We start from the raw sequence: 56,923 nt of genomic DNA, 5'->3' as shown, positions 1-56,923 counted from the left end.
GACGACCACGTTCTCGAATTCACGTCGGCGCAGGACGATGCCGCACCGGCAGACCCTGCGCCAGCCATGGACCTCGATTTCGCCGCGACGCTGCAAAACGGCGCTACGGAAGCACCGGCCGCAGCCGACATCCCGGCACGGCAAGCCGTCGCGGAGGAAAGGCCCGCGCCAGGCATCGGCCCTATCGATTTCGACCTGGAACTGCCTTCGCTGGAGGTGAGCGAAGTGCCGCATGTTCCCGCCGCCGCTGCATCAGCGCCCGCGCCGGGCATCGGTCCGATCGACTTCGACCTCGGCCTGCCCGAGCTTCCCGTCATCGCCGCGCCTTCGGAAGACGCGCCTGCCGCGGCAGAAGCCGGGGTTGCGTCGACTACCGGATCCGGCCATGCCGCCGACGATGGCATCGCCACCCTGAACCTGGACGACTTCCTTGCCGAACTGGCCCTGGCCAACGACAAGAAAAACCAGTAATGAACCAATGAGCCGATGAGCCGGTCAGTCCCCGGCGATCGCATGGTTGGACAGGATCTCGATGGCGCGGCACAAGGCTGAATGGTCCAGCCCGCCCATGCCGTGCGCGGCGCAGGCATTCATGAGTTCCTGCGCCGTGGCGGTGTTGGGCAAGGAGATCCCGAGCGCCTTCGCCCCCTGCAGCGCCAGGTTCAGGTCCTTCTGGTGCAGCGCGATGCGGAACCCCGGTTCGAAGCTGCGCCCGACCATGCGCTCGCCATGCACCTCGAGGACGCGCGACGCGGCAAAGCCCCCCATCAATGCCTGGCGCACTCTAGCAGGGTCGGCCCCGGCCTTCGACGCAAACAGCAAGGCTTCCGCGACTGCCTGGATGTTCAGGGCAACGATGATCTGGTTGGCGACCTTGGTGGTCTGGCCATCGCCGTTGCCGCCGACCAGGGTGATGTTCCTGCCCATGAGCTCGAACAGCGGCCTGACGTCATGGAAGGCGCTCTCGGGGCCGCCGGCCATGATGGTAAGGGATGCCGCCTTCGCGCCGACCTCGCCGCCGGACACCGGCGCATCGAGGTATTGGCAACCCAGCGCATTGATGCGGCGCGCGAAGTCCTTGGTGGCGATCGGCGAGATCGAGCTCATGTCGACCACGATCTTCCCCGGCGACAGGCCGCCCGCCACGCCGTCCGGCGCGAACAGCACGTCTTCCACGTGCGGCGTGTCCGGCACCATGGTGATGATGATGTCGGCGCGCTTGCCCACTTCCGCCGCCGAGGTGCAGACGGTGGCGCCGCCTTCCACCAGCGCGTAGGGCGGATTCTTCCTGTCATGCAGGTAGAGCTTGTGCCCGCCTCGCTGCAGGTGGCCCGCCATCGGCGCGCCCATGATGCCCAGTCCGATAAATCCTACCTTTGCCATGTCGATTCTCCGTGATTCGTGGTGTTGTCCGAAGCCGCCCGCACTCATGCGGCAAGCCCGTGGGCCTGCCGCCATCCCAGGCCTTCCAGCGTGCCAGCCCGGGGCTTGTATTCGCAGCCGATCCAGCCGTCGTAGTTCAGCTCGTCGAGCAGCACGAACAAGGCGCGGTAGTTGATCTCGCCGGTGCCGGGCTCGAAGCGGCCCGGATTGTCGGCCAGCTGGATGTGGCGGATGATGTCCAGGTTCTCGCGTATCGTTCCCGCCAGCTCGCCCTCCATGCGCTGCATGTGATAGATGTCGTATTGCAGGTAGATGTTGGCGGAGCCGGTGTCCCGGATCAGGTCGATCGCCTGACGGGTGCGGGTCAGGTAGAAGCCGGGAATGTCGAAGTCGTTGACCGGCTCGACCAGCAGGCGGATGCCTTGTTCGCCGAGCTTGTCGGCCGCGAAGCGCAGGTTGTCCACCAGCGTGCGGCGCACGGCGTCCGGGTCCGTGCCCGGCGGCGTGATGCCCGCCAGGCAGTTGATTTGCCGGGTCCCCAATGCCCTGGCGTAGCGGATGGCTTCCCCCACGCCGTCGCGGAATTCGCCCACGCGGTCCGGATGGCAGGCGATGCCGCGCTCGCCCTCTTCCCATTTCCCGGCCGGCAGGTTGTGCAGCACGAGCTCGAGCTGGCAGGCGGCGAGCCGGTCGGCGATGCGCTGGGCGGGAAAGGCATAGGGGAAGAGGAACTCGACGCCGCGGAAGCCGGCGCGCGCGGCGGCCTCGAAGCGGTCGAGAAAGGCGTGTTCGTTGAACAGCATGGTCAGGTTGGCTGCCAGTCTGGACATGTCGGTCTCCAGGTTGTCCAGGGGGTTAATCCAGCAGGGCGATCGCCGTCGGCGCATCGGCGGCGCATTGCGCGAGGTCTTCGAATTCATTGATCTTGTCGATCTCGGTGCCCATGGCGATGTTGGTCACCCGCTCGAGGATGATTTCCACCACCACCGGCACCCGGTACTGGCGCATCCAGGCCCGGGCCTGGCCGAAGGCGTCCTGGATGTCTTCGGGACGCGTCACCCTGATCGCCTTGCAGCCCAGCCCTTCCACGACGGCGACGTGGTCCACGCCATAGCCGTCGAGCTCGGGTGCATTGACGTTGTCGAAGGCAAGCTGCACGCAGTAATCCATGTCAAAGCCGCGCTGGGACTGGCGGATCAGGCCGAGGTAGGAATTGTTCACCACGATGTGCAGGTAAGGCAGCTTGAACTGCGCGCCCACTGCCAGTTCTTCGATCATGAACTGGAAATCGTAGTCGCCGGAGATGGCAACCACCTGCCGCGCCGGGTCGGCGGCCACCACGCCGAGCGCCGCCGGCGCGGTCCAGCCGAGCGGACCGGCCTGTCCGCAATTGATCCAGTGGCGCGGCTTGTAGACATGCAGGAATTGCGCGGCGGCGATCTGCGACAGGCCGATGGTGGAGACATAGCAGGTCTCGCGGCCGAAGGCGCGGTTGATTTCCTCGTACACGCGCTGCGGCTTGACCGGCACGTTCTCGAAGTGGGTCTTGCGCAGCAGGCTGCGCTTGCGTTCCTGGCACTGCCCGGCCCAGCCCCGGCGATCCTTCAGCCTGCCCGCCGCTTTCCATTCCTTAGCCACCTCGACGAACAATTGCAAGGCCGCCTTCGCGTCCGACACGATGCCGTAGTCGGGGCCGAATACCCGGCCGATCTGCGTCGGCTCGATGTCCACGTGCACGAACTTGCGGCCCTGGGTAAAGACTTCCACCGAACCGGTGTGGCGGTTGGCCCAGCGGTTGCCGATGCCGAGCACGAAATCGGATGCCAGCAAGGTCGCATTGCCGTAGCGGTGGCTGGTTTGCAGGCCTGCCATGCCGGCCATCAGCGGATGATCGTCGGGAATGGCGCCCCAGCCCATGAGCGTGGGGATGACCGGCACGCCGACCGTTTCGGCGAACTCCACCAGCAGCGCTGAAGCATCGGCATTGATGATGCCGCCGCCGGCGGTGATCAGGGGGCGCTCGGCATCGTTGAGCATGGCCAGCGCCTTTTCGACCTGCGCGCGGCTGGCAGCGGGCTTGTAGGCGGGCAGCGGCTCATAGGTGTCGGCATCGAATTCGATCTCCGCCATCTGGACGTCGAAGGGCAAGTCGATCAACACGGGGCCGGGCCGGCCGGAACGCATGAGATGAAACGCCTGCTGGAACACGCGCGGCACGAGCGCCGGTTCGCGCACGGTGACCGCCCACTTGGTGACCGGCCTGGCGATGGACTCGATGTCGACGGCCTGGAAATCTTCCTTGTGCAGCCGTGCGCGCGGCGCCTGGCCGGTGATGCAGAGGATGGGGATGGAATCGGCCTGGGCGGAATACAGGCCGGTGATCATGTCGGTGCCGGCGGGCCCCGATGTACCGATGCACACGCCGATGTTGCCCGCCTTCGCGCGGGTATAGCCCTCGGCCATGTGGGAAGCGCCCTCGACGTGGCGCGCCAGGATGTGGCCGATGCCGCCGTCCTTGCGCAGCGCGGCATAGAACGGGTTGATGGCGGCGCCGGGAACGCCGAATGCCTGGGTGATGCCTTCCTTGTGCAATACCTGCACGGCCGCTTCCGCGGCGGTCATCCTTGCCATGATTCCTCCTTCAAGCTGATGTGGGCACGAAGGGGATGCTAAGGGCAAAGTCCGCGTGTGATAAGACGAGGATTTGTCGCTGGTTTCCTTACCCGGGGTATGGAATCGCGGGATTGCCGCGGCGCGGGATGAGCGAACGCGGCGAGAGCGGGAGGAAGGTAAGCGAGAGAAAGATAAGCGAAAGAAGGACGGCGGCCGTGGAAGCGGCAGCCGTCCCGTTCAATATGCGGGAGCGGGATGAATCAGGCGGGAACCGGCTCCAGCAGCGGGCGGCCCTTCGCGGTCACGACGTCATGGCTCATCATGGAGGCCGGCGCCTTGGCGCAGTAAGAGGCTTGGACGCCATTGCTCTTCGCGGCCCTCGCGCAATAGGCGGGATCCTCCGCCGACTGCTTCGCCCCGGAGGCCGCAACGGACGTCCGCGCGCAGTAGGCTGCGGCTTCCGTGGCCGTCGTCTTGGCGCAATAGGCTGTAGCCTTTGCGCAGTACGCTGTAGCCTTTGCGCAGTAGGCGGTGGACCTGGCGCAGTACGCTGCATCCTGGGCGGCACGGGCGCAGTATCCGCTGGCCTCCTCGCCGGCTGCGCCGAATTCCCGGACATAGAGGCGCTGCATGTTTTCCGCTGCTTTTGCGAGGTTGGCGGCATCATCTTCGCCGCGCAAACCGAAGTAAGGGAAATGGTGCAGGAAGTAGCCGAACACCGCGTCACAGTCCTGGGCGTACTTCATGGTGTCGAGGATATGCGCGTGCCAGAACTTGTCGACGGTGCGGCTCGGCGCGATCACTTCATCCGGGTACTTCCCCAGCAGCACGAGGTAGCGGCGGTATTCGCGTTCGGCCTGGTCGACCTCGGCGCGAGACCAGCCTTCTCCTTCTTCCTTGTCCATCAGCTTGAACTTGATCGGGTCGAGGTCGAGCTCCGCTACCGCACGCTCGACGTGGCCGGGATTTTTTTCTTGTTCGAATTGCATCGTCATGAGTCTCCACCTTTCTAGAAGTGAACATGGAAGGATGTTGGCGCGAGCCGTGCGGTGCACTAACCCGGCGTTCCTGAGTGACATGAAATCCACTTTAGCACGCGGAATTTCGTCCATTTCCTTTACTCAATTGATACATATCAATTTCCAAGTGGATACTCCGGGACGATTCTCCGATTCACGCTTGAATACAAGAAAGGACGGAAACAGCGCTGGCAACAGGGGAACCCGCGGTTTCGTTTTGTAACGGACGCAGTGAGAAACCGGGCAAAACGAATTACACTTGCTGGTATTGCCGCCAGGTAAAACCGTAACACCGATATACGGAACATCATGCGACTTTCGAAGCACTTCATCCGCTCGCTGTTCACTTCCACCGCCTGGTGGCTCGGCGTTGCGACTTCCTTCCTGCTTTTCTTCCTGGTGTCCCAGGTCGTCGAAGCAAAGCTCCAGGCGCAATTCGAGCACCAGGTGAGCCTGGCAAAAACCGCGATCGAAACCCGCGTAGCTTCCTATGTCGACGTGCTGCGCGGCGCGGCGGCGCTGTTCTCCACATCCGATAACATCACCCGCGAGCAATTCCGTTCCTACGTGCGCCAGCTCGAGCTGGAGCGCACCTTCCCCGGCATTACCAATCTCAATTTCACGCGGCGCGTCTATGCGACCGACAAGGCTGCATTCGAGGCCGCGGTGCAGCACGATACGAGCACGCACCCCCTCGGCTATCCCGGCTTCTCGATCCGCCCTGCCGGGGACCGCCAGGAATACCACGTGGTCACCTATATCGAACCGATGGAAACCAACATGGTGTCCTTCGGCTTCGACGTCGCCGCCGCCGAAAGCGGCCACAATGCCGTCGACATCGGGCGCGATTCGGGGAAGCTCATGTCATCGGGCCGGCTGCTGCACATCTCCGGCCCGTTCAAGCATGTCGGACTCTCGATGCGCCTGCCGCTCTATCACCGGGGCATGCCGCTGGACACAGTCGAAGACCGGCGCGCGGCTTACTTCGGCACGGTGGGCGCGGGCTTCGACATCAACAAGCTGATGGAAGGCGCGATCAACCGCACCCATGTGCCGCATCTCGGTTTCCGCATCTTCGACGCCGGCCGGAAGGACGGCAAGCTCGCGTCGGGCACCACCGATCCTTCCTTGCTTCTCTATGACAGCAACGACGGCAAGACGCCGACCGGCGACAAGCCGGCGCTGCACCAGCGCGTCCCGATCGAGGTGGGTCCGCGCGTCTGGGAAGCGGATTTCCAGATCGACAAGTCCCTGATCGACGAGGGCTTCGAGGTATACATCCCCGGCATCGTGCTGGTGCTGGGCCTGCTGGCTTCCGCGCTCCTGTTCAGCATCAACTATTCCCAGAATTCGGCCCGGCGGCGAGCCATCGAACTGGCGCGGGAGATGACCAAGGACCTGCGCGCCAGCCAGGCCAACCTGGCCGAGGCGCAGCAGATGGCCAGCCTGGGAAGCTGGACGCTGGACGGAGCCAGCAAGGCCATGAACTGGTCCGCCGAAACCTTCCACATCCTCGGCATGGAACGTTTTTCCGATGCCCCCGACTTCAACGACTTCCTGCGCCGCCTGCACGACGATGACCGGAGCCGCGTGCTGCAGGGGCTGGAACGCTGCCTGCAGAACCGCGAAGCGTTCAATGCAGAGCACCGCATCCGCCGCCGCGACGGTCCCGTGCGCTGGGTACAGACCATCGCGCGGCCAGGCCCGGCCGACGGCCCGAGCATGATGCGCGGCACCATCATGGACATCACCGAGCGCAAGCAGACTGTCGAGGCGCTCAAGCGTTCGCAGGAATTGCTGCGCGAGCTTACCGCGCACCAGGACCGCGTCAAGGAAGAGGAACGCCGCCGCATCGCGCGCGAAATCCACGACGAGCTCGGCCAGACCCTGCTGGCGCTGCGCATCGACGTCTCGATGCTGGAAGCGCGCACCGCGAAGGGCCATCCGCGGCTCAACCAGAAAGTGCGCGGCGCGCTCAACCAGATCGATGCCACCGTCAAGACGATCCGCACCATCATTAACAACCTGCGCCCGGCGGTGCTCGACCTCGGCCTGACCGCCGCCATCGAATGGCAGGTCGCCGAGTTCCGCCGCCGCAGCGGCATCACCTGCGATCTCGAGATGAGCGACGAGGAATTCGACGTCGACGACGCGCGCGCCACGACCCTCTTCCGCATCCTGCAGGAATCGCTGACGAACGTGATCCGCCATGCCAAGGCGAGCCATGTGCTCATCGAACTGGAACAGCATGACAAGCAGCTCGTGATGAAGATCCGCGACAACGGCATCGGCATCGCGCCGGGTCCGCGCAAGGGGACGAATTCCTTCGGTCTGGTCGGCGTGGAAGAACGGATCCACGCCCTGAACGGCAGGTTCATCATCGACAGCGCGCCGGGATGCGGCACCACGCTGTCGATCTTCATTCCCCTTGAGCCGCAACGGGAAAGGCGCAGCGAGCCGGAACAGATCGCCGGCTGACGCGGCCCGGGCTGGCGGCCGCTTTTCAATTGTTCGATGTTGGTCGCTTGGTCAGCCAGTCGTCAGCTGGTCGGCTTGTTCAGGTAGACCGCATCGTCAAAGGTGAACACCCATTGCGGGTGGTAGACGGTGAACATGGTAAGCAGGAACCCGGTCAGGAAGGATTCTCCCCATGCCAGCAGGAGCATGTAGGCAACCAGGTTTTCCGTGACATGGGTGCCGGGCGCGAGCAGCGCACTGGCGCCGAGCGAGAGGAAGCCGATCATGCTGAGCATGAGCATGGCGCCGAAAAAGCCGTTTCCCAGCAGGTAAATGAAAAGATGCCGGGGCAGGAAGCGGTAGATCAATTGCATGACCGCCTGCACGCACCACGGCGGCAGCACCGCCATCAAGATCAGGTTCATGCCCAGGTTATGCCAGGCGCCGCCCTGCAGGATGGTGTACGCGATCACCGCGATACCCAGCCCCACGGTCGCGAGCTGGCGGCCGAACATCAGGACGAACAGCGGCATGCCGAGCAGCTGCAGTGTGATGCCGCGTTCCACCGGCACGTTGAAACTCCAGAGGATGGGCAGGCAGATGATGAAGACGCACCAGGCGGAGAAGGCGCCGTTGGCGTTCAAGCGCTGCCAGGGCGCATGCCGGGCCGCATGGTAAAGACCGAACCAGCCGCCTGCCAGAGAGGCGGCGGCAACGAAAGGCGACAGGTCTGCGTTAAAGATGCCCATACGGCATGATAGCCATGGCGATGTTGCTCAACAAGAAGAGACGAGGTGCATGCAGGCGGGAGCATGAGGGCGCTGCAAGCCGTCACGGACATCGTCCCGCCGCTCGGCATCCACCCATGGCACCCGCTTGGCCACTTACATTCCGACGACGGTCAGCGAGGTATAGTTTCCGGCTTCGTCGGTTTCCGACTCCACCAGCAACTTGACCGGCTGCGCGGCGGACTGGTCCTTGTTCAGGTTGGCAGCGGCAAGGCGCTGCTCCAATGCGCCGGAGAGTTCCGGTCCCATCTCGTCTGCCTGAACGCTGATTTCTTTTCCGGATTCCGTTTGCAGGAAGAATTTCCGGTCCCACATTCCGGTCACGGTCATGTATTCGCGAGCCATACGTCTCCTTTCGGTAAAAAGTCCAATAGTATGGCATGAAGCACGTCGAATAGTGCCCTGCGAGGGCTCATTCCGGCCCGTTTTGGCCCAATTCCTTCTCATCTCGCGGCCGAAGCGCACCGCGCAGTCCGGCACAGGTCAAAAGAATGTCCTGCAGGCACCGGTCACGTCGTAGGCGTCATTGACCAGCGGCAGCCAGCGCCATTTGTCGAAGGTGGTGCAGGGATGCGAGATGCCGCATGCCACGAGATCGCCCACCTGGAGCGGCGCATCGGCGGGCAAGGCGAGGTAGGCATGCTGGTCGTTCATCCGGGTGATGGTCCAGCCACTCCCGGCATTCTTCACCTCGCCTTCCCTCGCCCATCGCAATGGCGCGGGCATGCCCAGGTCGTACGAGGCATCGCGCTTGCCCATGGCGAGGATGGCAAGGCCGGGCTCGGGCCGCGACTGCACCTGCACCCATACCTCGAGCGCCGGGTGCAGGCCGCCGCGCTGCCGCCAGGCCGGGTCGGTTCGCGCGAGCAAGAGCTGGACGAAACGTTCATAGAATCCGGAATCATGGGTCACGTAGCAGCCGCTGCGCAGGATAGGCAGGACAGGTTTGGACAGCGCGAGCGGCAGGCCACGGGCAACCAGGTCGAACACCGCAGAGCCGCCAGCGGACAGGATGATCTCCGGCAAACCGAACAAACGCTCCGCATCGCATTGCAACGCGAAGCGATGCATCCTGTCCAGCTGCTCCTCGACCAGGGGCCGGTCCGCTTCGCTGTCGGCCCGGAGATGCAGCGCCTCGTAGCATTCGACGCCGGCGAGCACCGCATGCCCGCTCGCCGCCACCTGCCTTGCCAGGTCCAGCGCTTCATCCATGTCGCGGCAGCCCGTGCGTCCGTCCGGCACCCCGAGTTCGAGCAGAACCGTGCAGGGCCGCCGGAAGTTGCCCTGCGCCGCCACCTCGCTGATCAGGCGCAATTGCGCCGGCGAATCGACCAGGAAGAACAGTTGCAGGTCGGGATGCCTTTCCTGCAAGCGCCCCGCGTGCTCGACGTCGAGACGCCCGGCGAGCTGGTTCGCCACGATGATCTTGCGCAGGCCCAGGTCCACGCAAAGGTCCACCTGCTGCATGTTGGCCAGCGTCATGCCCCACGCCCCGGCACGAAGCTGGCGGTCGAAGAGCTGGGGCGCCATGGTTGTCTTGCCATGCGGGGCAAGCAGCACGCCCGACGCGGCGGCGAAGTCCGCCATCCAGCGCAGGTTGTGGTCCAGCGCCGACTCGCGCAGCACCGCCAGCGGGAAGGGAAGATCGCCGCGCAGCACGTTCCAGCCGCGCGCGTCGATGTCTCGCACGGCGCAGGGGTCGGCGTCGAACGGATAGCCCTTGAGGCGCTTGTCGAGCAGGGAAGATTCGATGGAGTGCAGGTCGAGCATGGCGTGAATAGAAGATGCGGGGCTGAAGGGAGGAAGCCTGACCTTAGCCAAAAGTGCAAGAGGGGTCAATGGATGACGGAACGCCTTCTTGTCCGTTTCCGCAGCCCCAAAAGGAAAAGGCCTGCAACCTGTGAGAGTTGCAAGCCTTCGATTTTCCTGGTGCTGATGAGAGGAGTCGAACCTCCGACCTACTGATTACGAATCAGTTGCTCTACCAACTGAGCTACATCAGCAAAGACCGTGATTCTAGCAAAGAATCTTCCGGGTCGGCTAGGGCCGGAGAGAAAAAGCTGCATTCGAAGATTTCGTGCAGGAAAATCTGGCATTCTTGACTAGAATGATGATAACCGTCAGCAATGCTCCATCCCACGGGAGCCGGGCTTGCATGGCAGCCAACGTCGTGACGAATCCGTTCACTATCCGCAACGCGGTCCGCAGGAAGGAAGGTCAGGCAATGCCCATGTTCAAGAACGCCTTGATCCTGCGCCACCCTTCGCGCCTGCTGCTGCTCTTCCTGGTAGGTTTGGTGGGGGTCGCCATCATTGCGCAAAGCTGGTGGGTGATCGAGGAGGACCGGGAGCTGACCCTGGCGTCGGAGCGCACGAATGGCCTGGTGGCGGTCCGCATCCTGGAAGAGCATGCCACCCAGACCCTGCACGAAGCCGAACGGCGCATCGATGCCGTGGCGTCCGCCATCCGGGAGGCGAGCGGCGCCAGATTCGAGGAAGACATCGCGATCCGCATCGTGCAGGCGCATGGCAACCAGGATTATCCCTACCTGAAGGCCATCCAGTTCGTGAATCCCAAGGGTCAGAGCTGGATCACCTCGCGCGACTATCCTTCCCACCGGTCGGACGTGAAGGATCGCAGCGACATCGCGTTCCTGCTCGACCACCCCGCAGCCGGCGACGCCGTGCTCGGGCATCCCTACCCGAGCCGCTACGACAGCCAGCTGGTGCTGCCGCTGGCGCGCAATCTTTACGACGGCAACGGCAACCGGGTCGGCATCATCAGCATCGACATCCGCCTCTCCTACTTCGCCGACGTATATGCACGGATCGCGAAGGACAGCAATGCCATCGTGTCGCTCTTTACCGGCGGCGAAGGCTTCATCATCGTGCGCTCGCCCTTCGAGGCGCGCTACGTCGACCGGGACCTCTCCCGTCATCCCCGCTTCGCGCAATTCCGCGACAACGTTGCCGAGGGATCGTTCGAGGATGCCTCCTTCCTCGACGACGAACTGCCGCGCCTCTACACCTACCGGCGCAGCAGCGCCTTCCCGGTGATCACCTCCTACGGCCGCGACCTCGACACCATCCTTGCCGACTGGCGGGTGCGCACACGCGACCGCCTGCTGTTCGCGGGAACGGTGGCCAGCTTCATCGGCATCCTCATCGGCTTCCTCATCCTGCAGATCAGCCGCCTGCGCGAATCGCAGGCATCGCTGCGGCGCAGCCAGCAGCAATTCATTTCCATCTTCCAGCGATCCCCGGTGCCGCTGGCGCTGGTGCGCATGTCGGACAACAGCTTCGTCGAGGTCAATGATTTCTGGGTGGCGGAATTCGGCTACTCCCGCAACGACGTGGTCGGCCGGACGTCGATGGATTTCAATCTCTGGGTGGATCCGGCCGAACGCCTGCCGATGGTGGACCTGCTGGTGAGCCAAGGCTTCGTCGACCGGCACGAGGTGCATCACCGCCGCCGCAACGGCAAGCTGGCGACCTGCCTGATGTCGGGCCAGCTGCTGGACGCCATGGGCGAGGCGATGTTCATCTTTTCGCTGGTCGACATCACGCATCAGCGCCAGATCGAAAACGATATCCGCGAACTCAATGCCCAGCTCGAGGAGCGCGTGCGCAACCGCACGCAACGGCTGGAGCAGACCAATGCCGAGCTGGCCGAGGCGCTGGAATCCATGCAGGCCATGCAGCATGAACTGATCCGATCGGAAAAGATGGCGGCGCTGGGCTCGCTGGTGGCTGGCGTGGCGCATGAACTGAACACGCCCATCGGCAACAGCGTGACCGTGGCCAGCACGCTGATGGCGCAGACGGAAGAGGTGCTGAACGACGAACGCGCGGGACGGCTGCGGCGCTCGCTGTTCGACCGTTACCTGGCGAACGCGGCGGAAGGCACCCAGCTGCTGTTGCGCACCCTGCGGCGCGCGTCGGAACTGGTCAGCAGCTTCAAGCAGGTGGCGGTGGACCAGTCGAGCGACCAGCGCCGCCGCTTCGACCTGCAGCTCGTGCTTCAGGAGGTGGCGGTCACCCTCGCGCCATCCTACAAGGGCACGCCCTACACCCTGGAAATGGATCTCGCGCCCGGCATCGAGCTCGACAGCTTTCCCGGCCCGATCGGACAGGTGGTGACCAATTTCGTCACGAATGCCATCACCCACGGCTTCGAGGGGCGCAACCATGGCGCGATGCGGCTGGAGACCCGGCACCATGGCGACGGGCATGCGGTGATCGCCTTCCATGACGACGGCATCGGCATTCCGGAAGCCGACCAGAAGCGGGTCTTCGACCCCTTCTTCACCACAAAGCTGGGCCAGGGCGGCTCCGGGCTCGGCATGAACATCGTCTACAACCTCGTGACGAACGTGCTGGGTGGCCGGATCACGCTCGACAGCACGCCCGGCACGGGCACCACGCTGACCGTGGTGCTGCCGCTGTGCGCGCCGGAACACCTGGTGCAGGAACCGCAGCTCGCCTGAAGAACCGGCCGGCGAGCCGGCCCGGGTTCAGGCATCGTACAGGCGCCGTCAGGCGTCGACGTGGTAGCCGGTCACCTTGTCGACTTCGTTCTTCGAGCCGAGGAAAACCGCCACGCGCTCGTGCAGCTTGGCCGGCTGGATGTCGAGGATGCGCTGCTTGCCGTTGGTCGCCTTGCCGCCCGCCTGCTCGACGATGAAGGCCATCGGGTTGGCTTCGTACATCAGGCGCAGCTTGCCGGGCTTGTCCGGTTCGCGGGCATCGGCCGGATACATGAACACGCCGCCGCGGTTGAGGATGCGGTGCACGTCGGCGACCATGGAAGCGATCCAGCGCATGTTGAAGTTCTTGCCGCGCGGCCCGGTCTCGCCGGCCTGCAGTTCGTCGATGTAGCGCTTGACCGGCGGATACCAGTGCCGGGCATTGGACGCATTGATGGCAAATTCCTTCGTGTCCTCGGGAATCTTCATGTCGCGCTGGGTCAGCACCCAGGATCCCATCTCGCGGTCGAGTGTGAAGCAGTTGACGCCGTCGCCGGTGGTCAGCACCAGCACCGTCTGCGGGCCATAGACCGCGTAGCCGGCGGCGACCTGCTTCACGCCCGGCTGCAGGAAGGCTTGCTCGGTCGGTTCCTGCATGCCTTCGGGCGCCTTCAGCACCGAGAAGATGGTGCCGATCGAGACGTTGACGTCGATGTTCGAGGAGCCGTCGAGCGGATCGAACAGCAGCAGGTATTCGCCCTTCGGATAGCGGTTGGGAATCGGGTGGATGGTTTCCATCTCTTCCGATGCCATGGCGGCGAGATGGCCGCCCCACTCGTTGGCTTCGAGCAGCATCTCGTTGGCCAGGACGTCGAGCTTCTTCTGCACCTCGCCCTGCACGTTCTCGCTGCCGGCGCTGCCGAGCACCTCGCCCAGCGCGCCCTTGCTCACCGCATGGCTGATGGTCTTGCAGGTGCGGGCAACGACTTCGATCAGCAGGCGCAGCTCGGCCGGAATGCTGTTGTGCAGGCGTTGTTCCTCGACGAGGTATTGGGTCAGGCTGATCCGTTTCATGTTGTATCGTGGTTGTGAGCGTGGTTGGTTTAGTTGGCGAGGGACTTGGTGATCACTTCCAGCACGTCCTTGGAGAGAGACTTGGCAGCCGCCACGTCTTCCAGGGCATTGCGCATGTTGCGCTGCAGGGCAGGCTCATACTTGCGCCAGCGGTCCATCACCCGCGCCAGGCGCGCCGCGACCTGCGGGTTCAGCGCATTCAGGGTGATCACCAGCTCGGCCCAGTAGGCATAGCCGCTGCCGTCGGGCGCGTGGAACTGCGCCGGGTTGCCGCTGCAGAAGCTGAAGATCAGGCTGCGGGCGCGGTTCGGGTTCTTCAGCGAGAAGGCCGGATGCCGCATCAGCGCGCGCACCGCCTCGACGTCGGTATTGTAGGACACCGCCTGCAGGCTGAACCACTTGTCGATCACTAGGGCTTCGTTCTCGAACTCGTCGTAGAAACGGGCCAGCGCATCTTCCCGTCCGGGCGCGCTGCTGTTGACCAGGGCGCCCAGCGCGGAGAGGCGGTCGGTCATGTTGTTGGCGGCATCGTATTGCGATTGCGCCAGCTGGTGGCCGTCGGACTCGTCGAGATCCAGCAGGTAGGACAGCGCGAGGTTCTTCAGGCCGCGCTTGCCGGCGGATTCCGCATCCGGGCTGTACTCGCCCGGCGTCAGGTTGGCTTCATAGGCCGCGAGCCATTCGGCGCGCAGCGCCTGCGCCAGGGAACGGCGCAGGAAGCGGCGCACCGCATGGATGGCCTGCGGGTCCACCACCTCCATCTGCTCGGCGACCACCGATTCGGAGGGCAGCGTCAGGGCCAGCTCGCGGAAGGCCGGGTCGAGCGACGTGTCGGTCAGGGTGACGCGGAAGGCGTCGGTCAGCGCGGTATCGAGCAGGCTGGCGTCCAGCGCGGCGCCCTGCTTCACTTCCCTCACCAGGGACAGCATGCGGCGCAGCGCCAGGCGCTGGCCGGCTTCCCAGCGGTTGAAGGGATCGCTGTCGTTGGCCATCAGGAAGCCGAGCTCGGCATCGGTGTAATCGTATTCCAGCACCACCGGCGCGGAAAAATTCCGCAGCAGCGAGGGCACGGGCTGTTCGAGAACGCCGACGAAGTCGAAGGTCTGGGTCTGCTGGGTCAGTTCGAGGACCATGGTGGTAGGCGCCGGGTCATTCGCATGCACGCCTTCGGAGCTGCCCTCCGTGCCGCCCTTCTGCAGGCGCAACGGAATGTCGCGCCCGCTGCTGTCGAGCAGGCCCACGGCTACCGGGATATGGAAAGGCAGCTTCTTCGGCTGACCCGGCGTCGGCGGGCAGGACTGGGTGAAGCTCATGGTGTAGATGTTGGACATCTCGTCGTATCGGGTCGCCACCGTGACGCGCGGCGTGCCGGCCTGGCTGTACCAGAGCTCGAACTGGTCGAGGTTGCGGCCGCTGGCGTCGGCCATGGCGCGGCGGAAGTCGTCGCATTCCACCGCCTGGCCGTCGTGCCGCTGGAAATACAGGTCCATGCCCTTGCGGAAGCCGTCGCGGCCGAGCAGGGTCTGGTACATGCGCACCACTTCTGATCCTTTTTCGTAGATCGTGACGGTATAGAAGTTGTTGATCTCGACGTAGGAATCGGGCCGCACCGGATGGGCCATCGGGCCGGCGTCCTCGGGGAACTGGGCCTGGCGCAGCACCCGCACGTCCTCGATGCGCTTGACCGCCCGGCCGCTGTCGGTGCCGATCATGTCCGCCGAAAACTCCTGGTCGCGGAATACCGTCAGGCCTTCCTTGAGCGAAAGCTGGAACCAGTCGCGGCAGGTGACGCGGTTGCCGGTCCAGTTGTGGAAGTATTCGTGGCCGACCACCGATTCGATGTTGGCGAAATCGACGTCGGTGGCGATGCGCGGATTGGCCAGCACGTACTTGGTGTTGAAGATGTTCAGGCCCTTGTTTTCCATCGCGCCCATGTTGAAGTCGCTGACGGCGACGATCATGAAGCGGTCGAGGTCGAGCTCGAGGCCGAAGCGTTCCTCGTCCCAGCGGATGCTGTTCTTCAGCGATTCCATGGCGTGCTGGGTCTTGTCGAGGTTGCCCTCCTCCACCCAGACCTGCAGCAGCGCATCGCGGCCATCCTGCAGGCGGAAGGTCTCTTCCTGGCAGACCAGGTTGCCGGCCACCAGCGCGAACAGGTAGGACGGTTTCCGGAACGGATCTTCCCACACCGCGTAGTGGCGGCCGTCGCCGAGGTCGCCCTGCTCGACGAGGTTGCCGTTGCCGAGCAGCACCGGGTACTTTTCCTTGTCGGCGCGCAACATCACCTTGTAGGTTGCCATCACGTCGGGCCGGTCGGGGAAGAAGGTGATCTTGCGGAAGCCTTCCGCCTCGCACTGGGTGAAGAAATTGCCGTTCGACACGTACAGGCCCATGAGCGAGGTGTTCTGGCTCGGCTGGGTCACGGTTTCGATTTCCAGCACCACCTCGTCGGGCGGATTGGCGATTTCCAGGGTGCCATGGCCGAGGGTGTAGGCGCGCTTGCTCAACGCCTTGCCATTCATGCGCAGCGCCACTAGGCGCAGCGATTCCCCATACAGCACCAGGGTTTTGCCGCGGCTGGCCGGATTGCGGCGCATCGTGAGGCGGGTGGCGACGATCGTGGCGTCGGGATCAAGGTCGAAGCCCATTTCGACGGTGTCGACGAAGAAGCTGGGCGAGGCGTAGTCCTTGCGGTAGATGGTGTGGGGGGTATCGGTGCGCATGGGAGTTCCAGATCGGGGGATCGTGTCGCAAAGTGCGCATTTTACCAACCCGTGGGGGAGAGGGCGTATCGTGATGCGCTTATCCTTTGCGCTGGTCGTGGTGGGGGGTGGTGACAGGCGTCGACTTTATGTTTCAAGTTCGCTGGCCACTATCGACCTGATGAAGGCGGCGATCCTGTTTCCACACCAGGCTGCGGATCGGGTTACAAACCTTTACGGATCTTTATTCTTTCCAATGAATCTCAAGAGCATGATTCCGTCATTCCTCACCCTCACTGGAGCCTTACGATGAAACCCTGGGTGATCGCCCTCGCGGCGCTGTCCGTGCTGCTGTCGGGGTGTGCAAGCTATACCGTCAAGAGCAACGTCACGGCGTTCCATGAATGGCCGGCGGCGGCGCCGGAGAAGACTTACGTTTTCGAACGGACCAAGGAGCAGAACGACAGCCTGGAATACCGCAATTACGAAAACCTGGTGCGCGGCGAACTGGCGCGGCTCGGGTTCAAGGAAGCGTCGACTTCGCAGGCGCCGTGGCTGAAGGCCATGCTGGATTACCGGATCTCGGTGCGCGACGTGCGTGAAATCTATCCGGTGGCGGTCGGGCCGTCCTGGCCGGGACCGTACTGGGGTCCGTACTGGCGCGGGCGGTATTACCGCGGCTACTACCCCTACTACGACCCGTTCTGGTATGGCCCGCCGATCATCGAGCAGCGGGAGGCGAACTACCAGGTCTTTACCCGGCAGCTGCATGTGCTGCTGTCGCAGGCGGCGAATGGCAAGCGCCTGTACGAGGTCACGGTGGTCAGCGAGGGCGGCAACGGCAACCTGGCCGCGATCATGCCTTACATGGTGCGGAGCGCCTTTTCGGACTTCCCGGGCAAGAGCGGCGTGCCGCACGTGGTGGAGCTGAAGATGGAGGAGCCGGCAGGCAATGACGCCGCCGCGCCGGTGGCGCAGGGAGCGCCTGCCGCTTCGGCTGCGGCGCAGCAATAGCATCTTTCGCGGCAAGAATCGAAAGGCAGGACGCGGGTCCTGCCTTTTTCATTCCTCGTTCATGTCCGCCAGCGCGCCGGCCAGCGCGCGCGCCATGATGTCGTCCGAGGAAACCAGCGCGACCTGGCCGTTGCGAAGCACTTGGCTCATGGTATCGGAGGCCAGCGTGAACACCTGGTGCAGCTGGCGGGCGTGAAAGACGAAGCGCGTGCGTCCCGGGCTGATCCATGCAACCCGGCAACGCAGGGCGCTGCCGTTGCCGCGCTTGAAATCCACCCGGCTTCCGGGTGCGAGCGCATTCACCGAATGCACGAATTCATCCACGCTCTTTTCCTGCTCGAGGCTGCGGCGGGTGAGCCGGTGCTCGCTCGCCTTCTGCGCCAGGTTGAGGGCGATCTCGAGTTGCTGGCGCGGCATGGTTTCGAGCGGCGTCCTGACCACGGCGGCATGGCGCTCCGCCAGGGCGGCGAAGAAGCTTTCCCGCTCCGGACCAGCCCAGGGCAAGGCGTCGAGCGCCGCATTGAGTTCGGCCAGCAGGCCGGGGATGCCGGACAACACCTGCCGCCGTTCCTCGGGACTGGATTTCGGCTTGACGCTGTCGATCAGGGCTTCCATCGTGGCAAGGGCCTGCGCCGGCCTGCCGGCGCGCGTCGCGGCGGCCAGCACCGGGATCCATTGGGCCTGCAGGAAGGTTTCGATGAAATTGGCGACGTCGCCGGTCTCGATGCGGGCGATCACAGTTTCCTCGGCATGGACCAGCGCCTCGGCTTCCTGCTCCTGGCGCAGCGCGGCCTCGATGGCGAGCGCCACCTTGCCGCCCGACTCGGCTTCCTCGTGCACATAGAACGCATTGAGCCGGGCGACACCGCGGTCGAACAGCTCGAGCTGGTCGTCGAAGTCGCGCAGCAGGCGGTCGATGGCGTGCTGCAGCTTCTTGAACAGCGGGTCTTCCCTGCCCTGCCGCGGATCGCAGGCGCGGCCCGCCTGGGCCACCGCCTCGATGAAGCGACGGGCGGGATGCTCCGGGGTGAAGAAGAAATCCTTGTCGGCGAGCGAGGCCTTGAGCGCAGGAATCTGCAGCCGCCCGAGTTCGCGCTTGATGTCCCCCGGCAGGGGCGCCTCGCGGAAGATCAGCTCGAAGGTGGCGGCGAGCAATTCAACCGCATTGTGGTCCTGCTGGCTGAACAGCCCGGCGGGCGCTTCCCGCAGCACCCTGCGCAGGACCTCGGCGTCGGGCATGGCCGCGGGGACGTAGCGCCGCTGCAGATCGGTCAGGTAGGCCCGCAGCGCCGGATGATAGGTGCTGGCGCTGCTCCTGGAATGGGACGGCACGCGCGGCGACAGCCATTGCTGCAGCTTGCCGATGACGGAATCGCCCCGCCGCCTGGCCGGCGGTTCGGCCGCCTTGCGCGCCGGCGGGGACGATTCTTCCTGGGCCGGGGCCAGGGGCAGGGGCATGAGCTGGCAAAGCGCCTGCAGCAGCGGATCGAGCTGCAGGAAGACTTCCGGCCGCAGGTGGCGCAGCATGATGCGCCGGCCCGCCGGATCGGGATCGACGTCGGTCCAGGCGTCAGCCACCGCTTCCAGGAAGACCGCCGCGCGGAAGGGATTCTGGGCGCTGCCGAGTTCGTCGGTGCGCAGCACCTGCCCCAGCCGCAGCGTCAGGCCGTCGAGCGAGGCGGCATGGCGCTTGTCGATGGCATCGGCCAGGTTCTCGAGCAGGACCTTGTCCTGCATCGCTTCGAAGGTCGAGGCGGACAGGTCGAGCGCGTCGCGCCGGAGCCGCGACAGGCCGGGGTCGAGGATCGCGCGCATGGCCGATGCCAGGCCGCGCTCCAGCGCCTGAAGCATGCGCTGCTGGAACAGCTTGCCGCGCGCGCCGAGCACCTCGCCGGCATGGGCTGCGTGCCGCGCCTGGTCCGCATCCTTGCCGGCGGAGGCGGTATGGGCCAGCACGCCCGCCAGCCGGGCGAGGAAGGCGTCGGACTGCGCCGCCACCGCCTTCAGCGCCAGCGCGACGAGGCGCGGCAGGACGGCGTCCGGCCTGGGCGGCGAAATGGTATCGGGAACGGGGTCGGCCATGTTGCGGCGGAAAGGTTGTCAGGGCGCGGGCCGGAAGGCGGACCCGCGCGTCGGATCAGCGGTCATCGATCATCACCGATACAGGGCCTCGGAGACGAATGTGATGCCGACGATGAGCAGCACCGCCAGCACCAGGACGATCAGCAGGCGTCCGAAGCGCGGGCTGTCGTCCGTGCCGGCGGGCTGCTCGTCCGGGTGGTTCATCGGATTGTGCGGCGGTTTTTCAGTCATGTCTTCAGGGGATCAGGATGGTGGAACCGGTGGTCTTGCGCGACTCCAGGTCGATGTGCGCCTTTGCGACGTCCTTGAGGGCGTAGCGCTGGTTCACCTCGATCTTCACCTTGCCGCTGACGACCACGTCGAACAGGTCGGCCGCCATGGCATCGAGGTCCTCGCGCTTGGCGGTATAGGCGAACAGGCTCGGGCGCGTGATGAACAGCGAGCCGCGCGAGGCGAGTTCGTTCAGGCTGAAGTCGGGCACCGGGCCGGAGGCGCTGCCGAAGCTGACCATCATGCCCATCGGCGAAAGGCAGTCGAGCGAGCCGGTGAAGGTGTCCTTGCCGATCGAATCGTAGACCACCGGCACGCCCTTGCCGCCGGTGATTTCCTTGACTCGTTCGACGAAGTTTTCCTTGTTGTAGTTGATGGTGTGGGCGCAGCCGTGGGCCTTGGCCAGCTCGGCCTTTTCATCCGATCCCACGGTGCCGATCATGGTTACGCCGAGGGCCTTGGCCCACTGGCAGGCGATCAGGCCGACGCCGCCGGCGGCCGCATGGAACAGGATGGTTTCGCCGCCCTTGAGCGGGAAGGTGCGGCGGAACAGGTATTGCACCGTCAGGCCCTGCAGCATCATCGCGGCGCCGGTCTCGAAGTCGATCGCATCGGGCAGCTTGACGAGGCCGGCGGCGGGCATCACCCGCAGTTCAGCATACGCGCCGGGCGGACGGGTCGCGTAGGCCACGCGGTCGCCCGGCTTGACATGGGTGACGCCTTGGCCCACCGCTTCCACCGTGCCCGCGCCTTCCATGCCCAGCCCGGCCGGCAGGGCCTGCGGATAGAGGCCGGTGCGGAAATACACGTCGATGTAGTTCAGGCCGCATGCCGCCTGGCGCACGCGCGCCTCGCCCGGCCCGGGATCGCCGACCTCGACGTCCACGTATTCCATCACTTCCGGTCCGCCGACCGCGTTGATTCGGATTGCCTTTGCCATGGGATGTCCTCGCTTGGTTGAGTGCTAGTTATGGGAATGGTGGTGATGCGGAACGAGCTGCGCCAGCAGCATGGTCGCCGAAGCGACGTTGGTGGCGCAAGGAATGTTATGAACGTCGCAGGCGCGCACCAGCGCGTTGATGTCCGGCTCGTGCGGCTGCGGGGTCATGGGATCGCGCAGGAAGATCACGCAATCCACCTTGCCCTCGGCGAGTTCGGCGCCGATCTGCAGGTCGCCTCCGGACGGCCCGGACAGCTTGCGTTCCACCGTCAGCCCGACTTCCTGCGCCAGGCGCTTGCCGGTGGTGCCGGTGGCGACCAGATTGCACTGCCGCAGCAGGTCGGCATGCTTCGAGGCCAGTTCGACCATCTCGTCCTTCTTGTGGTCGTGCGCGATCAGGGCGATACGCTTCTTTGCCACGTTCCTTCTCCTGGGTTGAGCAACGGTTCGGTTCAGTAGGTGCCGGGGTAGTTGCCGCCGTCCAGCAGCACGTTCTGCCCTGTCATGTAGCCGGCCTGCATGCTGCAGAGGAAGGCGCAGACGGCGCCGAATTCCTCTGCCGTGCCGAAGCGCTGCGCCGGGATCTGCTTGCGCCGCGCGTCCATCACCTCGTCCAGCGGCTTGCCGCTCGAGGTCGCGGCCGCGCCCATGGTTTTCTTGAGCCGGTCGGTATCGAACTGGCCGGGCAGCAGGTTGTTGATGGTGACGCCGCGCGCCACCGTCTTGCGCGCCAGGCCGGCGACGAAGCCGGTCAGGCCGGAGCGGGCGCCGTTTGACAGGCCGAGGATGTCGATCGGCGCCTTCACCGAGCTGGAGGTGATGTTGACGATGCGTCCGAAACCGCGATCCATCATGCCGTCCACCGTCGCCTTGATGAGCTCGATGGGCGTGAGCATGTTGGCGTCGACCGCGGCGATCCAGTCGTCTCGCGTCCAGTTACGGAAGTCGCCGGGCGGCGGACCGCCGGCGTTGGTGACGACGATGTCCGGCTGCGGACACGCCGCCAGCGCCAGCGCCCGGCCTTCAGGCGTGGTGATGTCGCAGGCGACCGCCGTGACGGTTGCGCCATGCCGGCGCCGGATGTCCTCGGCCGTCGCCTCCAGCGCCTCGGCGGTGCGCGCCACGATGGTCACGTGCACGCCTTCGCCGGCCAGCGCCTCCGCGCAACCCCGTCCCAGCCCCTTGCTCGCGCCGCATACCAGCGCCCGTTTTCCGCGAATGCCAAGATCCATGAATTTCTCCTCGATGCCTCAAGTCTTTTTTCTGGACAGTAAATATATTCCCGCCAGCACCAGCGCCGTGCCCGCAAGCTGGATGCCGGTGACCGGTTCGCCGAGCACCGCGTATCCCAGGAACAGCGTGGATACCGGGCCGATCATGCCAGCCTGCGACGCCGTCGGCGCGCCGATCCGCGCGACCGCGATCATGGTCAGGAACACCGGCAGCACCGTGCACAGCACCGCGTTCAGGAGGGACAAGCCATACACCGCCTGCGGCTGCACCAGCAGCGACACCGGCCGCAGCAGGAAGAACTGCGCGATGCAGGCCACGCTAGAGACGCACATCGCATAGGCTACGAGGCGCATCGCGCCGACCTTCCGCACCAGTTCCCCGGACAGCAGCAGATACACCGCATACGATACCGCACTCCCGAGCACGAAGCCGCCGCCCAGCATGACGTTGCTGCCGCCCAGGCGCACGTCATGCACGAACACCAGCACCGTGCCGGCGTAAGCCGTGGACAGCGCCAGCCACTCGAGCGGGGAAATCTTTTTCTTCAGGAAGACCAGCGAAATCAGGAGCACGAAGGATGGCGTCAGGAACAGGATCAGCCGCTCCAGCCCCGCCGAGATGTATTGCAGCCCGAGAAAATCCAGGAAGCTGGACAGGTAGTATCCCAGCAGCCCCAGCAGCATGATCTTGAACAGCATGCCCTTGTCCAGCGCCGGCGCGGACCGCGACTGCCAGAACGCGATGACCGCGAAGAACGGCAGGGAAAACATCATCCGGAAGGCGATCAGGGTCACCGCATCCACCTGGTAGCGGTAGATCAGCTTGGCGACGATGGCCTTCGCCGAAAACAGGACGGCACCGACGATGGCGATCGCCAGTCCGGATAGATAGGACTCGCGAACGGTTGGAAGGGAAGCGGATGTCATCCGGGGATTTTACGCCGGGATGGGAATTCCATCTTGGGCGGAGGGCGTTCCTGCTGGCGGCAAGGCAGTTCGCGGACTCGCAACGTGCATTGCGCTAGACGGCCGAAATGGGATTCCCGCCTCCGCGGGAATGACAGGGGTAGGCGGGAATGAAAGGAGTAGAGTTTGGTGCTCCCCGTAGTCGGAACAGGCTTGAGTCATGCCGATGCGGCAGGAGGTCGAGCCGCCACCTGCCTTTCAGGTGCTTACCACCGTGGAGGACGGCATCCGCTCAAACCATCTAACGAGGTCGCTCGGAGTGGCTACCACATGGGGGTTGGAGCGGCTTTCTTGGGGTACTTTCGTGGGGCCCGCCCAGGGGCCGCTGCCAAAGAAAATGCCTGGGCCACCGGGACCAGCCCCGGCAAGTCCCCACGGAGTGGGAACCGCAACCGGGTCACCGGAGAAACGCGCGCAACCCCTCCCTACTTCTTGAGAATCGACCCCAACACCCCCCGGATGATCTCCCGTCCCACCTGCGACCCGATGGACCGCGCCGCCGACTTCACCATGGCTTCCACCATGGTGTCCTTGCGCCGTGCAATGCCGCTGCCGCCGAACAATCCCCCCATCATGTCGCGCACCGAGTCTCCGATGGACGGTCCGGCCGGCTGGGCGGGCGGCGGCGCGTATTGCGGCTCGGGCTGTGGCGGCGGAGCCCGGCGGGATTCGGATGCCTGCGGCTGTTGGGGCGGCTCGCCCGCCTCTGCCGCAGGCGGAGTCTGTTGCGGCCGCTGCGCCTGCGCCCCCGGCGGGACCGGCGAAGCCTGTCGCTGCGCCCGCGCCTGCTGCGGCGTCGGCATCTTGGCCTCGACCCGGCCGCGCAGCTTCTCGAAAGCGGACTCCCGGTCCACCGCCTGCTCGTACACGCCGGCGACGAGCGAATTCGCCATCAGGTCGCGCCGCTCCTCGTCGGTGATCGGGCCGATCTGCGACGCCGGCGGAATGACGTAGGCCCGCTCCACGACGTTCGGCCGCCCCTTCTCGTCGAGGAAGGACACCAGCGCCTCCCCCACGCCGAGCTCGGTGATGACCTGGGCCGTGTCGAGCTTGGGATTGGCGCGGAAGGTCTGGGCGGCTGCCTGCACCGCCTTCTGGTCGCGCGGCGTGAAGGCGCGCAGGGCGTGCTGGACGCGGTTGCCGAGCTGGCCGAGCACGGTGTCGGGGATGTCCAGCGGATTCTGGGTCACGAAATACACGCCCACGCCCTTGGAGCGGATCAGGCGCACCACCTGCTCGATCTTTTGCAGCAGGGCCTTGGGCGCTTCGTTGAACAGCAGGTGGGCTTCGTCGAAGAAGAATGCCAGCTTGGGTTTCTCGAGGTCGCCCACTTCCGGCAGGTGCTCGAACAGCTCGGAAAGCATCCAGAGCAGGAACACCGCGTAGAGGCGCGGCGAATTCATCAGCTGGTCGGCGGCCAGGATGTTGATCACGCCACGGCCGTAGGAATCGGTCTGCATGAAGTCTTCGATGTTGAGCATCGGCTCGCCGAAGAACTTGTCGCCGCCCTGCTCCTCGATGGCGATCAGGCCGCGCTGGATGGCGCCGATGCTGGCGGCGGAAATGTTGCCGTACTCGGTCTGCAGGTCGGCGGCGTTCTCGCCGACGTGCTGGAGCATGGCGCGCAGGTCCTTGAGGTCGAGCAGAAGCAGGCCGTGGTCGTCCGCCACCTTGAACACGAGCTGCAGCACTCCCTGCTGGACCTCGTTGAGGTTGAGCATGCGCGCCAGCAACAGGGGGCCGAGGTCGGAAACGGTGGCCCGCACCGGATGCCCCTTCTCGCCGAACACGTCCCAGAACGTCACCGGGCAGCCAACCCATTGCGGCGCCTCGAGCTGGAGCAGGTCGAGGCGCTCCTGGATGCGCGGCGTCGGCAGGCCGGCCTTGGCCAGGCCGGAAAGATCGCCCTTGACGTCGGCCATGAAGACCGGCACCCCGATGTTGGACAGCGACTCGGCCATGATCTGCAGCGTGACGGTCTTGCCGGTGCCGGTGGCGCCGGTGATGGCGCCGTGCCGGTTGGCGAGACCGGGCAGCAGGAACAGATCCTGGTGTTCGTTCTTGGCGATAAGTAGGGGATTTGGCATGCTCTCTCGACTTTGGCAAGGCGGCCAGCGGGTGGCCGGGGGTTTTGGGGAGGGTGCAGTATGGTAAAATTGTAGATTGATTTCGGGCTTTTCACAGCTTGCAAAATTGGATTCCGGAACCTCTTCAAGGTTTCTCAGGGGACGGCCGCCACCGCGGCCCGGGAATCCAGGCAGGCCTGCCCTCCTTCCTCATTCATTTCCGGGAATTCTGTCATGGCTGGACATAGCAAGTGGGCCAATATCAAGCATAAAAAGGCGGCGACCGACGCCAAGCGCGGCAAGATCTGGACGCGCCTGATCAAGGAAATCACCGTGGCGGCCCGCATGGGCGGCGGCGACATCGCCACCAACCCGCGCCTGCGGCTGGCGGTGGACAAGGCGGCTGACGCCAACATGCCCAAGGACAACGTGACCCGCGCCATCCAGCGTGGCACCGGCGGCCTGGAAGGCGCCAACTATGAAGAAATCCGCTACGAAGGCTACGGCATCAACGGCGCCGCCATCATCGTCGATTGCATGACCGACAACCGGGTGCGCACCGTGGCCGAAGTGCGCCACGCCTTCTCCAAGTTCGGCGGCAACATGGGCACCGAGGGCTCGGTCGCCTTCCTGTTCAAGCACTGCGGCCAGCTGCTGTTCGCCCCGGGCACCGATGAAGACAAGCTGATGGAAGCCGCGCTCGAGGCCGGCGCCGAGGACGTGGTCACCGACGACGAAGGCGGCATCGAGGTCCTCACCCCGCCCCACGATTTCAGCGCGGTCAAGGATGCCCTCGAGAAAGCCGGCTTCAAGGCAGAGATGGCCGAGGTCACGATGAAGCCCGCGACCGAAACCGAATTCACCGGCGACGATGCACAGCGCATGCAGAAGCTGCTCGACGCGCTGGAAAATCTCGACGACGTGCAGGAGGTCTATACCAATGCCGTCATCGGGGAGTAAGCCGGTCCGGCCTGCCGTCCGATCCGTTTCATCCGTGTCATCCGCTGCATTCATCAGTACCCGGCGCCGGCCAGGTTTCTCCACCGGCGCCACTCAATGAGCCTTACCCCATGAAAATTCTCGTAGTCGGCTCAGGTGGCCGCGAACATGCCCTGGCCTGGAAGCTTGCGCAATCCGAGCGCGTGCAAATGGTGTACGTGGCGCCCGGCAACGGCGGCACCGCCGGCGACGTCCGCCTGCAAAACATCGACATCAGCGATCCGACCTGGCTGGCCCAGTTCGCCATCAAGGAAAACATCGCCGTTACGGTGGTCGGTCCGGAAGTCCCGCTCGCGGCCGGCATCGTCAACATCTTCCGCGACCACGGCCTGAAGATCTTCGGCCCCACCCGCGAAGCGGCGCAGCTCGAAAGCTCCAAGGATTTCGCCAAGGCCTTCATGAAGCGCCACGGCATTCCCACCGCCGAATACCAGACCTTCACCGACATCGCCGCCGCGCATCGATACATCGACAGCAAGGGCGCGCCTATCGTGATCAAGGCCGACGGCCTGGCGGCCGGCAAGGGCGTGGTCGTGGCCATGAGCCTGCAGGAAGCGCATGACGCCGTGGATATGATGCTGTCCGACAACAAGCTCGGCAACGCCGGCGCGCGCGTCGTGATCGAGGAATTCCTCGCCGGCGAGGAAGCCAGCTTCATCGTCATGGTCGACGGCAAGAACATTCTGCCGCTGGCCACCAGCCAGGACCACAAGCGCCTGCAGGACAACGACGAAGGCCCGAACACCGGCGGCATGGGCGCCTACTCGCCCGCGCCCATCGTCACGCCTTCGCTGCACGCGCGCATCATGCGCGAGATCATCAACCCGACCGTGCAGGGCATGACCAAGGACGGCATTCCCTTCACCGGCTTCCTGTACGCCGGCCTGATGATCGACGCCAAGGGCAATCCCAAGACGCTCGAATTCAACTGCCGCATGGGCGATCCCGAGACCCAGCCCATCATGGCGCGCCTGAAGACCGACCTGCTCACCGTCATGGAACACGCCGTCAACGGCACGCTCGACGCGGTCGAGCTCGAGTGGGACCGCCGCACCGCGCTCGGCGTGGTGATGGCCGCCGCGGGTTATCCCGACGTGCCGCGCAAGGGCGACGTCATCACCGGCATCCCCGAGGAAACCCCGGAATGCGTGGTCTTCCATGCTGGCACCAGCCTGTCCAAGGGCCAGCTCGTCACCTCGGGCGGCCGCGTGCTGTGCGTGGTCGGCCTGGGCGACAGCGTGCGCATGGCGCAGAAGCAGGCCTACGAGACGGTCGACAAGATCCGCTTCGACGGCGCGCAGTTCCGGCGCGACATCGGCTGGCGCGCGGTCAAGCGCCCGGCCTGATCAAGGGGAAGGCAGGGCGGGATAGACGTCTCATCAAGACAGCCTGGAACGACAGGCTTACAATCCCGCCATTCCATTTCCGATTCCAGAACCATCGTGTCCAATTCTCCCCGCCCCGACGACGTCAAGGCCTACCTGCTCGGCCTGCAAACCCGCATCGTCGACGCCCTCGGGCAGCTCGACGGCAAGACTTTCCTCACCGATGCCTGGGAACGCCCGGCCGGCGCGGGCCCGATCGCAGGCGGCGGCATCTCGCGCATCCTCGAAGAAGGCAATGTGCTCGAGCGCGGCGGCGTCGGCTTCTCGCATGTCAGCGGCAGCAGCCTGCCGCCGTCCGCCGCGGCCAACCGCCCCGACATCGCCGGCCGCGCATGGGAAGCCATGGGCGTGTCGCTGGTGATGCATCCGCGCAATCCCTACACGCCGACGGCGCACATGAACGTGCGCTTCTTCACCGCCACGGCGCCGGACAAGGAACCGGTGTGGTGGTTCGGCGGCGGCATGGACCTCACGCCCTACTACGGCTTCGAGGAAGACGCGAAGCATTTTCACCAGGTCTGCCGCGACAGCGTCGCGCCCTTCGGCGAGAACCTGTACCCGCGTTTCAAGACCTGGTGCGACGAGTACTTCTACCTCAAGCACCGCAAGGAACCGCGCGGCGTGGGCGGCATTTTCTACGACGATTTCAATGCGCTGGATTTCGAGCAATGCTTCGCGATGATGCGCAGCGTCGGCGACGGCTTCATCGCCGCCTACCTGCCGCTGCTCGAACGGCGCAAGGACACGCCCTACGGCGAACGTGAGCGTGACTTCCAGGCCTACCGGCGCGGACGCTACGTCGAGTTCAACCTGGTGCTCGACCGCGGCACGCATTTCGGCCTGCAATCGGGCGGGCGCACCGAATCCATCCTGATGTCCATGCCGCCGGTGGTGAAGTGGCGCTACGACTGGAAGCCGGAAGCGGGCACGCCCGAAGACAAGCTCTACACCGACTTCCTGGTACACAGGGACTGGGTGTGAGGGAGGCCGCGGCCCGGCGCTGCGTCGCCGTGCTTGGCGGCAGTTTCGACCCGGTGCATGCCGGGCACCTGGCGCTGGCAAGCTATTTCGCCAAGTGGCTGGTGCCGGATGAACTGCGCATCCTGCCCGCGGGCAATCCCTGGCAGAAGCCGGCCCTCGGCGCCAGCGCGGAACATCGCGTGGCCATGGCCCGGCTGGCCTTCGGCGGGTTGGCGATGCCGGTGGTCATCGATGAACAGGAAGTCCGCCGCGACACGCCCACCTATACCATCGACACCATCCGCGAACTGAGGCAGGAACTGGGCGGGGACGCGAGCATCGCATTCATCATCGGCGCCGACCAGCTGCAGCGGCTCGACACCTGGAAAGAGTGGCGCAGCCTGTTCGACGCGACCCATCTCTGCGTGGCTTCGCGGCCCGGCTTCAACCTCGATGCCGCCAGCATTCCGGCGGAAGTGGCGCGGGAGTTCCGCCGGCGCGAAGCCAGCGCCGACCAGATGCGCGGTTCGCCGCACGGCCTGACGCACATCGCCACGGCGCTGCAGTTCGACGTTGCCGCGACGGAAATCCGTACCCTGCTCCAGGCAGGCCCGCAGGAAACAGCCAAGCCGGACGCGGCGGCGCAGGCGCAATTGCGGCGCCTGCTGCCCGACGCGGTGCTAGACTATATAAAACAACATCACTTATACGAGAACGAATGGACATCAAAAAACTGCAAGCCGTCGTCGTCGACGCCCTCGAAGACGTAAAAGCGCACGACATCAAGGTCTTCGACACCATGCACCTGACGTCGATGTTCGACCGCCTTGCGGTTGCCTCCGGCACTTCCAACCGGCAAACCAAGGCGCTGGCCGCCTCGGTACGCGACAAGGTCAAGGAAAAGGGCGGCGACATCATCAGCATCGAAGGCGAGGAAACCGGCGAATGGGTGCTGGTCGACCTGGGCGACATGGTGGTTCACATCATGCAGCCGGCCATTCGCGACTACTACCGCCTCGAGGAAATCTGGGGCGACAAGGAAGTGAAGCTCGGCGCCGCCAAGCGCAAGTCGGCCAAGGCGGCGATGGATGCCGCCGAGGAAGCGACCGAGCCGAAGAAGCGCAGCCGGGCCACCGTCAGCAGCCGCGCCACCCAGGCATCGCTCGACGACGACGACACGCCGAAGAAGCCGGCGCGCAAGGCCCCCGCCAAGAAAGCGGCGGCGAAGACGCCCCGCGTCCCGAGCGGCGGCGTGGTCAAGGTCGGCGCCCGCAAGAGCGCCGCGCCGAAGAAGGCCGCGGCGAAAACCACGGCGGCGCCCAAGCCTGCCGCCAAGCGCGCTCCCCGCAAGACCGCCAGCAAGACCGCCGAATAACGGCGCCGATGCAGCTCGTCATTGCCGCGGTCGGGCACAAGATGCCCGGCTGGATCGAGGACGGCTTCGCGGAATATGCCAAGCGCATGCCTCCCGAATGCCGCATCGCGCTCAAGGAAATCAAGCCGGTCGAACGATCGGGCAGCAAGACGGCCGAGACCGTCATGTCGGCCGAGCGCACGAAGATCGAAGCCGCGATTCCCAAGGGGTCGCGCATCATCGCCCTCGACGAACGCGGCCGCGACCTCACCACCATGCAATTGTCGCAATTGCTCACCCAGTGGCAACAAGACGGACGGGATGTTACATTCGTGATAGGTGGCGCGGATGGGCTGGATGCCGGCTTCAAGGCATCGGCCGACATGCTGGTTCGCATTTCAAGCCTGACATTGCCGCACGGAATGGTGCGGGTCCTGCTTGCGGAGCAGCTGTACCGCGCCTGGTCGATTACGCAAAACCACCCGTACCATCGGGTGTAACACCTCATGAAACCCGCTGATCACAAGTTTTACCTGGCGTCCAAGAGTCCCCGGCGCCGCGAGCTCCTGCGCCAGATCGGCGTCGAATTCGAATTGCTGATGCTGCGCGAAGCCTCTCCGCGCGGCCCCGACGTCACCGAAGCCGTCCTGCCCGGCGAGAAACCCGAAGACTATGTCGTGCGCGTCACCCGCGAAAAGGCGGAGGTGGCGAGCAAGGTCATGCTGATGCGCCGCCTCACGCCGCGTCCCGTGCTGACGGCGGATACCACCGTCGTGGTCGACGGCCGCATCCTGGGCAAGCCGGCCAACGAGGACGAGGCCATGGACATGCTGCGCGCCCTCTCCGGCCGCACCCACCAGGTGCTGACCGCGGCGACGCTGCAGCGCGACGAGCAGTCCTGGCACTTCCTGCAGGTCTCCGAAGTGCGCCTGGCCACGCTCTCGGAAAAGACCATGCGCGCCTACTGCGCCAGCGGCGAACCCTACGACAAGGCCGGCGGCTACGGCATCCAGGGCATGGCCGCCACTTTCATCGAACACATCGCCGGCAGCTACACCGGCATCATGGGCCTGCCGCTCCACGAGACCGCGCAGCTGCTCCAGCAAGCCGGCATTCCAGTGCTATGAGCGAGGACATCCTCATCAACATCACCCCGCAGGAAACGCGGGTGGCCCTGGTGCTGCAAGGCGCGGTCCAGGAACTGCACATCGAGCGCACGCTGTCGCGCGGCATGGCGGGCAACATCTACCTCGGCAAGGTGGTGAGGGTGCTGCCCGGCATGCAGTCGGCCTTCATCGACATCGGCCTGGAACGCGCCGCCTTCCTGCACGTGGCCGACATCTGGGAAGCCCGGCCGCACGACAACTCCGGGGCCAGCGGCAATCCGGCGCCCATCGAGAAGCTGCTCTACGATGGCCAGGCGATCATGGTGCAGGTCATCAAGGACCCGATCGGCACCAAGGGCGCGCGACTGTCTACCCAGATCTCCATCGCCGGCCGCATGCTGGTGTACCTGCCGCAGGATTCGCACATCGGCATTTCGCAGCGCATCGAGAACGAAGCCGAACGCGAACAGCTGCGAAGCAAGGTGCAGAAGCTGCTGCCGCCCGAGGAAAAAGGCGGCTTCATCATCCGCACCATGGCCGAGGACGCCACCGAGGCCGACCTGCAGATGGACATCGACTACCTGCGCAAAACCTGGGCCACGATCACCCAGCAAGCCAAGACGCGTCCCGCGCCTAACCTGCTTTACCAGGACCTGAACCTCGCCCAGCGCGTGCTGCGGGACTTCGTGAACGACGAGACGGCCACCATCCAGGTCGATTCCCGCGAAAACTACCAGATGCTGCAGCAGTTCGGCACAACCTACACGCCGTCGGTGCTGGCCAAGCTGGTGCACTACACCGGCGAACGGCCTCTGTTCGACCTCTACGGCGTGGAAGAGGAAATCCAGCGCGCGCTCGGCCGCCGCGTGGACCTGAAGTCCGGCGGCTACCTGATCATCGACCAGACCGAGGCGATGACCACCATCGACGTCAATACCGGCAGCTACGTCAACGGCCGCAATTTCGACGACACCATCTTCAAGACCAACCTCGAGGCGGCGCATGCCATCGCCCGCCAGCTGCGGCTGCGCAACCTGGGCGGCATCATCATCCTCGACTTCATCGACATGGAGAACGCCGACCATCGCAACGCGGTGCTGGCCGAGCTGCACAAGGCGCTGTCGCGCGACCGCACCAAGGTGTCGGTGTCCGGTTTCTCCGCGCTGGGATTGGTGGAAATGACCCGCAAGCGCACGCGCGAGTCGCTCGCGCACATCCTGTGCGAAGTCTGCCCGGCCTGCGCCGGCAAAGGCCAGGTGAAGACCGCACGCACGGTGTGCTATGAAATCCTGCGCGAACTGCTGCGCGAAGCCAAGCAGTTCAACCCGCGCGAGTTCCGCATCATGGCAGCGCAGGTCGTGGTCGACATGTTCCTGGAAGAAGAATCGCAGCACCTGGCAATGCTCGGCGACTTCATTGGCAAGCCGATTTCGCTGCAGGTCGAGTCGCTGTATCACCAGGAACAATACGACATCATCCTCATGTGAACGACCGGGGCACGCCATGAACCGACTTCCGGCCGAGATCATCGGCATCGACATGCAGGGCAGCATCGCGCTCATCGATGCCGCGGCCGGGAAGCTGCGCTTCACCGCGATGCTGGTCGGCGCGCCGCAGGAGATCGAGACCTGGCAGGCCGGCATGCCGGTGACGCTGCTGTTCAAGGAGGCGGAAGTCTCGCTGGCGCGGCATCTCTCCGGCATGATCAGCATGCGCAACCGGATTGCCGGCACCGTCACCGCCCTGGAACCGGGCAAGCTGCTGACCCGGGTGACGCTGGATGCGGAAGGGCACCGCATCGAATCGGTCATCACCACGCGTTCGGCGATCGCCCTCGGGCTGGCCATCGGCGTCGGCGCCGAGGCGCTCATCAAGGCCAATGAAGTGAGCGTGATGCCCCTGGAACAGGCCTGACCATCCGATGAGCGCGCTGACGAATCCCGATTGGCAACCTCTCTTCCTCACTTTCCGCCTCGCGGCGCTGACCACCTTCATCCTGTTCTGCATCGGCATGCCGCTGGCCTACTGGCTCGCGCATACCCGCACCCGCATCAAGCCGGTCCTCGAAACCGTGGTCAGCATGCCGCTGGTGCTGCCGCCCTCCGTCCTCGGCTTTTACCTCCTGCTGGCCTTCAGCCCCCAGAACGCCTTCGGGCAGTGGCTGCAGGCGTGGTTCCACCTCAAGCTGGTATTCAGCTTCGCGGGCATCGTGGTTGGCTCGGTCATCTTCAGCCTGCCTTTCATGGTGCAACCCATCCAGGCCGGTTTCGAATCGCTGCCGCCCTCCTTGCGCGACGCCTCGCGCACCCTTGGCAAGCCGGACCTCGTCACCCTGTTCCGGGTGCTGCTGCCCAACATCAAGCCCTCGCTGCTGTCCGGCGTGGTGCTGAGCTTCGCGCACACGATCGGCGAATTCGGCGTCATCCTGATGATCGGCGGGAACATTCCCGGCGCGACCAGGGTGGCATCCATCGCCATCTATGACGAAGTCGAAAGCCTGAACTACGGCGCCGCGAACTTCCATGCGCTGGTGCTGTTCGCGGTCACCTTCGCGATCTTGCTGACGGTCCACGCCGTCAACAAGCGCTGGCTCAAGACGGGCCGCCATGATTGAGTTCAGCCTGCGCAAATCGCTGACCGGCGCCAGCGGAATCCTGCAACTCGACGCCGCGGCGCGGCTGGAAGACCGCGGCATGGCCGCCCTGTTCGGCCCCTCAGGCGCCGGCAAGACCACGCTGCTGCGCATGCTCGCCGGCTTGACGCTGCCGGACGATGGCCGCATCGTCGTCGATGGCGAAACCTGGTACGACGCGAAGGCCAATGTCGTCCTGCCGCCGCAACGGCGCTCGGTCGGCTTCGTGTTCCAGGATCATGCGCTCTTCCCCAACATGAACGTGCGGGAAAACATTGCCTACGGCGCACCGCGCGGCGAAGACCGCTGGATCGCCGAGTTGCTGGAAATGACCGCGCTGGACCGGCTCGCCGGCCAGTTGCCGCGCACGCTGTCGGGAGGCCAGCAGCAACGGGTGGCGCTCGCCCGGGCGATTGCGCGAAAGCCGCGCCTGCTTCTGCTGGACGAAGCCTTGTCGGCGCTCGATCCTGCCCTGCGGGCGCGCCTGCAGGACGACCTGAAGGCCTTGCACGCACGCCTCGGCCTGACCACGCTCCTGGTCAGCCATGACGTCGGCGAAGTCTTCAAGCTGGCCGGCCGGGTGCTTGTGCTGGATGGCGGAAAGATCGGCCGCACCGGCACGCCGCAGCAGGTGTTCCTGCAGGAGCGCCTGTCCGGCAAGCTGAACGTCCACGCCCGCGTGCTTGCGGTGCGGCGCGAGGACGTGGTGCAGATCGTTTCCCTGCTGATCGGCCAGGACATCGTCGAGGTGATTGCCTCGGACGACGAGGTGGCCGGCATGGCCGCCGGCGACGAGGTGACGGTATCGATGAAGGCGTTCAGTCCTTTCCTGTTCGCGAAGGCGAGGTCCTGAACCGGTGCGCCGGCAGGTCGGGAGGCTGGGGCCCGATGTCGTCGTGAAGGCGTTGCGTCCCCGGTTCGCTAAATTCGAATGCCGGCGCAGCATCGTGGCCCTCGGTAGGAAAACTCCAGTCGCCGCGCGCCGGAATTTCCATTCCAGGCAGGAGAGCGGATGCCGCTCCCGGCCACATGAACCATGATGCCGGATTGTCCGGCGAGGCTTCATCGGGCGGCGGGGAAAATGACGAACTGCCATCGGGCGAAGTGCCGAGGTCAAGGGAAGGAGAAACTTGCAGCGAGCCGGCTAGAGGAGACATAGGTTATCGGGCGAGAAGGGAAAAGCGGGACCGTGGCGACGAATCATGCCGCGCACGCACCCTGCTGAGTGCCAAGCCCGCCCGGATTGTTCGCGCCGAAAAAAAGGGCGCCGCAGCGCCCTTTCGATCTTGCCGTCCCGAGCAGGCTCAGGAAGCCTTCACCGCCGGCTCGACGTTGCGCAGGCGGATATGCAGCTCGCGCAGCTGCTTCTCGTCGACTTCCGACGGCGCGTGCGTCAGCAGGCACTGCGCGCGCTGGGTCTTGGGGAAGGCGATCACGTCGCGGATGGACTCGGCGCCGGTCATCATGGTGACGATGCGGTCGAGGCCGAAGGCCAGGCCGCCATGCGGCGGCGCGCCGTACTGCAGCGCGTCCAGCAGGAAGCCGAACTTGAGCTGGGCTTCCTCGGCATCGATCTTGAGCGCGCGGAACACCTTGCTCTGCACGTCGGCGCGGTGGATACGCACCGAGCCGCCGCCGAGTTCCCAGCCGTTGAGCACCATGTCGTAGGCCTTGGCGACAGCCTTGCCCGGATCTGTTTCGAGCAGGTCTTCGTGGCCGTCCTTGGGCGCGGTGAAGGGATGGTGGGCGGCGACGTAGCGGCCGCCTTCCTCGTCGTATTCGAACATCGGGAAGTCGACAACCCACAGCGGCTTCCAGGTTTCCTCGAACAGGCCGTTCTTCTTGCCGAAGTCGCTGTGGCCGATCTTCACGCGCAGCGCGCCGATGGCGTCGTTGACGACCTTTGCCTTGTCGGCGCCGAAGAAGATCAGGTCGCCGTCCTGGGCGCCGGTCTTTTCGAGGATGGCGTTGAGCGCGGCGTCATGGATGTTCTTGACGATCGGCGATTGCAGGCCGTCGCGGCCCTTGGCGCGCTCGTTGACCTTGATGTAGGCCAGGCCCTTGGCGCCGTAGATGGCGACGAACTGGGTGTAGGCGTCGATCTCGGAACGCGGCATAGCGCCGCCGCCCGGCACGCGCAGGCCGACCACGCGGCCGCCTTCCATGGTGGCCGCGGCGGAGAAGACCTTGAAGTCCACGTCCTTCATCACGTCGGTCAGTTCGGTGAACTGCAGCTTGACGCGCATGTCGGGCTTGTCGGAACCGTAGAGGCCCATGGCTTCGGAATACTGCATGACCGGGAAGGGGTTGGGCAGCTCGACGTCGAGCACGTTCTTGAACGTGCCGCGGATCATGCCTTCGAACAGGTCGCGGATTTCCTGCTCGTTCATGAACGAGGTTTCGCAGTCGATCTGGGTGAACTCAGGCTGGCGGTCGGCGCGCAGGTCTTCGTCGCGGAAGCACTTGGTGATCTGGTAGTAGCGGTCGAAGTTCGCAACCATCAGCAGCTGCTTGAAGAGCTGCGGCGACTGCGGCAGCGCGAAGAAGTTGCCGGCGTTCACGCGGGAGGGCACGAGGTAGTCGCGCGCGCCTTCGGGCGTGGACTTGGTCAGCATCGGCGTCTCGATGTCGATGAAGCCGTTGGCGTCGAGGAACTTGCGCACTTCCATCGTGACCTTGTAGCGCAGGCGCAGGTTGTTCTGCATCTGCGGGCGGCGCAGGTCGAGCACGCGGTGCGTCAGGCGGGTGGTCTCGGAGAGATGGTCGTCGTCGAGCTGGAACGGCGGCGTGACGGACGGGTTGAGCACCTCGAGCTGCTGGGCCAGCACCTCGATCTTGCCAGAATTCAGGTTGGCGTTGGTGGTGCCTTCGGGACGGTTGCGCACGAGGCCAGTGATGCGCAGGCAGAACTCGTTGCGGACCGATTCCGCAGCCTTGAACACCTCGGGGCGGTCAGGGTCGCACACCACCTGCACCAGGCCCTCGCGGTCGCGCAGGTCGATGAAGATGACGCCGCCATGGTCGCGGCGGCGGTGCACCCAGCCGCACAGGCTGACGGTTTGGCCGAGAAGCGCCTCGGTGACGAGGCCGCAGTAATGAGTTCGCATAGACATGATGGTTTTCCGTATTGACGTTGTTGTGCTTCGGTCCCCTGCATCGGCAGGGCGGGGCCGGAGTCGGGTTGAGTGGCGCGGTCAGGACACCAGATCGGCCTTCCTGGTGGCGGACGCAGGCTTCGCATGTTCGGGAGTGACGACACCCATGGACACGATGTACTTCAGCGCCTCGTCGACGCTCATGTCGAGCTCGATCGTATCGGCCCTGGGCATCATCAGGAAGAAGCCGGAAGTCGGGTTGGGTGTGGTGGGCACATAGACGCTGATGTAGTCGCCGACGAGATGATTCTTCACATCGCCGCCCGGCGCGCCGGTGAGGAAGGCGATGGTCCAGGAACCCTGCCGCGGATACTGCACCAGCACCGCCTTGCGGAATGCATTGCCGGACGACGAGAACAGGGTATCCGACACCTGTTTCACGCTCGAGTAGATCGAATTGACCACCGGAATGCGGGTCAGCAGCCGCTCCCACCAGTAGACCACCTGCTTGCCGATGAAGTTGCGGGTCAGGAGGCCGGTGAGGAACACCACCAGCAGCGTCAGCACGGCGCCCGCGCCGGGCACGTGGAAGCCCAGCAGGGCGCCCGGCCGCCAGCTTTCCGGCAGCAGGAGCAGCGACTGGTCCATGGTGGAGATGATGAGATTCAATACCCAGGCCGTGATGACGAGGGGGACGAGAATCAGCAAGCCGGTGACGAAGTATTTGCGCATGTGTAGCCAGTTCAGGGAGGCGGCGGGCGCCTCCTGCTTCAAGATGGTTTCCCGGGGTCCGGCACGCTCAGGCGGCGGGCGCGGGAGGGGTGGCGGGCGCGGCGGACGCGCCGTCATTTGACGACGACGCGGCGCTGTCGCCGCCGGTACCGCCGCTGCCGGCGTTCTTGGCCGGAGAAGCGGTGCCGCCGCCATTATTGCGGAAATCCGTCACGTACCAGCCCGTGCCCTTGAGCTGGAAGCCGGCGGCGGTCAGCTGCTTCTTGAACGTGTCCTTTGCGCAGGAGGGGCAGGCGGTCAGCGGTGCGTCGGATATCTTTTGCAATACATCCTTGGCGAAACCGCAGCTCTCGCAACGATAAGCATAAATAGGCATGGAGAAACCCCGCAAAAATCATCCAAAACCCTGAATTATAAAGGCTTTCAGGCAGGCTTTGGATGCCTTCGAGGCAAGATCGGAAGAAGAGAGCGCGGATTTTGCGGGGCCGGAGAGAGCGGCCTTGGCGTATCGCCATCATTTTCCGGGCGGCTCCACGGCGCCAGCCCTGCCCTGCTTCCCGGAACGGCCGGCCGCTTCTCCTACCGGGCCTCGCCCTCCGGCGGCGGCAGGGAGAAAGAAGGCACGGCATTGCCTTCGCCAGGCGTTCCTTGGCTTCCTTGCGCGCCCTGGGCCTCTTCCTGCTGCCTGCGAAGCATTTCCCAGCCATCCTCCGTGCTGCCCGCATTTTCCTGCGGCGCGCTTTCCGGCGGCGAGAAGACATGGGTCATCTGTGGAAACGCCAGGACGCATCCCAGCACCACCGCCTGCGCGAAGACGTAGGGCGCGAGGGCGCGGGCCAGCGCCCGCATCGACAGCACGCCCGCCATGTCGTGGCGGATGAGCAAGACCGCGTAGCCGAGCGGCGGCAGCAGGAAACTGGCTTGCAGCATCAGCAAGGCGATCACCGACATCCAGACCGCGTCCGGCTGGCGCATCAGCAAGGGCGGCATGACGATGGGAATGACAACGAAGATGATCTCGAAGGCATCGAGCACCAGCGCCGACAGCGCCAGCACCAGCAGGACGGCGGCGAGCACCGCGGCCGGACCGCCCGGCAGGGCAAGGAGCGCGTCGGCGATCCAGCGGTCGGTGCCGAAGAGGCGCAGCACCAAGGTAAACATGGTCGCGGCGATCAGCAGCGCGAACAGGGCGCCGGACAAGGCCATGGTGTCGCGCAGCACATCCGCCATCACCTTGCGCGACAAGGTGCGGGTAGCGAAACCGTACAGGGCGAGCGCCACGCCGCCGGCGGCGGCCCCCTCCACCGCATAGAAGTAGCCGAGGGCGACCCCGGCGAGCAGGCCGACGAGGAAGAGCACGGTTGCCGCCGCGGTCAGGCGGTCGGCGGTGGTCGGCGCGGCGTCCGCCTGATCGGCGACAGGCTTCCCGCGGCGCGACATCCACCAGGCGGCGGCCATGCACAGCGCGCAGAACAGCAGCGCCGGCGGCAGCGCGCCGCGGAACAGATCCTGGGTATTGATGATGCGGGCGGCCTGGTGCGTGGCATTGACCGCTTCGGTATGCGCGCGCAGCATCGCGTCGCCGAGCAGGATGAGCACCAGCGACGGGGGAATCACCACGCCGAAGGTGCCGCCGGCGCAGATCAGGGCGGCGCTGGCCGAGGCCGGCACGCGGGCAGCGGCCAGCCTGGACTGGACGGTACGGGAAAGCATGGTCACGCTGGCGCCGACCGAGCCGTTGATCGGCGCCAGCAGCAGGCCGAGCAGCAGGCTCATGAGCTGCGGCCCGGCACCGGTGCGCTGCAGGGCGTGCGTGCCGGTATTGAACAGGATGCGCGCCAGGGGCAGCCGGTTCAGCATCGCTCCCAGGAGCACGTAGAGGGGCAAGGCTTGCAGGAGGTCTTGCTCGAGCAGGCCGATGAGACGGGGCGGCAACGCGGTCAGGACCGCCATCGAGATCACGCCGGTCGCCATGCCGAGCGCGGAAAAGGCGGCGGCCACGCCGAGCAGCACCGTCCAGGCAGGCAGGCCGGTCGCGAGCAGCAGGACGGCGACACCGAGGAGCATCCACAGGCCGGTGGTTTCGCTCATGTTCCCTCCCCCGAATCGCGCACGCCTTCACCCGGCGCGGCCGGCGCGAACAGATCGAGCAGCGCCTGCAGCAGGACCAGCAGCGCGAGCACCCAGGCCGCGACCTTGACCAGGAAATAACCCGGGTTATAGGTTTCGGGAAAGCCTTCGAGCTGCAGCACCGATTGCCAGACCGCGGGCGTGGCGGCATAGAGGATGAAGCTTGACCAGGGCAGGAGCACCAGCAGCGAGGCGGCCTTGTGCAGCCGGCGGCGCAGCGCCGGGGGATAGCGGTGGGCGATGGCATGCGCCGCCGGATGGGATTGCACACGGGTGGCATAGGTCAGGGCGGCGCTGATGTAGAACGCAAAGAGCCACTGAGCGAGGTCGTTTGCCTCGCGCGACCAGGCATGGACCAGTTCCCGCAGCGGCCATTGCAGGAAAAGCAGCAGGGAAACCGGCAGCACCAGCAAGGACGCCGCCGCCAGCAGGCGTCCCATCATGCGGTCCAGGATGGCGCGGCCCCGCTGCAATCCGGATTCGCGCATGGGCGCCACGCTTTCGTCCTCAGTGCGCCGAGTGCGAATGGACACCGACGCCCGCATGGGCATGATGCGGCTCGTGCCGGTTCTTGAGTTTCTGGGGCAGCAGCGAACCGACGATCATCCCGGCGAAGGCGGCGACCAGGCCGGCGAGCTGGGGCGGGAACTGCTCGCCGAGGCCGCTGACCTGGGGGAAGAAGAGGATCCAGGTGCCGATGCCGGCGGCCAGCGAGAAGATCGCCCCCTGGGTCGTAGACCGCTTCCAGTACAGTCCCATGGCCAGCGGCACGAATGCGCCGACCAGAGTGACCTGGTAGGCCGCGGACACGAGGTCGTAGATCGCCGTTCCCTTCATGGCGATCGCATAGGCCAGGACTAGCGCGGCGAAAATGACGATGGTGGTGCGCATGGCGAACAGCTGCTGGCGGTCGCTCATGTGCGGGCGCAGGTTCTTCAGGATGTTTTCGACGAAGCTGGTCGATGGCGCCAGCAGCGTGGCGGACGAGGTGCTCTTGATGGCCGACAGCAGCGCGCCGAAGAACAGGATCTGCATCACCAGCGGCATCTTGGTGAGCACGAAGGTGGGCAGCAGGCGCTGGTAGTCGTTCTTGGCGATGTCCAGCGCATCGGTGCCCATCACCAGCACCGCGCACGAGACGATGAACATCGGCACGAAGGCAAACAGGATGTAGCTGGCGCCACCGATGACCGCGCCGTTGCGGGCGGTCTTTTCATCCTTGGCCGACATCACGCGCTGGAACACGTCCTGCTGCGGAATGCTGCCCAGCATCATGGTCAGGCCGGCGCCGACGAAGCCGGCGATTTCGGTGAAGCTGGGCTGGGGCAGCAGCTTCCAGAGGTTCTTTTCATTCGTCATGGCGATCACCTTGCCCGCGCCCCCCGCCAGGTCGGCGGAGAAGAAGGCGATGATGGACAGTCCGACCACCAGCACGATCATCTGGATGAAATCGGTCCAGGCAACGGCGAGGAAGCCGCCGATCACGACGTAGATCAGCACCGCCAGCGTACCGACGATCATGCCCGCGGTTTCCGACATCGCGCCGTTGGTCAGCACGGAGAACACCAGGCCCAGCGCGGTGATCTGCGCCGCCACCCAGCCGAGATAGCTCAGGATGATCGCGCCGGAGCAAAAGATTTCCACGCCCTTGCCATAGCGCTGCCGGAAGAAGTCGCCGATGGTCAGCAGGTTTTGCCGGTAGAGCTTGGTGGCGAAGAACAGGCCCACGAGGATCAGGCAGGTGCCGGCGCCGAACGGGTCCTCGACGATGGCATTCAGGCCGCCCTGCACGAACTTGGCCGGAATGCCCATCACGGTCTCCGCGCCGAACCAGGTCGCGAAGGTGGTGGTGACCACCATGATCAGCGGCAGGCTGCGTCCGGCAACGGCGAAATCGCTGGTGTTCTTGATGCGCGTTCCCGCCCACACACCCAGTCCAAGCGTGCCCAGCAGGTAGAGCACGACGAAAGTGATCAGTGTGACATTCATGTCAGCAAGCCCCGTGGAAAGTGCCCCGATTATAAAGAAAATCGATGGCTGGAAGGGGTATTTTCAGGGGAGCGGGGGGATTCGCGCGGTGGGGTTTCGGACGGCAGGCGAGGGGTGAGGCGCTGAAATGGGATCCCCGCCTGCGCGGGGATGACGGAGCGTTGCGGGGGTGGCGGAGCTAGGCGCAGGTGACAGAGAGCGGCGCGGACGACATCGGCGTGCACACGAGGACAACTCCCTCTTCCCTCAATACACCCAAACCTGCCCCCGCATCAACAACAACGCAAGCAACAACCCCATCACCAACCCCGACCCAAAATAAACCAGAAACCGCAACATCCGGTTGCTGCGCTTCATTTCCTGTACCAGCTCGCGCATCATCTCGCTGGATTCCTCCGCCCGCTCCTCCACCCGCAGCTTGAGCAGCTGGTGCGCCAGGCGGGGCAACTGCGGAATGACGTTGTTCCAGTGCGGCGCTTCTTCCTTGAAGCGGGCCACCATGCCGCGCCAGCCGATCTGCTCCTGCATCCAGCGTTCGAGATAGGGCTTGGCGGTCTTCCACAGGTCGAGGTCGGGATCGAGCTGGCGGCCGAGTCCTTCGATGTTGAGCAGGGTCTTTTGCAGCAGCACGAGCTGCGGCTGGACTTCGATGTTGAAGCGGCGCGAAGTCTGGAACAGGCGCAGCAGCACCTGGCCGAAGGAGATGTCGCGCAGCGGCCGGTCGAAGATGGGTTCGCAGCAGGCGCGCACCGCCGATTCGAGCTCGTCCACGCGGGTTTCCTTCGGCGCCCAGCCCGACTCGATGTGGGCTTCGGCCACGCGCTTGTAGTCGCGGCGGAAGAAGGCGAGGAAGTTCTGGGCCAGGTAGTCCTTGTCGTAGTCGGTCAGCGTGCCGACGATGCCGAAATCGAGGGCGATGTAGCGGCCGAAGGTGGCGGGATCGATGGAGACGAGGATGTTCCCCGGATGCATGTCGGCATGGAAGAAGCCGTCGCGGAATACCTGGGTGAAGAAGATTTCCACGCCGTCGCGCGAGAGCTTGCCGAGGTCTACGCCCTCCGCCACCAGGCGGTCGATCTGCGAAATGGGGATGCCGTTCATGCGCTCCATCACGATGACCGAGGTGGAGCAGTAATCCCAGAACATTTCCGGCACGATCAGCAAATCGGAGCCGTTGAAATTGCGGCGCAGCTGGCTGGCGTTGGCGGCCTCGCGCATGAGGTCGAGCTCGTCGTGCAGGTACTTGTCGAATTCCGCGACCACCTCGCGCGGCTTCAGGCGCCGACCGTCGGCCCAGAGCTTTTCCACCCAGCCGGCGGCGAGCTGCATCAACGCGATGTCCTTCTCGATGGTGCGCTTCATGCCGGGACGCAGGACCTTGACCGCGACTTCGGTGCCATCCTTGAGGGTGGCGAAATGCACCTGGGCGATGGATGCGGACGCCACCGGCTGGCGTTCGAAGCGGGCGAACAGGCGGTCGGGATGGGCGCCGAGGGACTTCTCGATCTGCAGGATCGCGAGGTCGGGGTCGAAGGGCGGGACCCGGTCCTGCAGCCTGGCGAGTTCGTTGGCGATGTCGGGCGGCATCAGGTCGCGGCGGGTGGACAGCACCTGGCCGAACTTGACGAAGATCGGGCCGAGGTCCTCGAGCGCCTGGCGCAGGCGCACGCCGCGGGGCTGGGACAGGTCGCGCCAGAAGAACAGCATCTCGAGCAGGCGCGCGATGCGGGGCGGCGCGATGCCGGACATGGCGATGTTGTCCAGGCCATACTGGATGGCGACGCGGGTGATCTTCAGCACCCGCAACAGCTTGGAAATCATCAGCGGCTTCCTCCGCCGGAAGCCGTGCCGGCGGCGAGCCGTTCGACGCGCTTGGACAAGCGCTCCAGGTCATCCCTCAGCCTGGTCACGTCGGCGCCGAATTCCGCCACCTGCTGCGGCCGCACGAGCACGGCGCGTTCCTCTACCAGGTATTCGGCTACGTTTTCCGCCAGCTTGCGCTGGGTGGCGGCGGCGGTCGCGCCGACGCTCCTTGCGGTGGCGACGAGCCGCGTGGCGGGAATGTCACCGATGAGGCGCGCCAGGTCGTCCTCTGCTTCCCAGCGCAGGTTCTCGCTGAGGCGGGAGATGGTGTTGGCGAAATCGGCATCGCCCTCGATCTGCACGTAGGAAAACGCGCGGTCGCGGTGCTGCAGGATCATCGGAACGTCGGCCAGCTTGACGCGGATGGTGACGTGGACGGGTTCGTCCGCGCCCGCGGGCTGCACCATGCCATCGCCGGCGACCTTGAGCCGCAGCGTGGCGAGGCCGGCGTCGAACACGGCAGTCTTGCCGGCATGGCGCATGAGTTCGTTGCGCGCCCAGCTTTCCTGGGCCAGCAGGTGGTTGATCGCGGCAGAGGCGGGAGAAGAAATCATGGTCACCAAAGAAAAGCCGCCCGGGGACTCCGCGGGCGGCCTCAGTTTACCAGTTTGCGTGGCGGAAAATGCGGCAGAGCGCTCGAATGGTCAGAGACTTGTCAGGCAAGCTGCTGGATGCCGGCCAGTACCCACCCGCCCTGCCCCGACAGCGGCTTGGACAGGTTCCAGACTTCCTGGAACGGCTCGGCCGCCGCGTTTTCCGCTTCGCGGATCATGCCGGAGAAGCGCACGCTCGCGAGGTAGTCGGTCGGCGTGGTTTCGATGCCCAGCAGCTCGGCGTCCAGCGACACGACGTCGGTATTGTTGGGCGACGCGCCGCGTTCCTGCAGCTGCAGGCGCAGCTCGCCGAACATCTCGGGCGAGGTGAATTCGCGGATGTCGTTGATGTCGGCCTTGTCCCAGGCGGCCTGCAGGCGGATGAAATACGTCTTGGCATGGCGCAGGAAGCTCGGGGCGTCGAAGTCGGGGGGCACCGCCGTGCCGCCGCCGTAAGACGGCTGGGCCTGGAAGGGCTGGCCCTGCGGTTCGATGCGCCCGCTGGAATCGAGGCGCGAACCGATTTCCGGCGTGCGGACCTGTCCGTCGGCATAACTGTCCGGCGCGACGCGCGCGCTGCCGTAGTCGCCGGCATAGCCGGGCTGCGGCGCCGCGGACTTACCGCGGAACAGGCGCATCAGCAGCACCACCGCGCCGATGACGAGGGCGGCCATGAGCAGGGTGCTGATCACGCTGGCCATGGCGCCGCCAAGGCCGAAGTGCGACAGCAAGGCGCCGAGGCCGAGGCCGAGCAGCGCGCCGCCGAGGATGTTGCGCCATGGGCTGGCGGGCTTGGGCGGCAGCGGCTGGGGTGTCGCGGCGGGCGCCGGCCGGTTTGCCGGCGCGACCTGGTTGGAGGACGTGCCGGACGGCGGAGCCGCCTGGCGGCTCATCTGCGACTGGCGGCCGAAGGATCCGCCGCCGCCGAGCCGCTTCGCGTCGGCATCCGTCACGGCCGCGCCGAGCGCGGCGAACGTGACCACCAGGGTAATGAACAGCTTTTTCATGTTGCCTCCTGCGATTGATCTTGATGGCGTCCGGCCGGGCCGTTGCCTCGGACGGACTGCCTAGAGCTTGACGCCGGTATGCAAGGCGGCCACGCCGGCCGTCAGGTTGAAGTACTGCACCCGATCCAGCCCCGCCGCTTCCATCATGCTCTTGAGGGTTTCCTGGTCAGGATGCATGCGGATGGATTCCGCCAAGTAGCGGTAGCTGTCGGAGTCCTTCGCGATGCGTTCGCCCAGCCAGGGCAGGACGGAGAACGAATACACGTCGTAGGGCTTCTGCAGCGGCTCCCAGACCTTGGAAAATTCCAGCACCAGCAGCTTGCCGCCCGGCTTGAGCACCCGCTGCATCTCGGCCAGCGCCACGTCCTTGTGGGTCATGTTGCGCAGGCCGAATGCCACCGATACCCGGTCGAAATGATTGCTGGGGAACGGCAGGCGTTCGGCGTCACAGAGCAAGGTGGGGATGGCAAGGCCTTTGTTCAACAGGCGATCGCGGCCCACGCGCAGCATCGATTCGTTGATGTCGGTGAGCCAGACCTCGCCGGTCGGTCCGGCCTGCCTGGCAAAGGCCTTGGCGAGGTCGCCGGTGCCGCCGGCGATGTCGAGCACCTTGAATCCCGGCCGCACGCCCGCCTGGGCGATGGTGAAGGTTTTCCAGAGCCGGTGCAGGCCACCCGACATGAGGTCGTTCATCACGTCGTACTTGGCGGCGACGGAGTGGAACACCTCCGCGACCTTTTGTACCTTGTCTTCCTCGGCAACGGTCTGGTAGCCGAAGTGCGTCGTATTGGTCATGGGAAAGCCCTGTGGTTGGTGGGCTGCATTATACAAGTCAAGACCATGCCTGCATGGCAAGCGTTCCCTTGGACGCGATTCCCGTCATGGCGGGAAGCCGGGGATCAGTGTCCGCAGCTATGGCCGCTCCCCGCTGCCATGGGGGCGTCGCGGCCGGTTTCGCGGGTGAAGCCGGCGGCTTCGAGGCGCTGCAGGTAGTCTTCCCACAATTCCGGCTGGTTCTTGCCCAGCCAGTAGAGATAGTCCCACGAATACAGGCCGGAATCGTGGCCGTCGCTGAAGCTGGGCTTGACCGCATAGTTGCCCACGGGCTGCAGGTCGAGGAGGCCGACGCTGCGCTTGCCGGTCTGCAAGACTTCCTGTCCCTGGCCGTGGCCGCGCACTTCCGCCGACGGCGAATACACGCGCAGCAGTTCGAAGGGCAGCACGAAGGTTTCGCCGGTGTCGAAGCTCACTTCCATCGTGCGGGATTGCTTGTGGACCGTCAGCGCGGTCGGCATGGTCTTGGTATCGTCCATCGGGTGCGTATGTGGTTGGTGATCGGCGTCGGTCGCCGCCCTTTTCAGAGCAGCGAGTTGGTGAAGCGCTCCTGCAGGGCCTCGCGCAGGCGCGGCAGCAGGGCGCGGCGTTTCGCCAGGTCGGCGGAGACCGGCGTGCGCCGCACCTCGCCCCAGATCGGGTTGGGGAAATGCGCGTCGTTCTCGTAGCGCGGGATGACATGCCAGTGCAGGTGGGGCACGACATTGCCGAGGCTGGCCACGTTGATCTTGTCGGGCGACATGACCTCGCGCACCGCCTCCTCCACCTGCCAGACCGCGGCGATCAGGATGGCCCGGGCGGACGATGGCAGGTCGGTCATCTCGGCGACGTGGCCGTTCCAGATCACCCGGCAGAAGCCGGGATAGCGCTCGTCGTCCACCAGGACGATGCGGTAGTTGTCATCCCGGTAGATCAGTTCTCCGCCGGGATGGGCGCAGAGTTCGCAAGCCGGTTTTCCCATGGATACATCTCCTTCATCCGCGGACGCGGCGCCTGGCGTGTCGCTCATCGTTGCGCGCCGCGGTCAGACGAGCACGCGCTCGATGCCGCCGCTGTTGGCGCGCGCCACGTATTCGGGCAGCCAGTTCTCGCCGAGCAGGTGCTTCGCCATCTCGATCACGATGTAGTCCGCCGTCGTGTCCGCGTCTTCATTGTAGCGGTTCAGGCCCTGCAGGCAGGACGGGCAGGAGGTGAGGATCTTGACCTCGCCCTTGAAGCCATCGTTCCGGAGCTTGTCCGCGCCCTTGCGCATTTCCTCTTCCTTGCGGAAACGGACCTGCGTGGAAATGTCGGGGCGGCTGACGCCGAAGGTGCCCGATTCGCCGCAGCAGCGTTCGTTCTTCTCGACCTTCTGCCCGTCGACGGTGGTAATCAGCGCATTGACCGTCTTCATCGGGTCCTGCTGCTTCATCGGCGTATGGCAGGGATCGTGGTACATGTAGCGCACGCCATCCACGCCTTCCAGCTTCACGCCCTTCTCGAGCAGGTATTCGTGGATGTCGATGATGCGGCAGCCCGGGAAGATCTTCTCGAATTCATAGCTCTGCAGCTGGTCGTAGCAGGTGCCGCAGGACACCACCACGGTCTTGATGTCGAGGTAGTTCAGGGTGTTGGCGACGCGGTGGAACAGCACGCGGTTGTCGGTCATCATCTTCTCGGCCTTGTCGTACTGGCCGGAGCCGCGCTGGGGATAGCCGCAGCAGAGGTAGCCCGGCGGCAGCACGGTCTGCACGCCGACGTGCCACAGCATGGCTTGCGTGGCGAGGCCGACCTGGGAGAAGAGGCGCTCCGAACCGCAGCCCGGGAAGTAGAACACCGCCTCGGTGTCGGCCGTGGTGGTCTGCGGGTTGCGGATGATCGGCACGACCTTGTCGTCCTCGATGTCCAGCAGGGCGCGCGCGGTCTTCTTGGGCAGGTTGCCCGGCATCTTCTTGTTGATGAAGTGGATCACCTGCTCCTTGACCGGCGGCTTGCCATGGGTGGCGGGCGGCGCCTTGGTCTGCTTGCGGGCGACCTTCTTCAGCATGTCGTTGGCGAAGCGCTGCGCCTTAAAGCCGAGGCCGGTCATCGCCGCGCGGGTGGCGTTGATGGTCTGCGGATCGGTGGCGTTGAGGAAGAACATCGCCGCCGCGGTGCCGGGGTTGAAGGACTTCTTATCCATCTTGCGCAGCAGGTTGCGCATGTTCATCGAGACGTTGCCAAAGTCGATGTCCACCGGGCAGGGATTGACGCACTTGTGGCAGACGGTGCAGTGGTCGGCCACGTCCTCGAACTCTTCCCAGTGCTTGATCGACACGCCGCGGCGGGTCTGCTCTTCGTAGAGGAAGGCTTCGACCAGCAGCGAGGTGGCGAGGATCTTGTTGCGCGGCGAGTAAAGCAAATTGGCGCGCGGCACATGGGTGGCGCAGACCGGCTTACACTTGCCGCAGCGCAGGCAGTCCTTGACGCTGTTGGCGATGGCGCCGATGTCGCTCTGCTGCATGATCAGCGATTCATGGCCCATCAGGCCGAAGGACGGCGTGTAGGCGTTGCGCAGGTCGGCCGGCATGTCCGGGTCGTTGAGCAGCTTGCCCTTGTTGAAGCGGCCTTCCGGGTCGACGCGCTTCTTGTAGTCGCGGAAGTCGGCGATCTCGGACTCGGTGAGGAATTCGAGCTTGGTGATGCCGATGCCGTGCTCGCCGGAGATAACGCCGTTGAGCGAGCGCGCCAGCACCATGATGCGGGCCACCGCGGCATGCGCGTCCTGCAGCATCTGGTAGTGGTCGGAGTTCACCGGCAGGTTGGTGTGCACGTTGCCGTCGCCGGCGTGCATGTGCAGGGCGACGAACACGCGGCCGCGCAGCACGCGCTTGTGGATGGCGGCGGCTTCGTCGAGGATCAGCTTGAAGGCGGCGCCGTTGAAGATCTGGCGCAGCTGGGCACGGATTTCGGCCTTCCAGGACACGCGGATGGTGCGGTCCTGTACCACGTGGAAGATGATGGCGTCGGGCTGGCGCTGCATGCGCTCCTCGACCCACATCATCGGGATCTGCAGCGCGGCGAGGTCGTCGTGCGCGTCCCTGAGCGGCTTGTCGAGGTTGTCCAGCAGGTAGGACCAGCGCGCCTGCACCAGGTCGATCAATGCGCGCGTCTGCGCCACGCGGTCGCCCAGCAGTTCCTCGGGCGGAATGTCGTTGGCTTCGGCATCCTCGCTCTTGCCGAGCGGCAGATGGCTGCTGTCTTGCGCGAAGAAGTCCTTCAGCTCGCCGACGAACTGCAGCTTGTTGCGGATGGACAGCTCGATGTTGATGCGCTCGATGCCGTCGGTGTACTCACCCATGCGATCGAGCGGGATCACGACGTCTTCGTTGATCTTGAAGGCGTTGGTGTGCTTGGCGATGGCGGCGGTGCGGGCGCGGTCGAGCCAGAATTTCTTGCGCGCTTCGGGGCTGACGGCGACGAAGCCCTCGCCGACGCGGGTATTGGCGATGCGGATCACTTCCGAGGCGGCGCGCGCCACGGCTTCCTCGTCGTCGCCGACGATGTCGCCGAACAGGGCCATCTTGGGCAGGATGCCGCGCTTGGACTTGGTGGCGTAGCCGACCGCGCGCAGGTAGCGCTCGTCGAGGTGTTCCAGGCCGGCGAGGATGGCGCCGCCCTTCTTCGTCTCGGCGTCGAGGAAGTCCTTGATCTCTACGATCGACGGAATGGCGTCGCGCGCCTGGCCGAAGAATTCGAGGCAGACGGTGCGCGTGTGCTTCGGCATCTTGTGCAGGATCCAGCGCGCCGAGGTGATCAGGCCGTCGCAGCCTTCCTTCTGGATGCCCGGCAGGCCGGCGAGGAACTTGTCGGTGACGTCCTTGCCCAGGCCTTCCTTGCGGAAGCGGCGGCCTTCGATTTCCAGCATCTCGGTGCGGAAGGGAGCGCCGGACTTTGCGCCCTTCTCGGCGGGATGGGTCCACTCCAGCTTGAAGCGGGCCACCGGCGCGTCGTGGATCTTGCCGAGGTTGTGGCCGATGCGGGTGACTTCGAGCCAGTCGCCGTTGGGGTCGACCATGCGCCAGCTTGCCAGGTTGTCGAGGGCCGTGCCCCAGAGCACCGCCTTCTTGCCGCCGGCGTTCATAGCGACGTTGCCGCCGATGCACGAGGCTTCGGCCGAGGTCGGGTCGACGGCGAACACGAAGCCGGCCTTTTCGGCCGCGTCGGACACGCGCTTGGTGACCACGCCGGCGCCGGTATGGATGGTGGCGTAGGGACGGTCGACCTCGGGCAGGAGGGTCATTTCGACCGCGCCGATCTGCTCCAGCTTCTCGGTGTTGATGACGGCCGACATCGGCGTCAGCGGCACGGCGCCGCCGGTGTAGCCGGTGCCGCCTCCGCGCGGGATGATGGTCAGGCCGAGCTCGATGCAGGCCTTGACCAGGCCGGCCATTTCTTCCTCGCTGTCGGGCGTGAGCACGACGAAGGGATATTCCACGCGCCAGTCGGTGGCGTCGGTCACGTGCGAAACGCGCGACAGGCCGTCAAACTTGATGTTGTCCTTGGCGGTGTAGCGGCCCAGCACGCGCACCGCGCGCTTGCGCAGGTCGTAGGTCTGCCGGAATTCCTCGGCGAAGTCGGCCACCGCCTTGCGGGCGGCGCGCACCAGCACCTCGACGTTGGCGCTGCGCCGCGCGCCCTGCGGATCGGCGCTGGCCGTCTCGGTGTGCAGGCGCCGCTTCTCGACCTCGGCCAGGCGGTGGTTGAGGGCATCGATCAATTCCTGGCGGCGCCGCGGGTTGTCGAGCATGTCGTCCTGCAGGTAGGGATTGCGGCGGACCACCCAAATGTCGCCCAGGACCTCGTACAGCATGCGCGCGGAACGGCCGGTCTGGCGCTCGCCGCGCAGTTCGTCGAGGATCTGCCAGGACGCTTCGCCCAGCAGGCGCATCACGATCTCGCGATCGGAGAACGAGGTGTAGTTGTAGGGAATTTCGCGCAAGCGCGTGGGCGCCGCCCCGGTCGGGGTGTCGGCGAGCAAAGCCTGGATTTGTGCGGGGGCGTTCATCGGAAAATCGGGTCAACCCTGGAAGGACGGCTCGGCTCGGGAATCGCTTCCGGACATGCCGCCGGAAAGCGGAGCCGCAAAGGGTTCATTTTAGCTTATTGCAACGCACCAGGAGGCAACAGCCCTACACTCCCTGAGGCCAAGTCCGCGATTTTGTTCACTTTTTCGCCATATCTGTTGCTTTGGGCTGGCTTTCGTTTCCGCTAGAACAAGTTCGTGAGGCTGCGCCAGAAACCGTCGGGGACGTTCAGCAGCATCCAGGTCATGAGGAGATAGCGCAGGAACTTGCCGATGGCCATGTAGGCCACGCAGGGCCAGAAGGGCAATTTCAGCCATCCGCCCAGGGTGCAGATCGGATCGCCGATGCCCGGCAGCCAGGCCAGCAGCATGGCCTTGGCGCCGAAGCGTTCCAGCCAGCCGAACCAGCGGCTCCGGCGCTCCGCGGCGAAGGCCTGCTTGGCGCCGTAGCCCATGAAGTAGTCGATGATGCCGCCTAGCGTGTTGCCGGCGGTGCCGACCAGGATCGCTGGCCAGAACAGCGCGCCATTGGCCTTGACCACGGCGAACACCGCCGGCTCGGAGCCGAGCGGCAGCAGGGTCGCCGAGACGGTGCTGATGATGAAGATCGACGTCAGCCCGACGTCGGGGATGGCAAGGTAGCTGAACAGCCAGCGGATGGCGGATTCGATCATCGGTGCGGTAATGAACAGGTCAATGGCAGGACAAGGTGTTGATGGCTGATATGGTCAATATCAGTCCGGCAAGGCCATGGCTGGGAGCGCTCCATTATAATGACCGGTTCTTTTGCCCCATTTCCCGATCCGGCATCACCAAGACAGAAGCGCAGACAATCACAGCATGGCTACCGACTACCTCCAGAAAATCCTGACCGCCCGCGTCTACGACGTGGCGGTCGAATCCCCGCTCGAATACGCTCCCACCCTCTCGGAGCGCATGGACAACCAGATCTACTTCAAGCGGGAGGATATCCAGAGCGTTTTCAGCTTCAAGCTGCGTGGAGCGTACAACAAGATGGCGCACCTGTCCCCGGCCCAGCTCAAGCGCGGCGTGATCTGCGCCTCGGCCGGCAACCATGCGCAGGGCGTGGCGCTGGCGGCCGCCCGCCTCGGCTGCCGCGCGGTGATCGTCATGCCGACCACCACGCCGCCGGTGAAGATCGAGGCGGTCAAGGCGCGCGGCGGCGAAGTCGTGCTGTTCGGCGACTCGTACACCGATGCCTACAACCACGCCATCACCCTCGAGAAGAAGCACAAGCTGACCTTCGTCCATCCCTTCGACGACCCGGACGTGATCGCCGGCCAGGGCACCATCGGCATGGAAATCCTGCGCCAGCACCAGGGCCCCATCCATGCGATCTTTGCCGCCATCGGTGGCGGCGGCCTGATCTCCGGGGTGGCGGCCTACGTCAAGGCGGTGCGCCCGGACATCAAGATCATCGGCGTGCAATCCACCGATTCCGACGCCATGGCGCGCAGCCTCAAGGCGGGCCGGCGCATCACCTTGCCCGACGTCGGCCTGTTCTGCGACGGCACGGCCGTCAAGCTGGTCGGCGAGGAAACCTTCCGCCTGGCGAAGATGTACGTCGATGAAATCATCACCGTCGACACCGACGCGGTCTGCGCCGCGCTCAAGGACGTGTTCACCGACACGCGCAGCATCCTCGAGCCCTCCGGCGCGCTGGCGGTGGCCGGGGCGAAGGAATACATCGAGCGCTCGCAGGGCTCCAAGAAGCCCATCCGCGGCGAGACCCTGGTCACGATCGCCTGCGGGGCGAACATGAACTTCGACCGCCTGCGCTTCGTCGCCGAGCGCGCCGAGGTGGGCGAGGCCCGCGAGGCGGTCTTCGCCGTCACCATCCCGGAGGAGCGCGGCAGCTTCAAGCGCTTCTGCGAGCAGGTCGGCCCGCGCAACGTCACCGAGTTCGTCTACCGCATCAGCGACTCGCGCGAGGCGCATGTGTTCGTCGGCGTGCAGATCTCCAACCGCGACGAGCCCGGCAAGATCCTCAAGAACTTCCAGAAGCACGGCTTCCGCGCCCTGGACCTGACGCACGACGAACTCGCCAAGCTGCATATCCGCCACCTCGTCGGCGGCAAGAGCCCGCTGGCGCACGACGAACTGCTGTACCGCTTCGAGTTTCCCGAGCGTCCCGGCGCGCTGATGCGCTTCCTCGACAGCATGGCGCCCAACTGGAACATCAGCCTCTTCCATTACCGCAACCAGGGCGGCGACGTCGGCCGCATCCTGGTGGGCCTGCAGGTGCCGAAGAAGGAGATGAAAGCCTTCCGCGAATTCCTGTCGACGCTGGGATACCGCCACTGGGACGAGAGCGACAATCCCGCTTACAAGCTTTTCCTGTAACTCCGCATCTAACCCACCCCACGGCCTGCGAGAATGACAACCACTCCACCGCGCCCGATCGGGCAGTACAAGTACTACGACTTCGTGATGGCGGCCTTCGTCACGGTCCTGCTGTGCTCCAATTTGATCGGCGCGGCCAAGGCGGCCGAGGTGACGCTGCCGCTGCTGGGAACGGTCACCTTCGGGGCGGGCGTGCTGTTCTTCCCGGTCTCGTACATCTTCGGCGACGTGCTGACCGAGGTGTACGGCTACGGCCGCGACCGGCGGGTGATCTGGGCGGGCTTCGGCGCGCTGGCCTTTGCCTCGTTCATGTCGGTGGTGGTGCTGTCGCTGAAGCCGGCGGCCGATCCGTTCAATACCGAGTACCAGTCCCACCTGCAGGGCGTGTTTGGCAATACGCCGCGCATCGTGGCTGCCTCCATGCTGGCCTTCTGGTGCGGCAGCTTCGTCAACAGCTACGTGATGGCCAAGATGAAGGTGCAGTCCGGCGGCAAGCATCTCTGGATGCGCACCATCGGCTCGACCATCTGCGGCGAGTTCGTCGACTCCGGCCTGTTCTACGTGATCGCCTTTTATGGCATCTGGTCGAACCAGCAATTGTTGTCCGTGATCATCGCCCAGTATTTCCTCAAGACTGGCTGGGAAGTCGTCATGACGCCGGTGACGTACCGGGTCGTCGGTTTCCTGAAGCGCAAGGAGAACGAGGATTACTTCGACCGCGGCACGAATTTCAACCCGTTCCGCCTGAAGGTTTGAGAGGTCTCGGCGGCCACGCTTGAAAGCGGACGATGGCGTGCCCATGTTGGCCATGTCCCGGCATGCCGCCCCACCCTCGTTTCTTTCCTCGCGGCACGAAGCCTGTCTATCCATCATCCTCACATGAGCACATCGAATCTTCCTGAACACTCGCCGCTCGGCAAGCCGGCGGCCTACGAGGCGGAATACGCGCCCTCTCTGCTGTTTCCGATCGCGCGCCAGCCCAAGCGCGACGAGATCGGCGTGAGCGGCACCCTGCCCTTCTTCGGCGTGGACATCTGGAACGCCTATGAAGTCTCCTGGCTGAACGCCCGCGGCAAGCCGCAGGTTGCGATCGCTACCTTTACCGTGCCGGCCGATTCGCCCAACATCATCGAGTCGAAATCGTTCAAGCTCTACCTCAACTCGTTCAACCAGACCCGGCTCGCCAGCCCGGAAGCGCTGGCGGAAGTACTGCGCCACGACCTGTCCGACGGTTTCGGCGCGCCGGTGCAGGTCAGGCTCGTCGCTCCCGACCAGTTCGGCGGCATGCAGTTCGGCGAACTCGAGGGCTTGCTGCTCGACCGCCTCGACATCGAGGTCGATTCCTACCGGCCCGACGCGGCGCTGCTGCGCGCCGACCGCGAGTCGCCCATCGTCGAGGAGACGCTGGTGTCGCACCTGCTGAAGTCGAATTGCCTGGTGACCGGCCAGCCGGACTGGGGCAGCGTGCAGATCCGCTATGTCGGTCCGCAAATCGACCAGGAGGGTTTGCTGCGCTACCTGATCGGCTTCCGCGACCATGATGAATTCCACGAGCAGTGCGTCGAACGCATCTTCATGGACATCCTGCGCCAGTGCCAGCCCAACAAGCTTGCCATTTATGCCCGCTACACGCGCCGCGGCGGCCTCGACATCAATCCGTGGCGTTCCAACTTCACCAGTGGGCAGCGGCCGTCCAACCTGCGCAACGCGCGCCAGTGAGGCTTGCCGAAGAAAGATGCCGCGAGGATATTCCAGGCAGAAACTTCAGGCGAGAAATCCTGTCCAACCGGACGGAATGCGTTTGGCGGGCAGGGCATTTGCAATACACATTACAAATGCCTGCTCTTCATCAATACAACCATGTTGCCTGCGGCTATCTAATAGCATTGCGCATCCTGGAAAGAGGCCTATAATTCGTCTCGTACGCACTTATTGTGCATTGCATCATAGCTTCGCAACATGACCAATCTAGCCAAAATCCTGCCGCTCCAAAATGTCGTGCTTGACCTTGAAGTCTCGAGCAAGAAGCGCGCGTTCGAGCAGGCCGGGCTGATCTTCGAGAACAATTGCGGCATTGCGCGCTCCGTCGTGTCCGACAACCTGTTCGCACGCGAACGCCTTGGCTCCACCGGCCTAGGCCATGCCGTCGCCGTGCCGCACGGCCGCATCAAGGGCCTCAAGGCGCCGCTCGCCGCCTTCGTGCGCCTGCTCGAACCCATTCCTTTCGAATCGCCGGACGGCCAGCCCGTGAAGCTGCTGGTATTCCTGCTCATTCCCGACCAGGTCACCCAGCAGCACCTGGAAATCCTGTCGGAGATCGCCGAGATGTTCTCGGACGAGAATTTCCGCAATGCGCTCTCCTCGGACAACGACGCCGCCTCCGTCCACGCGCGCATCATTGCATGGCAGCCGAGCGTGCATGCATAATCAGGGAATGCGTCGTCGCCCTTCCCTGATTGCCATCCATGCCCATCGCTACCCACCTCACGATCCAGCAACTCTATGACGATACGCGGGAAGCGCTGCAGCTAGGCTGGTTCGCCGGCTTCCCCGGCGGAGAACGCCGCATCTCCGGCGACGCCACGTCCGCGGCCGACCAGGTCGGCCACCTCAACCTCATCCATCCGGGCCGCCTGCAAGTCTTCGGCCACCAGGAAATCGAGTACTACAACCGGCTGTCTCCCGCCTCCCGCAAGTTCCAGACGGAGGAACTCGTCAACGGCGAACCGCCGGCCTTCATCATCGCGCAGGGCCTGGAAACGCCGCCCTACATCCTCTCGATCTGCGACGAAAAGAACATTCCGCTGTTTTCCACGCCACTGCCGGCGGCGCAGGTCATCGACTACCTGCGGGTCTACCTGTCCAAGGAACTCGCCCAGCGCATCACCATGCATGGCGTGTTCATGGACGTGCTCGGCGTCGGCGTGCTGATCACCGGCGAATCGGGGCTGGGCAAGAGCGAGCTTGGCCTCGAACTGATCTCGCGCAACCACGGCCTCGTGGCCGATGACGCGGTGGAGTTCTCCCGCATCGCGCCCAACATGATCGAAGGCCGCTGCCCGCCCCTGCTGCAGAACCTGCTGGAAGTGCGCGGCCTCGGCCTGCTCGACATCAAGACCATCTTCGGCGAGACCGCCGTGCGCCGCAAGATGCGGCTCAAGCTCATCGTCCATCTCGTGCGGCGCAAGACGCTGGAAGAAAACTACGAGCGGCTGCCGCTGCATTCGCAGTTCGAGGAAGTGCTCGGAATGGCGGTGCGCAAGGTCATCATTCCCGTCGAAGCGGGCCGCAACCTCGCGGTGCTGCTCGAAGCCGCGGTGCGCAACACCATCCTGCAGTTGCGGGGCATCGATACGCTCAAGGAATTCATGGAGCGTCAGCAGAAGGCAATGGGAAGCGACTGAGAAGGCGGCCCCCACCGCTCTTGCGGTATGATACCCGGATGCGAATCATCCTCATCACCGGCATCTCCGGCTCTGGAAAATCCGTCGCGCTCAATGCGCTCGAAGACGCCGGCTATTACTGCGTCGACAACCTCCCGCCGAAGCTCTTGCGCCAGCTCGTCGCCACGCGGCTCGAGGAAGGCGCCGACTCGGTGGCCGTCGCGATGGACGCGCGCAGCGCCGCTTCCCTCGCCACGCTGCCGGCCGACATCCAGTCGCTGCGCCAGGAAGGCCTCGACATCAAGGTCCTGTTCCTGACCGCAAAGACCGAGTCGCTGATCGCGCGTTTTTCCGAGACCCGCCGCAGCCATCCGCTGTCGCA

Annotated in this window: 51 protein-coding genes and 1 tRNA gene (2 of these 52 running past the window's edge); 21 read left to right on the top strand and 31 right to left on the bottom strand. The window is 65.1% G+C overall.

Annotated elements, in window-relative coordinates; all coding sequences use genetic code 11:
• A protein-coding gene (locus G3574_RS25230; protein WP_163968321.1) for a type IV pilus assembly protein FimV crosses the window boundary here: on the top strand, positions 1-471 show its 3' end. The gene continues 1,539 nt to the left of window position 1, outside the view; the window shows 471 of its 2,010 coding nt (coding positions 1,540-2,010); the start codon falls outside the window, past its left edge; it ends in the stop codon at positions 469-471.
• 24 nt (positions 472-495) lie between these two features.
• Here the strand turns inward: G3574_RS25230 and G3574_RS25225 are convergent, their stop codons facing one another.
• From G3574_RS25225 to G3574_RS25210, 4 genes are all read right to left on the bottom strand, one after another.
• A complete protein-coding gene (locus G3574_RS25225) occupies positions 496-1,431 on the bottom strand; it encodes a 2-hydroxy-3-oxopropionate reductase (RefSeq protein ID WP_163968320.1) in 936 nt (311 codons plus the stop codon).
• Positions 1,428-2,213 (bottom strand): hydroxypyruvate isomerase, encoded by a 786-nt coding sequence (hyi, locus tag G3574_RS25220; protein WP_163968319.1) that lies wholly within the window; start codon positions 2,211-2,213, stop codon positions 1,428-1,430. Before hyi ends, G3574_RS25225 begins: the two co-directional genes overlap by 4 nt.
• A 25-nt stretch (positions 2,214-2,238) precedes the next feature.
• Positions 2,239-4,014 carry a glyoxylate carboligase gene (gene gcl / locus G3574_RS25215; protein ID WP_163968318.1) on the bottom strand — a complete coding sequence of 592 codons (1,776 nt, stop codon included), beginning with the start codon at positions 4,012-4,014 and terminating at the stop codon, positions 2,239-2,241.
• A gap of 242 nt (positions 4,015-4,256) precedes the next feature.
• Positions 4,257-4,985, bottom strand: coding sequence for a glycine-rich domain-containing protein (locus G3574_RS25210; protein WP_205609913.1), 729 nt, complete (start codon positions 4,983-4,985; stop codon positions 4,257-4,259).
• A gap of 339 nt (positions 4,986-5,324) precedes the next feature.
• On the opposite strand from G3574_RS25210, the gene G3574_RS25205 reads away from it, so the two are divergent.
• Positions 5,325-7,493, top strand: a complete 2,169-nt coding sequence (locus G3574_RS25205) for a sensor histidine kinase (RefSeq protein WP_163968317.1) — start codon at positions 5,325-5,327, stop codon at positions 7,491-7,493.
• A 62-nt stretch (positions 7,494-7,555) separates the two neighbouring features.
• Here G3574_RS25205 and G3574_RS25200 read toward each other — a convergent pair whose 3' ends face one another.
• From G3574_RS25200 to G3574_RS25185, 4 genes are all read right to left on the bottom strand, one after another.
• On the bottom strand, positions 7,556-8,221 hold the full coding sequence (locus G3574_RS25200; RefSeq protein ID WP_163968316.1) for an energy-coupling factor ABC transporter permease: 666 nt from the start codon (positions 8,219-8,221) through the stop codon (positions 7,556-7,558).
• A gap of 135 nt (positions 8,222-8,356) precedes the next feature.
• Positions 8,357-8,605, bottom strand: a complete 249-nt coding sequence (locus tag G3574_RS25195) for a hypothetical protein (RefSeq protein WP_163968315.1) — start codon at positions 8,603-8,605, stop codon at positions 8,357-8,359.
• A gap of 138 nt (positions 8,606-8,743) precedes the next feature.
• Positions 8,744-10,030 carry an amino acid deaminase gene (locus G3574_RS25190; RefSeq protein ID WP_163968314.1) on the bottom strand — a complete coding sequence of 429 codons (1,287 nt, stop codon included), beginning with the start codon at positions 10,028-10,030 and terminating at the stop codon, positions 8,744-8,746.
• A gap of 157 nt (positions 10,031-10,187) precedes the next feature.
• Positions 10,188-10,263, bottom strand: a tRNA-Thr gene (locus G3574_RS25185).
• 152 nt (positions 10,264-10,415) lie between these two features.
• Between G3574_RS25185 and G3574_RS25180 the strand changes: the two genes are divergently transcribed.
• Positions 10,416-12,746 (top strand): ATP-binding protein, encoded by a 2,331-nt coding sequence (locus G3574_RS25180; RefSeq protein WP_163968313.1) that lies wholly within the window; start codon positions 10,416-10,418, stop codon positions 12,744-12,746.
• A 48-nt stretch (positions 12,747-12,794) separates the two neighbouring features.
• Here the strand turns inward: G3574_RS25180 and G3574_RS25175 are convergent, their stop codons facing one another.
• Together G3574_RS25175 and pepN are read right to left on the bottom strand one after the other, a co-directional pair.
• Positions 12,795-13,799 carry a class 1 fructose-bisphosphatase gene (locus G3574_RS25175; protein WP_163968312.1) on the bottom strand — a complete coding sequence of 335 codons (1,005 nt, stop codon included), beginning with the start codon at positions 13,797-13,799 and terminating at the stop codon, positions 12,795-12,797.
• Positions 13,800-13,828: 29 nt separating this feature from the next.
• A complete protein-coding gene (gene pepN / locus G3574_RS25170; protein ID WP_163968311.1) occupies positions 13,829-16,522 on the bottom strand; it encodes an aminopeptidase N in 2,694 nt (897 codons plus the stop codon).
• A 288-nt stretch (positions 16,523-16,810) separates the two neighbouring features.
• Here pepN and G3574_RS25165 point away from each other — a divergent pair, with 288 nt between their 5' ends.
• Positions 16,811-17,515 (top strand): DUF4136 domain-containing protein, encoded by a 705-nt coding sequence (locus G3574_RS25165; RefSeq protein WP_163968310.1) that lies wholly within the window; start codon positions 16,811-16,813, stop codon positions 17,513-17,515.
• 48 nt (positions 17,516-17,563) lie between these two features.
• Here the strand turns inward: G3574_RS25165 and G3574_RS25160 are convergent, their stop codons facing one another.
• The 7 genes from G3574_RS25160 to G3574_RS25130 all read right to left on the bottom strand — a co-directional run bounded on the left by G3574_RS25160 (position 17,564) and on the right by G3574_RS25130 (position 25,092).
• Positions 17,564-19,597 carry a DUF1631 family protein gene (locus G3574_RS25160; RefSeq protein WP_163968309.1) on the bottom strand — a complete coding sequence of 678 codons (2,034 nt, stop codon included), beginning with the start codon at positions 19,595-19,597 and terminating at the stop codon, positions 17,564-17,566.
• A gap of 72 nt (positions 19,598-19,669) precedes the next feature.
• Positions 19,670-19,828: a hypothetical protein gene (locus tag G3574_RS25155; protein WP_163968308.1), complete on the bottom strand. Its 159-nt coding sequence runs from the start codon at positions 19,826-19,828 to the stop codon at positions 19,670-19,672.
• Between the two features lie 4 nt (positions 19,829-19,832).
• A complete protein-coding gene (locus G3574_RS25150) occupies positions 19,833-20,807 on the bottom strand; it encodes a quinone oxidoreductase family protein (RefSeq protein WP_163968307.1) in 975 nt (324 codons plus the stop codon).
• Between the two features lie 24 nt (positions 20,808-20,831).
• The gene (locus G3574_RS25145) at positions 20,832-21,227 is read right to left on the bottom strand and encodes a methylglyoxal synthase (RefSeq protein ID WP_163968306.1); all 396 of its coding nucleotides are present in this window, start codon (positions 21,225-21,227) and stop codon (positions 20,832-20,834) included.
• 32 nt (positions 21,228-21,259) lie between these two features.
• Complete coding sequence (locus tag G3574_RS25140; protein WP_163968305.1) at positions 21,260-22,039, bottom strand: SDR family oxidoreductase; 780 nt, start codon at positions 22,037-22,039, stop codon at positions 21,260-21,262.
• A gap of 18 nt (positions 22,040-22,057) precedes the next feature.
• Entirely contained in the window at positions 22,058-22,966 is a 909-nt protein-coding gene (locus G3574_RS25135) for a DMT family transporter (protein ID WP_163968304.1), read from the bottom strand.
• A gap of 464 nt (positions 22,967-23,430) precedes the next feature.
• The gene (locus G3574_RS25130; protein ID WP_163968303.1) at positions 23,431-25,092 is read right to left on the bottom strand and encodes a helicase HerA-like domain-containing protein; all 1,662 of its coding nucleotides are present in this window, start codon (positions 25,090-25,092) and stop codon (positions 23,431-23,433) included.
• A gap of 213 nt (positions 25,093-25,305) precedes the next feature.
• On the opposite strand from G3574_RS25130, the gene G3574_RS25125 reads away from it, so the two are divergent.
• From G3574_RS25125 to G3574_RS25075, 11 genes are all read left to right on the top strand, one after another.
• On the top strand, positions 25,306-26,031 hold the full coding sequence (locus G3574_RS25125) for a YebC/PmpR family DNA-binding transcriptional regulator (protein ID WP_163968302.1): 726 nt from the start codon (positions 25,306-25,308) through the stop codon (positions 26,029-26,031).
• Between the two features lie 110 nt (positions 26,032-26,141).
• Positions 26,142-27,416 (top strand): phosphoribosylamine--glycine ligase, encoded by a 1,275-nt coding sequence (gene purD, locus G3574_RS25120; RefSeq protein ID WP_163968301.1) that lies wholly within the window; start codon positions 26,142-26,144, stop codon positions 27,414-27,416.
• Positions 27,417-27,512: 96 nt separating this feature from the next.
• A complete protein-coding gene (gene hemF / locus G3574_RS25115) occupies positions 27,513-28,436 on the top strand; it encodes an oxygen-dependent coproporphyrinogen oxidase (RefSeq protein WP_163968300.1) in 924 nt (307 codons plus the stop codon).
• The gene (locus tag G3574_RS25110) at positions 28,433-29,185 is read left to right on the top strand and encodes a nicotinate-nucleotide adenylyltransferase (RefSeq protein WP_163968299.1); all 753 of its coding nucleotides are present in this window, start codon (positions 28,433-28,435) and stop codon (positions 29,183-29,185) included. The genes hemF and G3574_RS25110 overlap by 4 nt, the downstream gene beginning before the upstream one ends.
• Entirely contained in the window at positions 29,134-29,790 is a 657-nt protein-coding gene (rsfS, locus tag G3574_RS25105; RefSeq protein ID WP_163968298.1) for a ribosome silencing factor, read from the top strand. Before G3574_RS25110 ends, rsfS begins: the two co-directional genes overlap by 52 nt.
• 8 nt (positions 29,791-29,798) lie before the next feature.
• Positions 29,799-30,269 (top strand): 23S rRNA (pseudouridine(1915)-N(3))-methyltransferase RlmH, encoded by a 471-nt coding sequence (gene rlmH, locus G3574_RS25100; protein ID WP_163968297.1) that lies wholly within the window; start codon positions 29,799-29,801, stop codon positions 30,267-30,269.
• 6 nt (positions 30,270-30,275) lie between these two features.
• Positions 30,276-30,896 carry a Maf family protein gene (locus G3574_RS25095; protein ID WP_163968296.1) on the top strand — a complete coding sequence of 207 codons (621 nt, stop codon included), beginning with the start codon at positions 30,276-30,278 and terminating at the stop codon, positions 30,894-30,896.
• Positions 30,893-32,362 carry a ribonuclease G gene (rng, locus tag G3574_RS25090; RefSeq protein WP_163968295.1) on the top strand — a complete coding sequence of 490 codons (1,470 nt, stop codon included), beginning with the start codon at positions 30,893-30,895 and terminating at the stop codon, positions 32,360-32,362. The genes G3574_RS25095 and rng overlap by 4 nt, the downstream gene beginning before the upstream one ends.
• Before the next feature lie 16 nt (positions 32,363-32,378).
• Positions 32,379-32,789, top strand: coding sequence for a TOBE domain-containing protein (locus G3574_RS25085; protein WP_163968294.1), 411 nt, complete (start codon positions 32,379-32,381; stop codon positions 32,787-32,789).
• Positions 32,790-32,796: 7 nt separating this feature from the next.
• Positions 32,797-33,489, top strand: coding sequence for a molybdate ABC transporter permease subunit (modB, locus tag G3574_RS25080; RefSeq protein WP_163968293.1), 693 nt, complete (start codon positions 32,797-32,799; stop codon positions 33,487-33,489).
• Positions 33,482-34,360 carry an ABC transporter ATP-binding protein gene (locus tag G3574_RS25075; protein WP_163968292.1) on the top strand — a complete coding sequence of 293 codons (879 nt, stop codon included), beginning with the start codon at positions 33,482-33,484 and terminating at the stop codon, positions 34,358-34,360. Before modB ends, G3574_RS25075 begins: the two co-directional genes overlap by 8 nt.
• A gap of 451 nt (positions 34,361-34,811) precedes the next feature.
• Here G3574_RS25075 and aspS read toward each other — a convergent pair whose 3' ends face one another.
• The 14 genes from aspS to G3574_RS25005 form a co-directional block, all read right to left on the bottom strand.
• Entirely contained in the window at positions 34,812-36,620 is a 1,809-nt protein-coding gene (gene aspS / locus G3574_RS25070) for an aspartate--tRNA ligase (protein ID WP_163968291.1), read from the bottom strand.
• An 81-nt stretch (positions 36,621-36,701) separates the two neighbouring features.
• Positions 36,702-37,334 (bottom strand): DUF502 domain-containing protein, encoded by a 633-nt coding sequence (locus tag G3574_RS25065; protein ID WP_163968419.1) that lies wholly within the window; start codon positions 37,332-37,334, stop codon positions 36,702-36,704.
• Positions 37,335-37,401: 67 nt separating this feature from the next.
• Positions 37,402-37,710 (bottom strand): FmdB family zinc ribbon protein, encoded by a 309-nt coding sequence (locus G3574_RS25060; RefSeq protein WP_163968290.1) that lies wholly within the window; start codon positions 37,708-37,710, stop codon positions 37,402-37,404.
• Positions 37,711-37,913: 203 nt separating this feature from the next.
• Positions 37,914-39,425, bottom strand: coding sequence for a TRAP transporter large permease subunit (locus tag G3574_RS25055; RefSeq protein WP_163968289.1), 1,512 nt, complete (start codon positions 39,423-39,425; stop codon positions 37,914-37,916).
• Positions 39,422-39,952, bottom strand: coding sequence for a TRAP transporter small permease subunit (locus G3574_RS25050; RefSeq protein WP_163968418.1), 531 nt, complete (start codon positions 39,950-39,952; stop codon positions 39,422-39,424). Before G3574_RS25050 ends, G3574_RS25055 begins: the two co-directional genes overlap by 4 nt.
• Before the next feature lie 19 nt (positions 39,953-39,971).
• Positions 39,972-41,453, bottom strand: coding sequence for a sodium:solute symporter family protein (locus G3574_RS25045; RefSeq protein ID WP_163968288.1), 1,482 nt, complete (start codon positions 41,451-41,453; stop codon positions 39,972-39,974).
• A 246-nt stretch (positions 41,454-41,699) separates the two neighbouring features.
• Entirely contained in the window at positions 41,700-43,274 is a 1,575-nt protein-coding gene (gene ubiB / locus G3574_RS25040) for a ubiquinone biosynthesis regulatory protein kinase UbiB (protein WP_163968287.1), read from the bottom strand.
• The gene (locus tag G3574_RS25035) at positions 43,274-43,870 is read right to left on the bottom strand and encodes a ubiquinone biosynthesis accessory factor UbiJ (RefSeq protein ID WP_163968286.1); all 597 of its coding nucleotides are present in this window, start codon (positions 43,868-43,870) and stop codon (positions 43,274-43,276) included. Before G3574_RS25035 ends, ubiB begins: the two co-directional genes overlap by 1 nt.
• A 101-nt stretch (positions 43,871-43,971) precedes the next feature.
• On the bottom strand, positions 43,972-44,916 hold the full coding sequence (locus G3574_RS25030) for a Tim44 domain-containing protein (RefSeq protein WP_163968285.1): 945 nt from the start codon (positions 44,914-44,916) through the stop codon (positions 43,972-43,974).
• A 60-nt stretch (positions 44,917-44,976) separates the two neighbouring features.
• Positions 44,977-45,711, bottom strand: a complete 735-nt coding sequence (gene ubiE / locus G3574_RS25025) for a bifunctional demethylmenaquinone methyltransferase/2-methoxy-6-polyprenyl-1,4-benzoquinol methylase UbiE (protein WP_163968284.1) — start codon at positions 45,709-45,711, stop codon at positions 44,977-44,979.
• A 104-nt stretch (positions 45,712-45,815) separates the two neighbouring features.
• A complete protein-coding gene (locus G3574_RS25020) occupies positions 45,816-46,229 on the bottom strand; it encodes a gamma-butyrobetaine hydroxylase-like domain-containing protein (protein WP_163968283.1) in 414 nt (137 codons plus the stop codon).
• A 44-nt stretch (positions 46,230-46,273) separates the two neighbouring features.
• Complete coding sequence (locus G3574_RS25015; RefSeq protein ID WP_163968282.1) at positions 46,274-46,711, bottom strand: HIT family protein; 438 nt, start codon at positions 46,709-46,711, stop codon at positions 46,274-46,276.
• A gap of 63 nt (positions 46,712-46,774) precedes the next feature.
• Positions 46,775-50,776 (bottom strand): DUF3683 domain-containing protein, encoded by a 4,002-nt coding sequence (locus G3574_RS25010; RefSeq protein ID WP_163968281.1) that lies wholly within the window; start codon positions 50,774-50,776, stop codon positions 46,775-46,777.
• Between the two features lie 203 nt (positions 50,777-50,979).
• Positions 50,980-51,468 (bottom strand): YqaA family protein, encoded by a 489-nt coding sequence (locus tag G3574_RS25005; protein WP_163968280.1) that lies wholly within the window; start codon positions 51,466-51,468, stop codon positions 50,980-50,982.
• Positions 51,469-51,595: 127 nt separating this feature from the next.
• Between G3574_RS25005 and ilvA the strand changes: the two genes are divergently transcribed.
• The 6 genes from ilvA to rapZ all read left to right on the top strand — a co-directional run.
• Complete coding sequence (gene ilvA / locus G3574_RS25000) at positions 51,596-53,158, top strand: threonine ammonia-lyase, biosynthetic (protein ID WP_328804858.1); 1,563 nt, start codon at positions 51,596-51,598, stop codon at positions 53,156-53,158.
• Positions 53,159-53,191: 33 nt separating this feature from the next.
• Positions 53,192-53,914, top strand: coding sequence for a queuosine precursor transporter (locus tag G3574_RS24995; RefSeq protein WP_163968278.1), 723 nt, complete (start codon positions 53,192-53,194; stop codon positions 53,912-53,914).
• Positions 53,915-54,037: 123 nt separating this feature from the next.
• Positions 54,038-54,877: an NADPH-dependent 7-cyano-7-deazaguanine reductase QueF gene (queF, locus tag G3574_RS24990; RefSeq protein ID WP_163968277.1), complete on the top strand. Its 840-nt coding sequence runs from the start codon at positions 54,038-54,040 to the stop codon at positions 54,875-54,877.
• 240 nt (positions 54,878-55,117) lie between these two features.
• Positions 55,118-55,585, top strand: a complete 468-nt coding sequence (locus tag G3574_RS24985; RefSeq protein WP_163968276.1) for a PTS sugar transporter subunit IIA — start codon at positions 55,118-55,120, stop codon at positions 55,583-55,585.
• 38 nt (positions 55,586-55,623) lie between these two features.
• Positions 55,624-56,562 carry an HPr(Ser) kinase/phosphatase gene (hprK, locus tag G3574_RS24980; protein WP_163968275.1) on the top strand — a complete coding sequence of 313 codons (939 nt, stop codon included), beginning with the start codon at positions 55,624-55,626 and terminating at the stop codon, positions 56,560-56,562.
• Between the two features lie 38 nt (positions 56,563-56,600).
• Positions 56,601-56,923: the 5' portion of an RNase adapter RapZ gene (gene rapZ, locus G3574_RS24975; RefSeq protein ID WP_163968274.1), read on the top strand. The gene runs 541 nt beyond the window's last position; 323 of the gene's 864 nt are visible here — the first part of the coding sequence; it begins with the start codon at positions 56,601-56,603; the stop codon falls past the right edge of the window.

The sequence above is a fragment of the Noviherbaspirillum galbum genome, assembly GCF_010974945.1.
Taxonomy (GTDB): Bacteria; Pseudomonadota; Gammaproteobacteria; order Burkholderiales; family Burkholderiaceae_D; genus Noviherbaspirillum; species Noviherbaspirillum galbum.
Note: the sequence above shows the minus strand (reverse complement) of the source record. Positions and strands in the feature narration are given on the sequence as shown.

What these genes read in the sequence shown, in the direction of transcription:
- G3574_RS25225 (WP_163968320.1), bottom strand. Translation starts at nt 1,431, where the DNA reads ATGAGTGCGGGCGGCTTCGGACAACACCACGAATCACGGAGAATCGAC.
- hyi (WP_163968319.1), bottom strand. Translation starts at nt 2,213, where the DNA reads ATGTCCAGACTGGCAGCCAACCTGACCATGCTGTTCAACGAACACGCC.
- gcl (WP_163968318.1), bottom strand. Translation starts at nt 4,014, where the DNA reads ATGGCAAGGATGACCGCCGCGGAAGCGGCCGTGCAGGTATTGCACAAG.
- G3574_RS25210 (WP_205609913.1), bottom strand. Translation starts at nt 4,985, where the DNA reads ATGCAATTCGAACAAGAAAAAAATCCCGGCCACGTCGAGCGTGCGGTA.
- G3574_RS25205 (WP_163968317.1), top strand. Translation starts at nt 5,325, where the DNA reads ATGCGACTTTCGAAGCACTTCATCCGCTCGCTGTTCACTTCCACCGCC.
- G3574_RS25200 (WP_163968316.1), bottom strand. Translation starts at nt 8,221, where the DNA reads ATGGGCATCTTTAACGCAGACCTGTCGCCTTTCGTTGCCGCCGCCTCT.
- G3574_RS25195 (WP_163968315.1), bottom strand. Translation starts at nt 8,605, where the DNA reads ATGGCTCGCGAATACATGACCGTGACCGGAATGTGGGACCGGAAATTC.
- G3574_RS25190 (WP_163968314.1), bottom strand. Translation starts at nt 10,030, where the DNA reads ATGCTCGACCTGCACTCCATCGAATCTTCCCTGCTCGACAAGCGCCTC.
- G3574_RS25180 (WP_163968313.1), top strand. Translation starts at nt 10,416, where the DNA reads ATGGCAGCCAACGTCGTGACGAATCCGTTCACTATCCGCAACGCGGTC.
- G3574_RS25175 (WP_163968312.1), bottom strand. Translation starts at nt 13,799, where the DNA reads ATGAAACGGATCAGCCTGACCCAATACCTCGTCGAGGAACAACGCCTG.
- pepN (WP_163968311.1), bottom strand. Translation starts at nt 16,522, where the DNA reads ATGCGCACCGATACCCCCCACACCATCTACCGCAAGGACTACGCCTCG.
- G3574_RS25165 (WP_163968310.1), top strand. Translation starts at nt 16,811, where the DNA reads ATGAAACCCTGGGTGATCGCCCTCGCGGCGCTGTCCGTGCTGCTGTCG.
- G3574_RS25160 (WP_163968309.1), bottom strand. Translation starts at nt 19,597, where the DNA reads ATGGCCGACCCCGTTCCCGATACCATTTCGCCGCCCAGGCCGGACGCC.
- G3574_RS25155 (WP_163968308.1), bottom strand. Translation starts at nt 19,828, where the DNA reads ATGACTGAAAAACCGCCGCACAATCCGATGAACCACCCGGACGAGCAG.
- G3574_RS25150 (WP_163968307.1), bottom strand. Translation starts at nt 20,807, where the DNA reads ATGGCAAAGGCAATCCGAATCAACGCGGTCGGCGGACCGGAAGTGATG.
- G3574_RS25140 (WP_163968305.1), bottom strand. Translation starts at nt 22,039, where the DNA reads ATGGATCTTGGCATTCGCGGAAAACGGGCGCTGGTATGCGGCGCGAGC.
- G3574_RS25135 (WP_163968304.1), bottom strand. Translation starts at nt 22,966, where the DNA reads ATGACATCCGCTTCCCTTCCAACCGTTCGCGAGTCCTATCTATCCGGA.
- G3574_RS25130 (WP_163968303.1), bottom strand. Translation starts at nt 25,092, where the DNA reads ATGCCAAATCCCCTACTTATCGCCAAGAACGAACACCAGGATCTGTTC.
- G3574_RS25125 (WP_163968302.1), top strand. Translation starts at nt 25,306, where the DNA reads ATGGCTGGACATAGCAAGTGGGCCAATATCAAGCATAAAAAGGCGGCG.
- purD (WP_163968301.1), top strand. Translation starts at nt 26,142, where the DNA reads ATGAAAATTCTCGTAGTCGGCTCAGGTGGCCGCGAACATGCCCTGGCC.
- rsfS (WP_163968298.1), top strand. Translation starts at nt 29,134, where the DNA reads ATGGACATCAAAAAACTGCAAGCCGTCGTCGTCGACGCCCTCGAAGAC.
- rlmH (WP_163968297.1), top strand. Translation starts at nt 29,799, where the DNA reads ATGCAGCTCGTCATTGCCGCGGTCGGGCACAAGATGCCCGGCTGGATC.
- G3574_RS25095 (WP_163968296.1), top strand. Translation starts at nt 30,276, where the DNA reads ATGAAACCCGCTGATCACAAGTTTTACCTGGCGTCCAAGAGTCCCCGG.
- rng (WP_163968295.1), top strand. Translation starts at nt 30,893, where the DNA reads ATGAGCGAGGACATCCTCATCAACATCACCCCGCAGGAAACGCGGGTG.
- G3574_RS25085 (WP_163968294.1), top strand. Translation starts at nt 32,379, where the DNA reads ATGAACCGACTTCCGGCCGAGATCATCGGCATCGACATGCAGGGCAGC.
- modB (WP_163968293.1), top strand. Translation starts at nt 32,797, where the DNA reads ATGAGCGCGCTGACGAATCCCGATTGGCAACCTCTCTTCCTCACTTTC.
- G3574_RS25075 (WP_163968292.1), top strand. Translation starts at nt 33,482, where the DNA reads ATGATTGAGTTCAGCCTGCGCAAATCGCTGACCGGCGCCAGCGGAATC.
- aspS (WP_163968291.1), bottom strand. Translation starts at nt 36,620, where the DNA reads ATGTCTATGCGAACTCATTACTGCGGCCTCGTCACCGAGGCGCTTCTC.
- G3574_RS25065 (WP_163968419.1), bottom strand. Translation starts at nt 37,334, where the DNA reads ATGCGCAAATACTTCGTCACCGGCTTGCTGATTCTCGTCCCCCTCGTC.
- G3574_RS25060 (WP_163968290.1), bottom strand. Translation starts at nt 37,710, where the DNA reads ATGCCTATTTATGCTTATCGTTGCGAGAGCTGCGGTTTCGCCAAGGAT.
- G3574_RS25055 (WP_163968289.1), bottom strand. Translation starts at nt 39,425, where the DNA reads ATGAGCGAAACCACCGGCCTGTGGATGCTCCTCGGTGTCGCCGTCCTG.
- G3574_RS25050 (WP_163968418.1), bottom strand. Translation starts at nt 39,952, where the DNA reads ATGCGCGAATCCGGATTGCAGCGGGGCCGCGCCATCCTGGACCGCATG.
- G3574_RS25045 (WP_163968288.1), bottom strand. Translation starts at nt 41,453, where the DNA reads ATGAATGTCACACTGATCACTTTCGTCGTGCTCTACCTGCTGGGCACG.
- ubiB (WP_163968287.1), bottom strand. Translation starts at nt 43,274, where the DNA reads ATGATTTCCAAGCTGTTGCGGGTGCTGAAGATCACCCGCGTCGCCATC.
- G3574_RS25035 (WP_163968286.1), bottom strand. Translation starts at nt 43,870, where the DNA reads ATGATTTCTTCTCCCGCCTCTGCCGCGATCAACCACCTGCTGGCCCAG.
- G3574_RS25030 (WP_163968285.1), bottom strand. Translation starts at nt 44,916, where the DNA reads ATGAAAAAGCTGTTCATTACCCTGGTGGTCACGTTCGCCGCGCTCGGC.
- ubiE (WP_163968284.1), bottom strand. Translation starts at nt 45,711, where the DNA reads ATGACCAATACGACGCACTTCGGCTACCAGACCGTTGCCGAGGAAGAC.
- G3574_RS25020 (WP_163968283.1), bottom strand. Translation starts at nt 46,229, where the DNA reads ATGGACGATACCAAGACCATGCCGACCGCGCTGACGGTCCACAAGCAA.
- G3574_RS25015 (WP_163968282.1), bottom strand. Translation starts at nt 46,711, where the DNA reads ATGGGAAAACCGGCTTGCGAACTCTGCGCCCATCCCGGCGGAGAACTG.
- G3574_RS25010 (WP_163968281.1), bottom strand. Translation starts at nt 50,776, where the DNA reads ATGAACGCCCCCGCACAAATCCAGGCTTTGCTCGCCGACACCCCGACC.
- G3574_RS25005 (WP_163968280.1), bottom strand. Translation starts at nt 51,468, where the DNA reads ATGATCGAATCCGCCATCCGCTGGCTGTTCAGCTACCTTGCCATCCCC.
- G3574_RS24995 (WP_163968278.1), top strand. Translation starts at nt 53,192, where the DNA reads ATGACAACCACTCCACCGCGCCCGATCGGGCAGTACAAGTACTACGAC.
- queF (WP_163968277.1), top strand. Translation starts at nt 54,038, where the DNA reads ATGAGCACATCGAATCTTCCTGAACACTCGCCGCTCGGCAAGCCGGCG.
- G3574_RS24985 (WP_163968276.1), top strand. Translation starts at nt 55,118, where the DNA reads ATGACCAATCTAGCCAAAATCCTGCCGCTCCAAAATGTCGTGCTTGAC.
- hprK (WP_163968275.1), top strand. Translation starts at nt 55,624, where the DNA reads ATGCCCATCGCTACCCACCTCACGATCCAGCAACTCTATGACGATACG.